Consider the following 42,118-nt stretch of genomic DNA (forward strand, 5'->3'; position numbering starts at 1 on the left):
GCTGACACAGACGGCGTCGCACCCGTCATCCGCGCGCGGCCCGCTGACACAGACGGCGTCGCACCCGTCATCCGCGCGCGGCCCGCTGACACAGACGGCGTCGCACCCGTCATCCGCGCGCGGCCCGGTGTCCCCGTGCCGGGCGGCCCCCGCCACCACGCCGGCCACCGGCCAGCCCGTCGCACCGCCCGTCGCGCCGGGCGGCGGACCGGCGATGCCGAGCGCGGCCAGCACCAGCAGGACAGCCGTCAGTACCGCGACGCGGGGCCGGGCGCTGCCGGTACAGGCGACGGTGCGTGCAGTGCGGTGCATGCACCGTCCCCCTTCTCATCTCATCGTGGTGCTCGGGCGGGCCGGCGGCTCAGGCTTCGATCAGGCCGGCGCGGATGGCGTACCGGGTCAGTTCCAGGCGGTCACGCAGGCCGAGTTTCTGAAGCAGGTTGGCGCGGTGCCGCTGAACGGTCTTGACGCTGATGAACAGCAGGTCGGCGATCTCCTTGGACGAGTGCCCCTCGGCCACCAGCTTGAGGACCTCCTCCTCGCGGGGGGTGAGGATCTGGTCGGGCGTCTCCTCGCCGTGGCGGGCCCGGTCCAGGTAGTTGCGGATCAGGGCGGTGACCGCGCCCGGATACAGGAAGGGCTCGTCCCGCATCGCGGCCCGGCAGGCGGCGATCAGGTCCCGGTCGGCGACGGACTTCAGCACGTACCCGTTCGCGCCGGCCTTCAGGGCCTGGAAGAAGTACTGCTCGTTGTCGTGCATCGTGAGCATCATGATCCGCAATCCCGGCTTGAGGGCGGCCAGTTCGCGGGCGGCCTGCAGGCCGGTCAGTCGCGGCATGGCGATGTCCAGCACGGCCAGGTCGACGTCGTGGGCGCGGGCCATCTCGATGGCCTCGGCGCCGTCCCCGGCCTCGGCGACCACTTCCAGGTCCGGTTCCCGGTCGAGGATGAGCCGCACCCCGCGGCGCACCAGCGCATGGTCGTCGGCGAGCAGGATGCGGATCGTGCTCGTCCCCGTCGTGGCGGTCGTGGTCGCGTCTGGCATGGTCAGGGCTGCTTCCTGGATACGGGCGCGGTGAGCTGGACCCGGGTGCCGGTGTCGGGTGCCGGTGTGATGTCGAGGCTGCCGCCGATGAGCAGGGCCCGCTCGCGCATGCCACGGATGCCGGCGCCTTCTCTCGGGGCCTCGACGCCGCAGCCGTCGTCGGTGACGGCCAGCACCACCTGGTCGTCGGTGTGCCGCAGGGCGACGGTGACCTGTGTGGCGTCCGCGTGCCGCGCGACGTTGGTCATCGACTCCTGGGCGACGCGGTAGAGGACCAGTTCCGTCTCCGGCTCCAGGACCGGCAGGTCGGCATCGAAACGGCGGGTGACCTGCAACCCGGTGTGGGTGGCGAAGTCCTCGGTGAGCGAGGTCAGCGCGCTGACCAGACCCAGGTCGTCCAGTACTCCGGGCCGTAGCCTGCGCGCCAGGCGACGAACCTCGTCCAGGCTCTCCCGGGTGATCTCCTGCACCTCGTGCAACTGCTCGCGCAGCGCCGGCGGTGCCTCGTCCGAGGCGCGCTTGAGTTCCAGCAGGATCGCGGTCATGCTCTGGCCGACCTCGTCGTGGAGCTCCTGCGCGATGCGGCGCCGTTCGGCCTCCTGGGCCAGCAGGGCGCGGGCACTGCTGGTCGCCCTCTCGTGTTCCAGCCGCTCCAGCATGGCGTTGAACGTACGGATCACCTCGGTGATCTCGCCGCCGCCGGAAGCGGGCAGGCGCTGGCCGGGACGCAGCAGGTCCACGGTGGTCATCAGCTTAGTGAGCCGGCCCAGCGGGGCCAGGCCGAGCCGCAGCAGCGCGGCGTTGGCGACCAGCATGACGACCAGACCCGCGATGAGGATGATCGCCTCGGTGAGCAGAACCGGCACGGAGACGGTCACGGGCGCCCACAGCAACAGGGCCGTGGCCGTGCCCAGCACCACGGCGTTGAGGGCGAAGATCCGCCAGAACAAGGACACCGGCCCTGCGCCTCTCTTCCGGGAAACCTCGGTTTCACCTCCATCATCGGGCCACGCGCAGCCCACCGCGCTCATCCCGGGGTACCCGACTGAGCCTGCGGCCAGCCTGCCCCGTCCCGGATGCCCCGTCGATGGGGCCTGGCCCCCATTTCCCCGGTCGAGCACCACCCACGGCACGACCTCATGGATCCCCCGCCCCGGCGTAAATGGGCCCCGCGCCCGATAGGTATCCGCCACCTGCCCGGCCAGGGTGGAAGACACCTGATCACCCTGCCCGAGAAAGGGACCCACCATGTCGCTCGATGTCACCCGGGCCGAGCCCCACCTTCACGAGGTCCGTCTTCACGAGGCCCGTCAGCGCCTGGATCACGCCCGCACCTCACGGCTGGCTCAGTTGCAGGCCCTCGACGAGTGCGGGCCCAGCACGGACGACCACCTGTCGGCCGTCCAGAAGACCGCGATGGAGCGGGTGCTCAAGGAGATCGAGGCGGCATTCGCCCGCATCGAGGACGGCACCTACGGAACCTGTCTGGGCTGCACCAAACCCGTCCCCCCTGAACGCCTGGAGATCCTCCCCTACACCCGCTACTGCGTCGCCTGCCAGCGCCGCGCAGCCTGACCGACGCCCGTACCGATACCTCCTACGCCCTGCCTCGAAAAGGGGTGAAGCGGTGACCGACCAGATCATCGGCGAGAGCACGACCCACCTGTCGGACGAAGACCTCGCCGCGCTGCGCGAGAACCTGCACGAGCAGCGCTTGTTCCGCCAAGAGCAACTGCGCCAGCTCGCCGGACCCACCACCTCCCGTGCCGAGGACCGGCTCCAGCGCCAGACCGCCGCGCAGATGGAGGTCCGCATCAAGCTCGCCGCCTCCGCCCGCATGGTTCTCGCCGATGTCGAGGCGGCCCTGAGTCGCATGAACGAGGGCTCTTACGGCATCTGCCACCTGTGCCGGCGCCCCGTCGCCCGGCAACGGCTGATGATCGTGCCGCAGGCCCGCTACTGCGCCCGCTGCCAGCAGGTCAAGGAGGCGATCCCGTGACCGGCACACACGACCTGCCCGACGCCGCCGCGCATGGTCCCGGTCCCGCGGGTGGCCGGATGCACCCGGGTCAGAGGGTCATGAAGGGAGAGTGCTCGCTGAGCAGAAGCTTGCGCAGTGCCAAGCGGACGCGGGACAGAACTCGGCGGCGTGGCGATGCAGACGCGGACATGACTCCCCCAACAGCGGTAAGGTACGCCCAGTCGCGTACCTCTGGGTAAGGTACGCACTCACGCGTACCTTGTCGAGAGGCGGAGTGATGGCGGCAGGCGAGTTGGCCCACCCTCGTGCCGAGGAGCTGGAGGTGGGGCCCATCCTTCTGGCACTGGCTGATGGAAACCGGCGTCGGGTCGTGGCCGAACTCGCCGAACGGCCGGACGAAGAGCGGCTGTGCGCTTCCTTCGACCTGCCGGTGAGCAAGTCAAGCCGCACCCGTCACTGGCGAGTACTGCGGGAAGCAGGCTTGGTCTACCAGCGCGACGCCGGGAATGGGCTGTACATGCGCCTGCGCAAGGAGGACCTGGACCGTAGATTCCCGGGCCTCATCCAGGCCGTCATAGCCGCGGGTTAGTTGGTGCCCGGCGGATCCCGCAGCTTCTTAATCACGCGACACCGCCCCCGAGTTGTGGGAACCTCACCCCCGATGACACAACGAACCGATACACCCCCCGCGTGGGACGAGCGTACGCAGCTGGCCACCTTTCTGGATTACGCCCGGGACACGGCGCGAGCCAAGTGTGAGGGCGTGTCCGAGGCAGATGCCCGCAAGGCGCCGCTCCCGAATTCACCGTTGATGACGATCTGCGGGCTGATCAGCCACCTGCGATGGGTCGAGCATTACTGGGTCCAGGTGATGTTCCTCGGCGAGGAGCCCGAGGGGCCGCTCGCGGCGGCGACCGACGACGACCCCGACCCCGAGATGCGGACGGCGGTCGACATCCCGTTGCCCCGGCTTCTCGCCGAGTACGAGGAACAGAGCGCCCGTTATCGCCGTTTGGTGGCCGACCGCGACCTGAACTCAACGGCCAAGCGTCCTATCGGTGACGGCCGCCACGTGGACCTGCGCTGGGTGATCCTCCACCTCATCGAAGAGATTTCCCGCCACAACGGTCACCTCGATGTCGTGCGCGAACTCGTCGACGGACAGACCGGCGTCTGACTCGGAACCGGCGGGTCGGCAACCTTTGCCGCCCCGGTGCCGGCGGTTGGCCCGCTGGTTCTTCGGATCGGGGGACCGCCCCGGGAGCATCTAGGAGGAGGCCGCTCGGTCCGACTCGCTGCGAAGGACGCAGAACTCGTTGCCTTCGGGGTCGGCAAGGACCGCCCAGCCAGAGCCATCGGGATTGCGGTGATCCGCGACGAAGGTGGCACCGAGGCCCAACAGCCGTTCCACCTCCTGCTCACGCGAGGACTCGGGGCGCAGACACAGGTGGATCCGGTTCTTGGTCTTCTTGGACTCGGGCACCTGGTTGAAGTACAGCACCGGGCCCTCCGCCAGCAGCACCTGGGTTTCCCGGTCACCCGGTTTGTCATCCGGATGCTGCGGACGGCCGGTCACCCTGCTCCAGAACCGGGCCAGCTCGTAGGCGTCCGCACAGTCGATCGCAACGTTCTGCAGTACCGAAACCATGCGAGCGAGCCTTCCTCACTTCCACTCCAGGCACCACCGAGTTGTGCTCATCATGTGGCCACCCGCTTCCCGCTCGTGAGTTCGCAACCCACAGGAACGGAAGGCGACTTCGGGGCGACAGCGCAGAGAACGCGGTCAGCCGCCAGACACTCCCATCTCCTCTACAGTGATGTAGATTCTTTATCCGGGGCCCGCCATCGCGCCTCGACCGCATACGCAGAGAAGGAGTACCTCGTGGGAGTTTCCCTGTCCAAGGGTGGCAACGTCTCGCTCAGCAAGGAGGCGCCGGGCCTCACCGCCGTCCTGGTCGGCCTGGGCTGGGACGTGCGCACGACCACCGGCACCGACTACGACCTCGACGCCTCCGCCCTGCTCCTCGAGGCCTCCGGCAAGGTCCCCTCGGACCAGCACTTCGTCTTCTACAACAACCTGAAGAGCCCGGACGGTTCGGTCGAGCACACCGGCGACAACCTCACCGGTGAGGGCGAGGGCGACGACGAATCGGTCAAGGTGAACCTCGCCGCCGTGCCCTCAGAGATCGAAAAGATCGTGTTCCCGGTCTCCATTCACGACGCCGAGAACCGCGGGCAGAGCTTCGGGCAGGTCCGCAACGCCTTCATCCGTGTCGTCAACCAGGCGAACAATCAGGAGATCGCCCGCTACGACCTGTCCGAGGACGCCTCCACCGAGACCGCGATGGTCTTCGGCGAGCTCTACCGGCACGGCACCGAGTGGAAGTTCCGAGCCGTCGGCCAGGGCTACGCCTCCGGACTGGCCGGCATCGCCACCGACTTCGGCGTCAACGTCTGACACGCACGAAAGCAGCGCGACGGGACCTGCCGCCCGGGGACAGGCCGGGCGGCCACCTCGACAACCGACCGGAGCGTAAGCGGCCACCCGGCTCACCTCCGGCCGGAGGGCCGAGCGGACTTCCAGACAGTCCTGCACCTGGCGCTGAGCATGGCCGACGTCAGGACAGCCTTGCTCACGGATCTCCCGGCCTCGCGGGCGACGGACCGCATGCGGGGCCCGCACCCGTGTCCGCGCTCGACCTCCGCCGACGGGTTCAGAGCCGCTTGATGCCCCAGAGGGCGGCGACCAGCACGACGACCACGGCCGCCACCACCCAGACGGCCAGACCGACACGACGCTTCCACGGGCTCACACTCCACTGATGCCCGCCGGCCATGCCGCCACACCCAGCGAGGACGGGCGGCCGCAAGACGGGGAGCGCCGTCGCACGGCCGTCTCGTGCACGGGCATCGCCGTGGTCGCCGACTCCGCCCGGCCCGTAGGCCACACCCCGCACCTGTCGAGCGACACCACCGCATGAACGGTACGTGCGCTGACGCAGATCGGACGGGATGGGATCGGATGGGCGCCTGCCACTTGCACATGGAAACCGATCGGTTTACGGTGGAGAAACCGATCAGTTTCCCCACGAGCCCAGGAATCCATGATGACGACAAATCGGCCGGCGGCACTCGTGACGGGTGCGTCATCCGGCATCGGGAAGGAAACCGCGCTCGCGCTGGTCGCAGCGGGTTTCGACGTGGTCGGCACGAGCCGCGACACCTCACGCGTCGCCCCGCTGGACGGTGTGTCGTTCCTCGACCTCGACGTGGCCAGTGACGCCTCGGTCACCACCGCGGTCGACCAGGTGATCGAGCGATTCGGGCGGATCGACGTCCTGGTCAACAACGCCGGCGTCGGCTCGATGGGTGCGGCCGAGGAGACCTCCGTCGCCCAGGCCCAGGGCATCTTCGACACCAACGTCTTCGGGGTCATGCGCATGGTGAAGGAGGTCCTGCCGCACATGCGCGCGCAGGGACGCGGGCGCGTCATCAACATCTCGTCCGTGGTCGGGCTCATCCCCTCGCCCTACATGGCCGTCTACGCCGCCTCCAAGCATGCGATCGAGGGCTACACCGAGTCCCTGGACCACGAGATCCGTGAGCACGGCGTCCGGGCGCTTCTCGTCGAACCCGCCTACACCAGGACCGGATTCGAGGCCAACAGCGCGCGGCCCGACACGCCCCTTCAGGTCTACGCGAAGCAACGGCTCACCTTCGACCGCCTGATGGCGGAGGCGATCAAGGATGGCGACGCCCCCGCCGTCGTCGCCAAGGTGATCGTCGCGGCTGCGACCGACGCGAGGCCGAAGCTGCGCTACACCGCCGGCCCCGTGGCCGGACGCGCGAGCACGCTGCGCCGCGTCGTACCCGCCTGGGCCTTCGACAAGCAGATTCGCAAGCTCAACCGGCTGGCCGGCTGACGCCCGCCCGCACGCGAGCACACCCGCGAAAGATCCGCAGGGGCGGCAGGAGTTCACCTACGACCGGGACCGGGCCCAGGGCGCGGTCGGCCAGCCGGGTCCCCTTCTTGGGGGCCCGGCCCCTTGCTGCTCGGCGCGCACACCGTGGAGCACACCGAGACGACCCTTTGCCGTGCCACTTTCGCGGTACCCGACGCCGATGATCCTCTAAGAACCCGTCCGAGCGGCTGAACCCGGTGCACAGAGGCATTCGCGATCCCCGACGTGCTACCGCCCGTGGCCCGCTCGTCCTTGGTACCGGCCGGTCCTTGTGCCGAAATGGCCAGTGCCGCGCAACCTCGATCCGAAGGCGTGGCGGAGAGCGCGCCCGAAGTGGCCGCCTCCAAGTTCCTCGTGGTGAAGGACGGCACCCCATGCATGCACATCCTGGCGCGTTGAGGAGCCCGGAGCGGGTCAGGACGAACCGGTCGCGGTCGTAGGAGCCGCCTGCCGGTTCCCCGGGGAGGTCCGCTCCCTCAACTCGCTCTGGCGGTTGCTGATGGCGCGTCGGGAGACGGTGCGGGAGGTGCCCGGTGAGCGGTGGGAGCAGGCGGAGCTGGCCGGTCTTCCCGCCCAGGTCGCGGCCCGGCTGCTTCCTGGACGACGACGTGTACGCCTACGAGCCGGAGTTCTTCGGTATCAACGCGCAGGAAGCACCCTGGGTGGATCCGGAGCACCGGTTGCTGTCAGAAGTGGTCTGGGAGGCCATCGAGCACGCCGGCATTCCGGCCCGGCGGCTGTCGGGCACTCCGACGGGCATGTTCTTCTTGGTCTACCAGAAGGACTACATGCTGCGTGTGCAGCGGCCTCTCGAAGAGGTCAACGCCTACGCGATGTACACCGGCTTCGACAGCATCGGTCCCGGCCGTGTGGGGTTCATGCTCAACCGTCGGCGCCGGCCCGGCCGGGGCCACCGCCGCCCGCGTCGCCGCCGAGGAGGGCTGTGAGACGCTGCTGCTGGAGCGCGCCGCCATTCCCCGCTACAAGACCTGCGGCGGCGGCCTCATCGGAGCATCCCTCGCCGCCCTGCCTCCCGGCCTGCCCCTGAAGGTCTACGACACCGCCCGGCAGTTCACCTTCTCACTCAACGGCCGCAGGGAACGCACGCTCGTCTCCGGCTCTCCGACCATCGCCATGGTCTACCGCAGCGAACTCGACGCGGCGCTGACCGAAGCCGCCGCGGCGGCGGGAGCGGAGGTGCGGGACAGCACCGCGCTGACCGCCCTGGAGCAGCAGGGCGACACCGTCACGGTGAAGACCAACCGCGGTGACACGCTTCGTGCCCGGGCCGTCGTCGGCGCCGACGGCAGCGCCGGCAGAGTCGCCCGGTACGTGGGCGTTCGGTGCGCACAGGTCGACCTCGCCCTGGAGGTCGAAGTGCCGGTCGACGAACGCACGGCCGGTCGATGGCGCGGCCGTGTCCTGATGGAGTGGGGGCCTCTGCCGGGCTCCTTCGGCTGGGTCTTCCCCAAAGGGGACGTCTGCACCGCCGGAGTGGTGGCCGCCCGTGGCAACCCCGCAGCCCTCCGCGCCTACAAGGAGGACTTCCTCACCCGTCACGGACTTCTCGGCCCACGTCCGCTCCACGACACCGGCCACCTGACCCGGTGCCGCCGCCCTGACTCCCCGCTGGCCCGCGGGCGCGTGCTCGTCGCCGGTGACGCCGCCGCTCTCGTCGACCACTGGTCCCGGGAAGGCATCTCCTACGCGCTGCGCTCGGGAGACCTCGCGGGTCGTGCCGCCGCCCGTCTCGTCGCCTCCGCCGACGAGACGGAGGCGACCGCCACCGCCGACCGGTACGGACGGCAGGTCGATGACGTCCTCGGCGTCGAAATGCGCGTCAGCGGCACGCTGATGAACCTCTTCGCCCGCAACCCGGGCCTCGTGCACACCGCTTTGACCCGCCTGCCCCCGGCGTGGCGCCGTCTCGACGCCTACATCGCCGGCCGCACCACCGTCGCCGGGATCATGACCACGCCCATGGCGCGAAGCGCCACTGCTCTGGCCGCCCGGCTCCCTCGGGCCCGGGAGAGTGTCCGGGAGCCGTCCGCGGGTCTCGGGTGACGTGCCGCGCTGCTCGCTCCGAAGATTCCTCGATACCGGGGACCCCTTGTATCGCGGGCGTATCGAGAATCGCATACGCCGTCGCAACGGCCGTCCGTCTCCAATGGGGGCATGAACGACAGCGCATCACTGTCAGCACCGCCCCGCCGCACGCGCGGGATCGTGCTTGTCGTCCTGGCGGTCCTCGGCATGGCCAGCGCCGTGTCCACCGTGCGGCGGCCGCTCATGATGGCCGCTCCGACGTGCATGGCCGGGCGGTGGCACGGCTGTTTCGACACGTTCAACGGTGTGGTGCTCATGACGTTGGTCACGGTGCCGCTGGCCGCGCTGGTGGTGTGGGCCCTGGCCCGCCGTCGGCGTGCCGCCGGCGTCACATGGGCGTGGCGGATGTCGGTGGCCGAGGTGGGCATGGCCCACGGGACGGTGCCGTTCGTGTGGCTGACCATGATGCCGGGCGGCGGGGCCGGCACCGTCCCCGCGCGGGTGAGCCTGGTACCGCTGCGGGACCTGCTCACGATGGGGCCGATCGGGATCGGCGGCAACCTGCTGATCTTCGCGGCGCTGGGGTTCTTCGCGCCGATGCGGTTCGCGGCGCTGGCGTCCGTGCCGCGGGTCCTGGCGCTCGGGGCGGGTTGCTCGGTCCTGGTCGAGACCGCGCAGTACGTCCTGCGGCTCGACCGGGTGTCCTCCGTGGACGACGTGCTGGTCAACGCCGCCGGCGCCGTGCTGGCCGCGCTGGCGTCGCGCCGCTGGTGGCGCGCTGCGGCCCAAGCACCCTCGGACCAGCCTCGCCCCGCGCCGGCACCGGCAGGCTGAGTCACGTGGTCGGCAAGTCTTCGCATACGTCGGCGATATGCCGTGCTCCTTAGGCTTCGGGCATGCGTGTACTGATCGTGGAGGACGAGCCCTACCTGGCCGAAGCCGTCCGTGACGGTCTGCGGCTGGAGGCGATCGCCGCCGACATCGCCGGTGACGGCGACTCCGCCCTGGAACTGCTCAGCGTCCACTCCTACGACCTCGCGGTCCTCGACCGCGACATCCCCGGCCCCTCCGGCGACGAGGTCGCCCGGCGCATCGTCGCCTCCGGCAGCGGCATCCCGATCCTCATGCTCACCGCTGCCGACCGGATCGACGACAAGGCTTCCGGGTTCGAGCTCGGCGCCGACGACTACCTCACCAAACCGTTCGAGCTGCGGGAACTCGTCCTGCGGCTGAGGGCGCTCGACCGCAGGCGCGCTCACGCCCGGCCTCCGGTGAGGGAGATCGCGGGCCTGCGGCTCGACCCCTTCCGCCGGGAGGTCTTCCGCGACGGACGCTACGTCGCGCTCACCCGCAAACAGTTCGCCGTGCTGGAAGTCCTCGTCGCCGCCGAGGGCGGGGTCGTCAGCGCCGAAGAGCTGCTGGAACGGGCCTGGGACGAGAACGCCGACCCCCTGACCAACGCCGTGCGCATCACCGTCTCCGCACTGCGCAAGCGGCTCGGGGAACCATGGATCATCGCCACGGTGCCCGGCGTCGGCTACCGGATCGACACCGCTGCGGACACCATCGCCCCCGGCAAGGACACCCCCCACCCCGACAGCGGCGATGCATAGACGCCCAGGGCTCAGCGCCCGACTGAAACTCACCCTGAGCTACGCCGGGTTCCTCGCCGTCGCCGGCGCTCTCCTGCTGGCCGTGGTGTGGGGGTTCCTGCTGCGCTACGTGCCCGACAACAGCCAGGGCCTGCTCGGGGTCTCGCCCAACCGTTACCTCCTGGTGCGCACCTTCGCCCCCGCCGCTGCCGTGGCGATGGCGTGCCTGCTCGTGTTCGGCCTGGTCGGGGGATGGATCCTCGCCGGCCGGATGCTCGCACCGCTCACACAGATCAGGGATGCGGCACGGATGGCCGGGGACGGGTCGCTGTCCCACCGGATCCGCATGAAGGGCCGCCAGGACGAATTCCGTGAACTCTCCGACGCGTTCGACTCGATGCTCGAACAACTCGAGTCCCACGTCGCCGAGCAGCAGAGATTCGCCGCGAACGCCTCCCACGAACTGCGCACCCCGCTGGCCATCTCGCGCACGCTGCTCGACGTCGCCCGCAAGGACCCCACGCGGGACCGGGGTGAACTCATCGAGCGCCTCCAGGCCGTCAACACGCGAGCGATCGGCCTCACCGAAGCCCTTCTGCTGCTCAGCCGCAGCGACCGCGGAAACTTCACCCGCGAGAGCGTCGACCTCTCCCTCCTTGCCGAAGAAGCCGCCGAGACTCTGCTTCCTCTCGCCGAACAGCGCCGGATCACGCTCGACGTCACCGGCGGAGCGGCCCGGACCAGCGGGTCCGCGGAGCTCCTGCTGCGGATGGTGACGAACCTCGTCCAGAACGCCATCGTCCACAACGTGCCCGCCGACGGCACCGTGACGGTCCGCACCGAGGCACACGGCGACACGAGCGTGCTGCGGGTCGAGAACACGGGCCGTCCGCTCCCACCCGAACTGGTACCGACCCTCACCGAACCCTTCCAGCGCGGAACGGAACGCACACGCACCGACGAGCACGCCGGTGTCGGCCTCGGCCTGGCCATCGTGCACAGCGTCGTCCGCGCCCACGACGGAACCCTCGACCTCGTCCCCCGCCCCGACGGCGGTCTCCTCGTCACGGTCCGGCTTCCCGCGGATGGTCCTCGGCGCTGCGGCCCATGTGCTGAACTGCAACAGCTCGAGCACGGGCGTGACGAGACGAAGGGCGATCCATGACCATTCTGGTGACCGGGGCCACCGGCAACGTCGGGCGCGATGTCGTCCGGCAACTCGTGGAGGGGGGACACGACGTGCGGGCCCTGACCCGCAGGACGAGGCCCGGGGCGGCCCCCGGGGGAGTCCGGGTCCAGGAGGGCGATCTCACGCGTCCGGAGACGCTCAAGGACGCCCTCGAAGGAGTCGACGCGCTTTTCCTCTTCCCGGTGGCGACGACCGCCGAGGAGGTGGTCGGTATGGCGAAGTCGGCGGGTGTGCGGCGCATCGTGGTGCTCTCCTCCGGCGCGGTCACCGCCGGTTACGACACCGACTTCCACCTGCCGGTGGAGCGGGCGGTCGAGGCGTCGGGGCTGGAGTGGACGCATGTGCGCCCCGGTGAGTTCGCGATGAACAAGCTGGCCCTGTGGGGGCCGTCCATCCGCGCCGAGCGCGTGGTGCGTGAGCCGGCCCCGGACGCCGGCTGGTTCCCGGTGCATGAGCGGGACATCGCCGACGTGGCCGTCCTCGCTCTGACCGAGGAGGGCCATGCCGGGCAGGCGTACACCCTCAACGGTCCCGAACTCCTCACCCACCGGCGGCAAGTGGAGATCGTCGCCGAGGCGATGGGCGAGCAGGTCCGGTTGGAAGTGGTCACGCTTCAGCAGGCCCGCGAGATCTATCTCGCGCAGGGCGGCTTCGCGGCGGAGAACGTCGACTTCCTCCTCGGGTTAGAGGATTACGGCGGCAATGAATCGGACCCTTCGTCGGAGGCGGAGGCGTTCGACCTTTCGGCCCTGGGCCCCATGCCGACGGCCGAGGCCGTCACCGGAAGGCGGGCGCGCACCTTCGCTCAGTGGGCACGGGACCATGCCGACGCGTTCCGCGCCTGACGAACGTTCCACCCGCCGCCGGTGAACCACCGGCGGCGACCACCCCGTCCGGGGCAAGCTCCGAGGGCCTGCCGCTCCGAGAACGTCTTCGTCGTCCCCGCGCTCAAGCAACGGCGGAACAACCCCGGTCACGCCCTTGAGGACGGCGCGTTTCGCATGCCGACAGGAGGGCCCTGCGTTGCCTATCGCGCTGTGAATTCCTCCATGCACAACATGCCCCAGGGGCCCTGCCGAAGGATTTCCGTCAGGGCACACCCTTGACCGGGCCCCCTCCCCCTTGGACTATGTTGCGTAATGCTCGCCGTGTTGCTCATTACGCACCGCTGGAGGATGCTGTGCCCCCTCGCCCCCGCCCCGGCCGCGAGTTCGTCCTCACCCTCTCCTGTCCCGACCGGGCCGGACTGGTCCACGCCGTCACCGGCTTCCTCGTCGAGCACTCCGGGAACATCCTGGAGAGCCAGCAGTTCGACGACCGCTTGCAGGACCGCTTCTTCATGCGTGTGCACTTCGACGTCTCCGACCCGGAGACCTCACTGGAACGCCTGCGCGCGGGGTTCTCCTCGCTGGCCGAGACCTACCGGATCGATTGGCGGCTGTTCGACGCGGCCGCCCCCACCCGCACGCTGATCATGGTCTCCAAGTACGGCCACTGCCTGAACGACCTGCTGTTCCGCAGGAGCACCGGCGCCCTCAACATCGAGATACCGGCGATCGTCTCCAACCACCGGGACTTCGAGCCGCTCGCACAGAGCCACGGCATCCCCTTCCACCACATCCCCGTCACACCGCAGACGAAGGCGGAGGCGGAGACCCGGCTGCTGGAGCTGGTGGAGCGATTGGAGATCGACCTTGTGGTCCTCGCCCGCTACATGCAGATCCTGTCGGACGACCTGTGCAAGCAGTTCGAGGGCCGGGCCATCAACATCCACCACTCCTTCCTCCCCAGCTTCAAGGGGGCCCGGCCCTATCTCCAGGCCCACCAGCGAGGGGTCAAGCTGGTCGGGGCCACCGCCCACTACGTCACCCCCGACCTGGACGAGGGGCCCATCATCGAGCAGGACGTCGTCCGCGTGGACCACTCCCACGACCCCGAACAGCTGGTCACCACGGGCCGGGACGTCGAGGCGCGTGTGCTGGCACGGGCCGTGCAATGGCACAGCGAGAGCCGCATCCTGCTCAACGGCCACCACACCGTGGTCTTCCGCTGAGGCCACGCCCGCGTCTCCCCGCTGTCGCAGCCGCCGCCCGACAGCTCCGCCCGAGGCGTACGGCCACCCTGCGCCCCGACATGAGGAAGCCGCAGATGTCCTTCCTGAACACGTCCCTGCACGAGCTCGACCCGGTCGTCGCCGCCGCGCTCGGCGCCGAGCTGGAGCGCCAGCAGTCCACCCTGGAGATGATCGCCTCCGAGAACTTCGCGCCGGTCGCGGTGATGGAGGCCCAGGGCTCGGTCCTGACCAACAAGTACGCCGAGGGCTACCCGGGACGGCGCTACTACGGCGGCTGCGAGCACGTCGACGTAGTCGAGCGGATCGCCGTCGACCGTCTCAAGGAGCTGTTCGGCGCCGAGTACGCCAACGTCCAGCCCCACTCCGGAGCCTCCGCCAACCAGGCCGCGCTGTTCGCCCTGGCCCAGCCCGGCGACACCGTCCTCGGCCTGGCCCTGGCCCACGGCGGCCACCTGACCCACGGCATGCGGCTGAACTTCTCCGGCAAGCAGTTCAACGTGGTCGCGTACCACGTGGACACCGCCACCGGCCTGGTCGACATGGACGAACTGGAGAAGCTGGCAGAGGAGCACCGTCCGAAGGTGATCATCGCCGGCTGGTCGGCCTACCCGCGGCAGCTGGACTTCGCCCGGTTCCGCCGGATCGCCGACGAGGCCGGGGCGTACCTGTGGGTCGACATGGCGCACTTCGCGGGTCTGGTCGCGGCCGGGCTGCACCCGAACCCGGTGCCGCACGCGGACGTGGTCACCTCCACCACCCACAAGACGCTAGGCGGTCCGCGCGGCGGCATCATCCTCGCCCGGAGCAAGGACTTCGCGAAGAAGCTGAACTCCTCCGTCTTCCCCGGCTTCCAGGGCGGCCCGCTGGAGCATGTGATCGCGGCCAAGGCGGTCTCCTTCAAGGTCGCGGCCTCCAAGGAGTTCAGGGAGCGCCAGCGCCGTACGGTCGAGGGTGCGCGCATCCTCGCCGAGCGGCTGACCGCCGCCGACGCCCGCGAGGCCGGTGTGAACGTCCTGTCCGGCGGCACGGACGTGCACCTGATCCTGGTGGACCTGCGCGAGTCGGAGCTGGACGGCCGGCAGGCGGAGGACCGCCTCCACGAGGTCGGCATCACGGTCAACCGCAACGCCGTCCCGAACGACCCGCGTCCGCCGATGGTGACGTCGGGCCTGCGGATCGGCACGCCGGCCCTGGCGACCCGTGGCTTCGAGGCCGAGGACTTCGCCGAGGTCGCGGACATCATCGCCGAGACACTGAAACCGTCCCACGACGCCGAAGCGCTCAAGGCCCGGGTCAAGGCACTGGCCGACAAACACCCGCTCTACGCCGGCCTGACCAAGTAGCGGCGCCCGCCCCGCGCGGAGGAGTGACCGTGGCAGTCTGAAGACTGCGGCTGTTGGGCGTCGGTACGACGCTCCGGACATGGCCGCCCCATGAAGGAGACCGGAGCCGACGAGGCCCTGCCGCGGGCCGAGCGACTCAGGGCCGTGGCTGTGTGAGCCGCTGAGCGGCTCACACAGCCAGTTACGTCCGTCAGAGGTATTCCGTCGCCGCGTCGAGCAGCCAGTCCGCCAGGTAGCCGGCGAAGGACGAGCGGACCAGTACCCAGAAGCCCGCCCTGGGTTCGTCCCGGGAGACCAGGACGACCTGAGTGCGGCCCAGTGTCGTCTGGGCGCAGCGCCCGGCCTCGAAGGCCCGTGGATGCAGGTCCAGCGGGCACCCGTGGGCCAGCAGGTCGCGTGCGCGCGAACCCGTCACGAGGAGTGTGGTGCGCTGGGCGGAGACGTCGGTGACGGAGACCGGCTCGTCTCCGGCGGCCTCCCGGATCCGGCTCTCCCAGTCCCTCTCGCGCCCCGGCGGTCCGACCAGCAGCCACTCGTCGGGACCGAGCCACAGCGCGGTCGACTCCCCCGCGCGCACGACGGTGCCGGGTTCGAGGGGCAGTTGCAGGCCCAGTGCCAGTCCTACGGTGTCCGCCGCCGCTCCCTTGGCGTCCAGGCGCACGTTCACCTGGGTCAGGAAGGGGAGTTCGGCCAGCCGGATCGCGCCCCGGGAGGCGCGGGTGGCGGCGGCCAGGCGGTCGGCGGCGTGCGACAGGGGGCTGTGGGGCGGGGCGGCAAGGGCGGTGTCAGCCATCGCGACGGGCTCCCTCGGGGTCGTAGAGGACGGGGCTTGCGACGGTCACCGGAACCAGCCGGTCGCCGACGGGGGCGTACAGCCGCTCGCCGATGCGTTCCCGGCCGCCCTTGATCATGGCGAGCGCGAACGTCCGGCCGAGGGCCGCGCTGCGGTAACTGGAGGTGACGTGGCCGAGCATCGGGACGGGCGGCGCCGGCAGCACACTGTCGGCGACGAGCTGAGTGCCCTCCGGCAGGAAGGTCCCCGGGTCCTCGGGGAGCAGGCCGACCAGGTGCTTGCGGTCGGCGCGGGCGGTGTCCGCGCGGGCGAAGGACCGCTTGCCGATGAAGTCCGGCTTCTTCTTCGACACCACCCAGTTCATACCGAGATCGTGTGGGGTGACGGTGCCGTCGGTGTCCTGGCCGATGATCGGGTAGCCCTTCTCGGCCCGCAGGACGTGCATGGTCTCGGTGCCGTACGGGGTGATGCCGTACGGGGCACCGGCCTGGTACAGCGCGTGCCACAGGGCGAGGGCCTGCCACGGTGACACGTTGATCTCGTAGGCCAGTTCGCCGGAGAAGCTGATCCGGCACACTCTGGCCTCGATGCCCGCGACGGCCGTCTCGCGCCAGGCCATGAACGGGAAGTCGTCGTTGGCGACGGCGAGTCGGGGCGCGAGCGAGCCGAGGACCTCGCGGGACTTCGGGCCGACCAGGGCGACGGTGGCCCACTGTTCGGTCACGGACGTGCAGTGGACCTTCAGCTCGGGCCACTCGGTCTGGAGCCACTCCTCCATCCAGTCCAGTACGGCCGCCGCGTTGCCGGTCGTGGTGGTGACCAGGTAGCGGTCGGGGGCGAGGCGGATGACGGTGCCGTCGTCGAAGACCATGCCGTCGGGGCGGCACATGACGCCGTAGCGGATCATGCCGACCTTCAGGGTGCTGATCATGTTGGTGTAGAGCAGATCGAGGAAGACGCCGGCGTCCGGGCCCTGGACGTCGATCTTGCCGAGCGTGGAGGCGTCCATGAAGGCGACGCCCTCACGCGCGGCCGCGCACTCGCGCAGCACGGCGGCCTCCATGTCCTCACCGTCGCGCGGGTAGTACCAGGGGCGCTTCCACTGGCCGACGTTCTCGAAGAGAGCACCGTGTGCCACATGCCACTCGTGCAGGGCGGTCGTGCGGACCGGGTCGCTCAGCACGCCGCGGTCACGGCCGGCGAGGGCGGCGAAGGAGACCGGGGTGTAGGGGGGACGGAACGTGGTCGTGCCGAGCGCCGAGATGTCCACGCCGAGCAGTTCGGCGACGACGCCACTGGCCAGGACGCCTGAGGTCTTGCCCTGGTCATTGGCGGTACCGGCCGTGGTGTAGCGCTTGGTGTGTTCGACCGAGCGCATGCCGGCCCCGGTCGCGCGAGCCAGGTCGTCGACCGTGACGTCGCGTTGGAGGTCGACGAAACGGGGGCCCGCTTCGCTGCCGGGGACGGTGAAGACGTGCAGGGCGGGCGTGTACGTCTGTGCGGCCGCCTTCGGCAGGCCGGGCGTCTCGGGGGTGTAGCCCTCGGCCTCGATCGCACGGGCACCGGCGGCCGCGCCCTGGGCGAGGACGCCGGCCAGGTCGAAGACACCGCTCGCGCTGCCCGCCACCTCGACGGCCTGGCGGCAGGTGTCGGGGACGAAGGTGCCGAGTTCCTCGTCGTGGCGCAGCTTGCCGCCGGCCTGGCTGAACAGGTGCGCGACGGGATTCCAGCCGCCGGATACCAGCAGCAGGTCGGCGGCGAACTCCCGCTGCCCGGCGGACTCCCCGTAAGGGGCGACGGTCACGGCCGTGATCCGCGCGTCGCCCTCCGTGCCGGTGACGGCATGACCGGTCAGCACCTCGATGCCGGCCGCGCGCGCACGCTCGGCCCATTCCCCCGGCTCCGGGCGCGTGTCGACGACGGCCTGGACGGACACGCCTGCCGCGGCGAGGTCCAGCGCCGTCGGGTAGGCGCTGTCGTTGGTGGTGAGGACGACCGCGTGGCGGCCGGGCAGGACGCCGTAGCGGTTGACGTAGGTGCGGGCGGAGGCCGCCAGCATCACTCCGGGGCGGTCGTTGTCCGCGAAGGCCAGGGAGCGTTCGTGGGCGCCGGTGGCGAGGACGACGCGACGGGCGCGGATGCGCCAGACGCGTTCGCGGGAGACGTTCTCGGGGGCCTCGGCGCCGAGGTGGTGGGTGCGGCGTTCGACGGCGAGAAGGTGGTTGTCGTCGTAGTACCCGAAGACGGTGGTGCGGCGGAGAACGCGTACGTCGGGCGCGGCGTCGAGCCGGGCTGCGGTCTCCTCGGCCCAGCCTGGGAGTTCGGCCGTGCCGAGGAGGCTGCCGCCGAGTTCGGGCTGGTCGTCGGCGACGATGACACGGGCGCCGCTTCTCGCTGCCGCGGCCGCTGCGGCGAGGCCGGCCGGGCCGGCGCCGACGATCAGCAGGTCGCAGTGCGCGTGTACGGCGTCGTAGCGGGCCGGGTCCGGTTCGGTGGCGAGGCGGCCCTGGCCGGGGAGGCTGGTCGCCACCAGGCCGTCGTAGAGCTCGACCGTGGTGGCCGGGAGCATGGGCTCGGGGAACGGGGCCTCGATCTGGATGACGGCGTTGGGTTCCTCCACGCCGGCCGAGAAGATGCCGCGTGGGCGGCCGAGCTTGATGCTGGTGCCGGTGTGGACGACACCGTTGGCGAGGAGGGCGGAGGCGAGGGTGTCGCCCTTGTAGCCCTGGTGTGCGGTGCCGTCGAAAGTGAAGGTGATCGGGGTGTCGCGGTGGATTCGGCCGCGGGTGGGGTGGCGGAAGGGCTGGTTCTCGCCCCCGCCGCCCCTACCCGTCCCATCCTGAAGGGGCTCCGCCCCTTCGACCCCGCTGGGGGCTGTGCTCCCAGACCCTCCTTCGGCCTGGACGGCCTCGTCCTCAAACGCCGGACGGGCCGGGCCGACCGAACGTGACTCGGAGATTGCAGGACGCTCCTCCCCCGCCCGATAAACCGCCAGAATCTCGTTCGTCGATGTGTCCCGCACCGCGTTGAACCACCGTCGGCAGCCCGCCCCGTGGCTCCACCGCTCGGCGAACGGGCCCCTCGGGTTGTCGCGGAAGAACAGGTACCGGGCCCACTCCTCGTCGCTGAGCGCCGACGAGTCCTCGGGGTAAGGCACATGGGCCTGGCCGCCGTAGTGGAACTCGGCCTCGTCGCGGGGCCCGCACCACGGGCATGGGATGAGCAGCATGGTTCGGCTCCCAAAGAGTCCGGTGATCCTAGTGGGCCACCGCGGCCGCGCCGTGCTCGTCGACGAGCGCGCCGGTGGTGAAACGGTCGAGCGAGAAGGGGGCGTTGAGCGGGTGCGGGGTGTCGTGGGCGATGGTGTGGGCGTAGACCCAGCCCACGCCCGGGGTGGCCTTGAAACCACCCGTGCCCCAGCCGCAGTTGAGGTAGAGGTTGTCCACCGGGGCGAGGCCGACGATCGGCGAGGCGTCGGGGCTGACGTCGACGATGCCGCCCCAGGTGCGCAGCACATGGGCGCGGGCGAAGACCGGGAACAGCTCCAGGGCCGCCGACATCTGCTCCTCGATGATATGGAAGGCGCCCCGCTGGGTGTACGAGTTGTAGGCGTCGATGCCCGCCCCCATCACCAGCTCGCCCTTGTGCGCCTGGCTGACGTACACGTGAACCGCGTTGGACATCACGACCGTCGGGTGCACCGGCTCCAGCAGCTCCGACACCAGCGCCTGCAACGGGTGGCTCTGGAGCGGCAGTTCGATGCCCGCCATCGCGGCGAGGACCGAGGTGTGGCCCGCCGAGCACAGCCCCACCTTGCCCGCCGCGATCGGGCCCCGGCTGGTCTGGACTCCGACCACCCGGTTGCCGACCACGTCCAGGCCGGTGACCTCGCAGTTCTGGATGATGTCGATGCCCGCGGCGTCCGCCGAGCGGGCCAGGCCCCAGGCGACGTGGTCGTGCTTGGCGATGCCGGCGCGCGGCTGGTAGGTGGCGCCCAGGACCGGGTAGCGCACGTCCGCGGAGGTGTTGACGATCGGGCAGACTTCCTTGACACCGTCCGCGTCGAGCCACTCGGCGTCCACGCCGTTGAGGCGGTTCGCCTCCACGCGGCGCACGCTGTCACGGACGTCCTGGAGGCTGTGCGCGAGGTTCAGCACACCACGCTGGGAGAAGAGGATCGGGTAGTCGAGCTCCTCCGCCAGCCCCTCCCACAGCTTGAGCGCGTGCTCGTAGATGCCGGCGCTCTCGTCCCACAGGTAGTTGGAGCGGATGATCGTGGTGTTGCGGGCCATGTTGCCGCCCGCGAGCCAGCCCTTCTCCAGGACCGCGACGTTCGTGATGCCGTGGTTCTTCGCCAGGTAGTGGGCGGTGGCCAGACCGTGGCCGCCGCCGCCCACTATGACGACGTCGTAGGACCGCTTCGGCTCCGGGTTGCGCCACAACCAGTCGGGGTGCTCCGGAAGTTCGGCGCCGGGGGTGCGGGGGCTCATCGAACGCCTCCGGCCAGGGGGATGCTCAGCATGTTCATGGAGTGTTCGCGTTCCTCTCGGCTGCCTCGACGACATTGGCCAGCAACATCGCCCGCGTCATGGGGCCCACTCCCCCGGGCATCGGCGCGAGCCATCCGGCGACCTGAGCGGCGTCCGGGTGGACATCGCCGACCAGCCCCTGATCGGTGCGGGTGATGCCGACGTCCAGGACCGCCGCGCCGGGGCGGAGCATGTCCGGGGTGACCAGCCCGGGCGAGCCGGCGGCCGCGACGACGATGTCCGCCTCGCGCACGTGCCAGGCCAGGCCCTTGGTGCCGGTGTGGCACAGGGTCACGGTGGCGTTGACGGACCTGCGGGTGAGCAGCAGGCCGATGGGACGTCCGACCGTGATGCCGCGGCCGATGACGCACACCCGTGCTCCCGCGAGCGGCACCTCGTACCGGCGCAGCAGTTCGACGATGCCGTGCGGAGTGCAGGGCAGCGGTGCTTCGACGCCCAGGACGAGGCGACCGAGGCTGACCGGGTGCAGGCCGTCGGCGTCCTTGGCCGGGTCCATACGCTCCAGCACGGCGTTCGCGTCCAGATGGCGCGGGAGCGGGAGCTGGACGATGTAGCCGGTGCAGGCCGGGTCGGCGTTGAGCTCGTCGATCGTCTCCTCGACCTGCTGCTGGGAGGCGTCGGCGGGCAGGTCCCGGCGGATGGAGGCGGTACCCACCTGGGCACAGTCGCGGTGCTTGCCGGCGACGTAGGCACGGCTGCCGGGGTCGGCACCGACCAGAACGGTACCTAGTCCCGGCGTGCGGCCGGCGGTGACGGCCAACTTGGCCACGCGCTCGGCCAGTTCGCGGCGGATCTCGGCGGCGGTCGCCTTGCCGTCGAGCAATCGTGCGTTCACCGACGGTGCTCCTTTCCCGTGGAGCCGGCGCTGGGTGTCAGCCACGGAGGCGGGACATGGCGGGGTCGAACAGGGGCTCCTCGGCGACGACCGCCTCGACGCGCCGGTCGAAGTAGCCGATGTGCACGGTCGTGCCGGGGGTGGCCAGCTCCGTGGGGAGCCAGGCGTAGGCGATGCCCTTGCCGATCGTGTATCCGTAGGCGGCGCTGGTGACGTAGCCGACCGCGCGGTCGGCGTCGTAGACCGGTTCCTTGCCCAGGACGGCCGACCGCGGGTCGTCGATCGTGAGGCAGGTCAGCTTCCGCCGTACGTCGGCCTTGCGGCGCTCCAGCGCGGCCTTGCCGATGAAGTCGTCCTTGTCGAGCTTGACGGCGAAGCCGACGCCGGCCTCGTAGGGGTCGTGCTCGTAGGTCATGTCGGTACCGAAGGAGCGGTAACCCTTCTCCAGACGAAGGCTGTTGAACGCACCCCGACCGGCCGCGACGCCGCCCAGCGGCTGCGCCGCCCGCCACAGCGTGTCCCACAGCTTCAAGCCGAGATCCGCGGTGGTGTACAGCTCCCAGCCGAGCTCGCCGACGTACGACAAACGCATCGCGGTGACGGGCACGGAGCCGATGTGGGCGCGCTTGGCGCGGAAGTACTTCAGGCCGGTCGCAGAGAAGTCGGCGTCGGTGAGCGGCTGGAGGACGTCGCGGGCGCGCGGCCCCCACAGGCCGATGCAGCAGGTGCCGGGAGTGATGTCGCGGACCTGGACCGTGCCGTCGGCCGGCAGGTGGCGGGTGAACCAGTCGAGATCCAGATTGCCGTTGGCGCCGACCTGGAACACGTCGCGTGCCAGGCGGGCGACGGTGACGTCGCTGCGGATGCCGCCGTCGTGGTCGAGGAGCAGGGTGTACGTCACCGAGCCGACGGACTTGGCGACCTTGCCGGTGCACAGCCGCTCCAGGAAGGCCCCGGCACCCGGACCGCTGACCTCGAGGCGCTTGAGGGCCGTCATGTCGTACATGGCGACGGTCTCGCGGGTCGTCTGCGCCTCGGCCCCGACGATGGGCGACCAGTACCGCGCGGCCCAGTCGTTGGGGGTCGGGACGGAGCGGCCCGCGACGAGTGGGGCGTTGGCCTCGTACCACTGCGGGCGCTCCCAGCCGTTCGCCTCCAGGAAGAAGGCGCCCAGCTCCTGCTGGCGGGCGTGGAAGGGGCTCGTGCGGATCGGGCGCGGGTCCCCGGACGGCTGGAGGGGGTGCAGGATGTCGTAGACCTCGACGAAGTTCTGGCAGTCACGGGCCAGGACGTACTCCGGGGAGAGCTGGTGCGGCTCGAAGCGGTTGACGTCGCACTCGTGCAGGTCGAAGGACGAGCAGTAGCCGTCGACCAGCCACTCGGCCATCGCACGGCCCACGCCGGCGGAGTGGGTGACCCACACGGCCTCGGCCACCCAGAAGCCCTTGACGTCCGGGGACTGGCCGAGCAGCGGGTTGCCGTCGGTGGTGAAGGAGAACAGGCCGTTGATGCCCTCCTCCACCTTGGCTTCCCTGGTCGCGGGGAGCAGGGACTGCGTCTCGGTCCAGGCGGGCTCGAAGTCGTCCTCGGTGAACTTCAGGACCGACGGCATCTCGTCGGCCTCGTCCACGGACAGGATGTCGTCGGCCGAGACCGGCATCGGGCGGTGGCCGTAGTAGCCGATGCCGATGCCGTCGAAGCGGTCGCGGTAGTAGAGGTCGGCGTCCTGGTGCCGCAGGATCGGGCGGACCGCCTCCTCGGTCTGGCCGGCGAGGGCGGGGACGGGGCCGGTCCAGGCGAGTTGGTGGGCGAGCGGGGTGAGCGGGAGGTTCATGCCGGCCATGCGGGCGATCCTCGGGCCCCAGATCCCGGCGCAGCACACCACGATGTCGGCCGGGATCTCGCCCTGGTCGGTCAGGACGCCGGTCACCTCGCCCTCGGCCTGCTGGACATCGAGGACTTCGTGACGGGCGAGGAAGCGCACGCCGCGCTCGGTGGCCCGGCGGATCTGCGCCTCGACGGCGAGGACCGCTTTCGCGAGGCCGTCGGTCGGGACGAGGAGGCCGCCGAGCACCCTGTCGCGGTCGACCAGCGGGTGCCGCTCGACGCACTCGTCGGGGGTCAGGATGCGGGACTCGATGCCCCAGGCGGTGATCCAGCCGTGGCGGCGGTGCAGTTCCGCCAGGCGCTCCGGGGTGGTCGCCACCTCCAGCCCGCCGACCTGAAGGAAGCAGGGCTCGCCGTCGACGTCGAGCGAACAGAACTTCTCGACGGTGTAGCGGGCCAGCTCGGTCATCGTCTTGGAGGCGTTCGTCTGGAAGACCAGGCCCGGGGCGTGGGACGACGAGCCTCCGGTGGCGGGGAGCGGGCCCTGGTCGACCACGGTCACGTCGGTCCAGCCGCGCGCGGAGATCTCGTCCGCGAGTGCCGCGCCGACGACCCCCGCTCCGATGATGACCACTCGGGGTCCCGCCATCGCCGCACCTCCGGTTTGATAACCAGTCGAGCCGTCCAGTTGCTGCCTACGCAACATGGTTCAGGTTGCGCAACTCAATGTGCCTGGCCGACAGGTGGGTGTCAAGAGGTCCGTGACGTCGGGGAACAGGCCGGAGCACGGGCGGAAACCAGGGCCTGAACACGGCAGTGCCCGGTGGGCGGAGCGCACCTGCGCACTCCGCCCACCGGGCACTGTCGACCAGCTTCCGGCTTCGGCTACCGGCTACCGGCTACCGGCTACCGGCTACGAGCACTACTTGATCCAGGCCTCCACCTTGTCGCGGTTGGCCTCGACCCACTTCTTCGCCGCCGCCTCGGGGGTCATCTTGTCCACCGCGATGTACTTGGCCACGGTGTTCTGGTCCTCGTTCGTCCAGGTGAAGTTCTTCACCAGGTCATAGGCCGGGCTCCCCGACTTGGCGAACTTCGCGCTGACGATCTTGTCCAGCTTGTAGACGGGGTAGTCGCAGGCGACCTTCTCGGTGTCGGCGTCACAACCGGTCTTGTACTCCGGCAGCTTGACCTTCTTCAGCGGGACCTCGGACATGAACCACTGCGGCTCGTAGAAGTAGCCGATCACCCATGACTTGTCCTTCTCCGCCTTGCGGAAGGCCTGGATGAGCGCGGTCTCGCTGCCCGCGTACACCACCTTGAAGTCCAGCTTCAGGTTCTTCACCAGCGCCGCGTCGTTGGTCACGAACGACGGGTCACCGTCGAGGAGCTGGCCCTTGCCGCCCGACTCGGACGTCCTGAACTTGTCGGCGTACTTGTTCAGGTTCTTCCAGTCGGTGATGTCCGGGTGTGCCTTGGCCAGCCACGGCGGCACGTACCAGCCGATGAGGCCTTCGTTGCCGGTCGGGCCCGCGTCGACGGCGGTCTTCTGGTCGGTGATGTACTTCTTCTTCAGGTCGTCGTGACCCCAGTTCTCGACGACGGCGTCGACCTCGCCGGTCCCGAACCCCTGCCAGGCGATCTCCTCCTTCAGATCCTTCTGGGTGACCTTGCAGCCGAGGTCCTGCTCCGCGACGTAGGCGAGGACCGCCGCGTTCGCCTCGTAGCCCACCCACGGGTTGACCGCGAGGTTGAAGGTGCCGCACTTCCCGGAGCTGCCCGAGCCACCGGCGTCCGAGGAGCTGTCACCGACCTTCGCACCGCCGCAGGCGGTGAGGGTGAGGCCGAGGACCGCTATGCCGGCCGCGCCCATTTTCCACTGTCTGACTTGCCCTGCCATCGTGAATTGCTCCTTTACGCGCTCACGCGCCGTGCCGCTGCCTGAGTGATCCGGTCGAACATGACTCCGAGAAGGACGATGGCCAGCCCCGCGGCGAGCCCCTTCCCGTACAACTGCCCCTGTGAGAATCCGGCCACGACGTCGTAGCCGAGGGCGCCCGCGCCCACCAGGCCGCCCACCACGACCATCGAGAGCACGTAGATCAGGCCCTGGTTGGTCGCGAGTGTCAGGGCTCCGCGTGCCATCGGCAGCTGGACCTTGGTGATGAGCTGCCAGGTGCTGCAACCGGCGGACGTGGCCGCCTCCACGGTGGTCGCCGGCACGGCCCGGACCCCGTCCGCGATGATCTTCGTGGCGACCGGCACCGCGTAGACGATCGCGGCGACGATGGCCGTGAAGCGGGTCGCGCCGAACAGCGCGAGGAACGGAACGAGATAGACGAACGGCGGCATGACCTGCGCCGCGTCCAGGGTGGGCCGCAGAATCCGGTCCACGAGCAGGCTGCGCCCCATCCATACCCCGAAGACGACGCCCAGCACCATCACCAGCACCGTGGCGACGACGGTCGACGCCAGCGTCGTCATGGCGTCCGACCACACGCCGGTACCGACCAGCAGTCCTACGCACACGGCCGTGGTGACCCCGGCGCGCCAGCCGCCGAGGACCGCGCCGAGGGCGATCAGCGCCGCGCCGACGAGCCACCACGGGGAGTCGGTGAGCAGCGTCTGGAACGGGTTGAGCAGGCCGTTGGTGAGGGCGTCGCGGAAGGCGTTGGTCAGGCCCGACAGGTTGTCCTGCGCCCAGGTCGTGGCGGTGTCGGCACCCCTCGCGATGGAGCTGCCCAGCCCGGCCTCGCCGGGAAACTCAGCGGCCCATACATAGGTGTGCGACATGTATACCAGCACTGCCGTGACCACCGCTCCCGCCCCCAGCAGCGGCCGCCGCCACTTGAGGAGGCGGCTGCCGGAGCGCCGGGCGGTCTCCTCGCGTGCGCTGGCCGCGGTGGTGACCCGGTCCAGCACGATGGCCATGACGACGATGGCCAGTCCCGCGTTGAAGGCCGTGCCGACGTCGAGGGACTGGAGGGCCTGGATGACCGTCTTGCCGAGTCCGGGCGCGTCGATCAGGGCGGCGATGGTCACCATGGCCAGGGCGGCCATGATGGTCTGGTTGACGCCCATCACCACGGTCCGCTTGGACATCGGCAGCAGAACCTTGACCAGGGACTGCCGCCGCGTGGCGCCCAGTGAGTCGGCCGCCTCGACCGTCGTCTCCGGTACGGAACGAATGGCGTGTGCGGTGATGCGGATCGCCGGCGGCGCCGCGTAGATCGTGGTCGCGATGGTGGCGGAGGCCGGGCCGATGAGGAGGAACAGGGTCAGTGGGGCCAGATAGACGAAGGTGGGCATCGTCTGCATGAAGTCCAGGAACGGCGTCACGATCCGGTTGAACCGGTCGGACAGCCCCGCCCACACGCCCAGCGGGATGGCGAACAGCAGCGCCACGAACACCGCGGAGAGCGTCAGCGCCAGGGTGTCCATGCTCTCCTGCCACAGCCCCTGGAGCCCCATGAAAGTGAAGCCCGCGACGGCCAGGAGGGCGACCCGCCAGTTGCCCACCGCCCAGGAGACGAAGCCCGCGATGCCGACGACACCGAGCCAGCCGATCTGCGGGAGGGGACGGCCCGCGGAGGGCTGCGAGATCAGTTCCTGGACGAAGGTCACCAGGGTGTCGATGACGAGGCGGATCTCGTTGAAGAAGTAGAGGAAGAGCGGGTTGGAGTTGCGGTTGGCGCCGATGGAGTCGTTGGCGTCGTTGAACCACCGGTGCAGATCCGTGAGGTCCGCCGCCGCCAGGTCGAGCGTCTGTCTGCCGCGCAGCACGGCGAAGAGCAGCAGCCAGACCACCAGGATCGCGGCGACGACCGCCCGCCGGCTGACCCTGCGTACGGCCGCGGCGGGTCTGTCGGAACCGGTGGGTTCAGGGTTCTCCGTCTTCTCGGGCTTCTCCATCGCGACGGTCATCACGCGTCGCCTTCCTGGCCGGCGACCACCGCGAGGATCTCGTCGTCGCCGACGATGCCGAGCAGCTTGCCGTTCTCGACGACCTTGACCGGCTTGTCGGCCGCCAGTACGGCCCGGGTGGCTTCCCGTACCACGACGTCGGGACCCATCTCAGGGCCGTCCAGGGCGTCACCGTCCTTGAGCGGTCGCATGATCCACCGCAGGGTGAGCACGTCGCCGCGCGGCACGTCCTTCACGAACTCGCGTACGTAGTCGTCGGCCGGGGCGCCGACGAGTTCGTCGCCGGTGCCGCACTGGACCATCTTGCCGTCGCGCATGATGAGGATGCGGTCGCCCAGTTTGAGGGCCTCGGAGAGGTCGTGGGTGATGAAGACCATGGTCTTGCCGACCTCGTGGTGCAGGCGGATGACCTCGTTCTGCATGTCACGGCGGATCAGCGGGTCGAGCGCGGAGAACGGCTCGTCGAAGAAGAGCACGTCGGGATTGCCGGCCAGCGCACGGGCGAGGCCGACGCGCTGCTGCATACCGCCGGACAACTGGTCGGGGAAGGAGTTCTCATAGCCCGAGAGGCCGACCAGTTCGACGACCTCCAGGGCTCGCTTGGTGCGTTCGGCGCGGCCCATGCCGCGGATCTCCAGACCGAACGACACGTTGTCGACGACGCGGCGGTGCGGCAGCAGCCCGAAGTGCTGGAAGACCATGGAGAACTTGCTGCGGCGCAGCTCGCGCAGCCGTTTGTCGTCCGCTTCACGAATGTTCTCGCCTTCGAAGACGATCTCACCCGCGGTGGGTTCGATGAGCCGGGTCAGACATCGCACCAGCGTGGACTTGCCGGATCCCGACAGGCCCATGACGACGAAGACCTCGCCGGGCGAGACGTCGAAATGGACGTCGCGTACGGCCGCGGTGCATCCTGTGCGGTCCATGAGCTCGCGGCGGGCCAGGCCGCGCAGCTCCTCGGAGTCCGGGACCTGGTCGGCTTTCGGTCCGAACACCTTCCACAGCCGGCGCACGGATATGACCGGGGTGGAGCCAGAGTCCTGGGGCGTGCCGCGCCGCTGCGACACCTCGGTCTGTGTGGTCACGTTCGGCCTTCTTTCGGCGTTCAGCCGCGGAACCAACGCTGCGGCCGGGGTTGAATGTTCTGCCAGATGTGCTTGGGCTCTCGGTATTCGTCCAGGCCGGCCCGCCCCAGCTCCCGGCCCACACCCGAATGGCCGAAGCCGCCCCATTCCGCCTGCGGCACATAGGGGTGGTAGTCGTTGATCCAGACCGTGCCGTGACGCAGTCGCCGGGCGACCCGCTGGGCCTTGCCGGCGTCCTGTGTCCAGACGGCTCCGGCGAGTCCGTACTCGGTGTCGTTGGCGATGCGTACGGCGTCGTCCTCGTCGGTGAAGCGCTCGACGGTGAGCACGGGGCCGAAGGACTCCTCGTGGACCACGCGCATGTCCTGCCGGCATTCGTCGAGCACGGTCGGCGGGTAGTAGTAGCCGTCCGCGAGGGCCGGGTCGCCGGGCCGTTCGCCGCCGCAGCGCAGCACGGCGCCCTCGGCGAGACCGGCGGCGACGTAGGCCTCGACCTTCGCCAGGTGCTGCGCGGAGATCAGCGCCCCGGTGTCGGCCTCGGGATCGAAGGGGCCGCCGAGCCGGATCCGCCGGGCGCGCCGGACGACCTCCTCGACGAAGCGGTCGTGCAGCGAATCCTCGACGATCAGCCGTGCGCCCGCCGAGCAGACCTGACCTGAATGCAGGAAGACGGCCGTGAGGGCGAAGTCCACGGCCGTCTCGAAGTCGGCGTCGGCGAAGACGACGTTGGGGTTCTTGCCGCCGAGCTCCAGCGCGACCTTCTTCACGGTCGCGGCGGCGGTGGCCATGATCCGTTTCCCGGTCTCCACACCGCCGGTGAAGGAGACCATGTCCACAGCCGGGTCCTCGGCCAGCGGTGCGCCCACCTCGGGTCCGCTCCCCAGGACGAGATTGGCGGCGCCTGCCGGGAGCCCCGCCTCCTGGAGCGCCCTCATCAGCAGGATCGACGTGGAGGGGGAGAGCTCACTGGGCTTGAGGACGAAGGTGTTCCCGGCGAGAAGGGCGGGGGCCACCTTCCAAGACGCCTGGAGCAACGGATAGTTCCAGGGAGTGATCAGCCCGCAGACGCCGACCGGCTCGTAGACGACGCGGCTGACGGCGTCGTCCCGGCCCGTGTCGATCACGTGCCCGGCGTCGGTGCCGCCGAGCCCGCCGTAGTACCGGAAGCAGGAGACGACATCGGCGATGTCGTACTCGCTCTCCACCAGCCGCTTGCCGGTGTCCAGCGACTCCGCGCGCGCGAACTCCTTGGCGTCGCGCTCGATGATGTCGGCCGTCCGCAGCAGCAGCGCCCCGCGCTCCCGCTCGGGAGTGCGCGGCCAGGGTCCCTCGTCGAAGGCGCGGCGGGCCGCGACGATCGCCGCCTCCGCGTCGGGGCGGGTCCCCTCGGACACGGTCGCGGTCAGCGCGCCGTCAGCCGGACAGCGGATCTCCCGGCCTCCACCGGCCACCGGGTCCCGCCATTCACCTGCCACGTACAGGTCTGCCACGGGCAAGCCCTTCAGCCGGAGCGCGTTGCGCATCGCGCATTCGATTGCTTGTGATGGAACACCCTGGCGAATGTCCAGACAGACGTCAAGAGGTTGACTCGTGACGATAGCGCACGGGCCACCAGCCACTTCTCCCTCAGCGCTGTCGCTGCTCAGGAACTCGGGCGGCTTGCCGGGAGCCGGCAGCCCGGTGATCGACTCCAGGGCGATCCCTCACGAGTGGGCCGCGACGTGTCCGGTCACGACACGGACGGGAAAATCCGTGTTACCTGTTCAGCCGCTCTTCCACCGGGCCGGGCCGGGCGGGACGCGAAGGCACGGATCCCGCCCGTCCGGCGGCCGGTCTCACGCCCCGAGACGGTCCAGCAGCGCGCGGCGCCACCGCTCCGTTTCGGCGATCTGGTTGAAGGTGAACAGGTGCAGGCCCGCCACCCTCGCCGCCGGCGAGGTGAGGTCCGCGACCGCGGACGTGAGCAGCCGCTCGGGCGCGTAGCCGCCGGGCGTCGCGAACCGCAGGAACCACGAGGGATGCCTGGCCAGGAAGCGCGTCGACTCCCCCACTCCGATCCTGGTCGCCATCGCGAGCAGCTTGGCCCGCTGCACGGGCCCCGCGACGCCGACATGCACCGGCAGGGACACATCCCGGTGTCGTATACGAACGACCCAGCGCCCCAGCACGCGCGGGTCGAAGCACAGGTTGCTCACGATGTACGTGGCGTGCTCGCGCTTGTCCCACATGGCCTGGACGGTGACGTCGTCGTGGATGAGCGGGTGGCTCTCGGGATAGCCGGTGACACCGACCCGGGTGAAGGGCCGGCCCAGCTCGGTCAGCCGGCGCAGCACCGGCAGCGCCCCGGCGTAGGTCCCGGCGGGCGGGTCGGCGTCGCCGGCCGGGACGAAGACGTCGTCCACACCGGCCCCGCGGAGCCGGTCGACGACCTCCTTCAGGTGGGCGTCGTCCCGCAGCAGCCGCGCCGGCACGTGCGGGACGACCCGGTAGCCGTGTCCCGCGAGCCGGCCGGTGAGATCGAGGGTCGGCTCCAGGCCCCTGACCGGCGACGCCGTCACGGTGACGACGACGTCGCGCGGGACATGCGCGAGGACCTTGTCCTCGGTCGGCTTCGCGGGCAGCACCTCGTAGCGGACGCTGTCCAGCAGCGCCCTCAGCCCTGCGGCGCCCAACGTCTACCCGTCCTGCTTCTGGGCGTCACGGTGGCGGTAGTACGCGGCCTTCGACGGCGCGAGCGGCTCCTTGCCGAGGATCAGGTCGGCGGCCTTCTCGGCGATCATCATCACCGGCGCGTAGATGTTGCCGTTGGTGACGTACGGCATCACCGACGCGTCCACCACTCGCAGGCCCTCCAGGCCGTGCACCCGCATGTCGGCCGGGTCGACGACCGCCATCTCGTCCGTGCCCATCTTGCAGGTGCACGAGGGGTGCAGAGCGGTCTCGCCCTCCTCGGCGACCCAGGCGAGGATCTCCTCGTCCGTCTCCACCTCGGGCCCGGGCGACACCTCTCCGCCGTTGTAGGGGGCGAGCGCCGGCTGACCGAGGATGGTGCGGGCCACGCGGACGGCCTCGACCCACTCGCGGCGGTCCTGCTCGGTGGACAGATAGTTGAAGCGCAGCGCCGGGTGCTCGCGCGGGTCTCTGCTCCGGATCTTGACCGAGCCGAGGGCGTCGGAGTACATGGGCCCGACGTGCACCTGGTAGCCGTGGCCACCGGCGGGCGAGGAGCCGTCGTAACGCACCGCGACCGGCAGGAAGTGGAACATGAGGTTGGGATACTCGACGTCCTCGTTGCTACGGGCGAAACCACCTGCCTCGAAGTGGTTGGTGGCGGCCGGGCCCTTGCGGAAGAGCCACTGCAACCCGATGAAGGGGGCGCGCCACTTCGCCATGTACGGCTGCATGGAGACCGGCTGCTTGCAGGCGTACTGGACGTAGACCTCCAGGTGGTCCTGCATGTTCTCGCCGACGCCCGGGAGGTCGTGGACGACGTCGATGCCGAGGGCGCTCAGTTCCCCGGCGTTGCCGACGCCGGAGAGCTGGAGCAGCTGCGGGGAGTTGATGGCGCCGCCGCACAGGATGACTTCCTTGGCACGGACCTGTTGGACCGCGCCGCGCCCGCGCCGGTACTCGACGCCGACGGCGCGCTTGCCCTCGAAGAGGACGCGCGTGACGAGGGCGCGGGTCGTGACGGTGAGGTTCGGCCGTTTCATCGCGGGCTTGAGGTACGCCTTCGAGGCCGACAGGCGACGCCCGCGGTGGACATTGCGGTCGAACTTGGCGAAGCCTTCCTGGCGGTAGCCGTTGACGTCGTCGGTGGGGGCGTAGCCCGCCTCCTCGGTGGCTTTGAGGAAGGCGCCGAAGAGCGGGTTGGTCGCCGGGCCGCGCTCCAGGACGAGAGGGCCGTCGTGGCCGCGGAACTCGTCGTCGGGGTCGGCCGCGAGGCAGTTCTCCATTCGCCGGAAGTACGGCAGACAGTGCGCGTAGTCCCAGGTCTCCATCCCCGGGTCGGCCGCCCAGCGCTCGTAGTCCATGGGGTTGCCGCGCTGGAAGATCATGCCGTTGATGCTGCTGGAACCGCCCAGCACCTTGCCGCGCGCGTGGTAGACGCGCCGGCCGCCCATGTGGGGTTCGGGCTCGGACTCGTACTTCCAGTCGTAGAAGCGGCTGCCGATCGGATAGGTCAGCGCCGCGGGCATGTGGATGAAGACATCCCACGGATAGTCCGACCGGCCTGCTTCCAGGACCAGCACCCGGTTCGCCGGGTCCGCGGAGAGTCTGTTCGCCAGTGCGCTGCCGGCCGAACCGCCGCCGACGATGACGAAGTCGTACTGGAAGGGAGCCATGCTGCCTCGTCTCGCTCGCGCCGTAGATACGCGAGGCATGCTAACGGCAGTATCGCTATACGCACTAGGTTGCGACTTGCGCAACTTGCGGCGAGCCTGTCGTGATCACGGTTACTTGGCGTGGCGTTGTTTACTGAGGGTATAGTTGCGTCATGAGCAACTACAGCCTAGAGGCCCAGAGCTCGAGTTCGGGCGCCGGCGGAGTGCAGTCGGTCGACCGCGCCATCAGCGTCCTCGAGATCCTCGCGCAGCGTGGCGAGGCGGGCGTCAGCGAGGTGGCCGCCGAGATCGACGTTCACAAGTCGACCGCGTTCCGTCTGCTCGGCGCCCTGGAGGCACGCGGCCTGGTGGAGCAGGCGGGCGAGCGCGGCAAGTACCGGCTCGGCTTCGGCATCGTGCGCCTCGCCGGAGCGGTCACCGGGCGCATCGACATCACCCAGCAGGGCCGGCCGGTCTGCGAGGACCTGGCCGAGGAGATCGGCGAGACGGTCAACATCGCCGTTCTTCAGGAGCACTACGCGGTCAACCTGTACCAGGTGCGCGGTCCGGGGGCCGTCACCGCGCAGAACTGGGTGGGCCAGCTGACCCCGCTGCACGCCACGTCGAGCGGCAAGATCCTGCTCGCCCACCTGCCCGCCAAGGACCGCTCCGCGCTGCTGGCCGAGGCCGGTCTGAAGAAGGTCACCCCGCACACCATCACCGCGAAGTCGAAGCTCGAGAAGAACCTCGCCGAGGCCCGTGAGCGCGGCTACGCCGTGGCTGTCGAGGAACTGGAGGTCGGCCTCCACGGCATGGCCGCTCCGATCCGCAATCGGGACGGCAAGATCGTCGCGGCACTGAGCGCCTCCGGACCTTCCTACCGGCTCACCGAGGAGCGCCTGCACGAGTTCGCGCCGAGGCTGATCAAGAGCGCCGACGAGATCAGCCACCGCATGGGCTACCTGGGCTGAGCGGCCCGCCCGCCGCCATACCGCCACCGCCGATCGCCGCCCGGTCGGGGCCGCGTACGCGGGAGCCGCTACTGCGGCTGGTGTGTGCCCAGGCGCTCGTGCACCCAGTCGTGGAAGGCACCGATGTGGTGCTCACTGGGCACGAGGACGCCTCCCTTGGCGTACATCCTCGAACTCATCCCCGGCTGCGTGCGCTCGCAGGCGTCGAAGTCCTGCCTGTTGACCCGGTCGAAGAGTTCCACGGACCGGCTGACGTCCCTGCCGCTGTCGACGACGTGCGGCATGTACAGCCAGTCGCACTCCACGATCGTGCGGTCGACGGCCACCGGGTACATGCGGTGGAAGATGACGTGGTCGGGGACGAGGTTGATGAAGACCTGCGGCTTGACGGTGATCGCGTAGTAGCGGCGGTCCTGGTCCTCGGCGACGCCCGGAATGCGGTCGAGGCCCGCGCTGCCGTCCACGGTGAAACCCTGGACCTCCTCGCCGAACTCGGCACCGTGGCCGACGTAGTACTGGGCGGCGAAGCCGTCCGCGAACTCGGGGAGCACCTCGGTGAGTTCGGGGTGGATCGTGGCGCAGTGGTAGCACTCCATGAAGTTCTCGATGATGAGCTTCCAGTTCGCCTTCACGTCGTAGGTGATCCGGTTGCCGACCGAGAGGTTCTCTATGCCGTAGCGCTCGATCGCCTCGGCGTCGCCGAGGCGGGTGACGACCTCCCCGATGACGTCGTCCTCGAAGGAGGGCGGGTTCTCGGCCAGGCAGATCCAGACGTAGCCGAGCCATTCACGGGTCGCCACCGGTGTCAGGCCGTACTCGGTGCGGCCCACGTCGGGCATCTTGGTGAGGTTGGGCGCGGCGACGAGCTTGCCGTCCAGGCCGTACGTCCAGGCGTGGTACGGGCACTGGAAGGCCCGCTTGACCTCGCCGGACTCCTCCGTGCAGAGCCGCGCTCCGCGGTGCCGGCACACGTTGAAGTAGGCACGGATGCTGTTGTCCCTCGCGCGGGTGACCAGGATGCTTTCGCGGCCCACGTCGACGGTCCGGAAGGCGCCGGGCTTCGCCAGCTCGGACGAGCGCACGGCGCAGAACCACATGGACTCGAAGATGAACTCCTGCTCCTGCGCGAAGATCGCGGGATCGGTGTACGAAGTGCCGGGGAGGGTGGCGATCAGGCTGTCCGGCAGGCTGGTCGAGGTCACGGTGCACTCCTCGGGAAACGTCGTGGATCGGTTCACTCACGCGCCGGGAAGAGCGACTCCGGACGGCGTTGTGTATGAAGCAACGCTGCGTGCCATGTGCAACCGCAGCATGAGATGCCCCAGCGGCGGTGTCAAGATGTCGTGCGGCCGAGCTGTTTGCGCCAGCGGGTGAACAGCCGCGGCTGGTTCATGCCGAGTACGGCGACCGGCTGACCTGCGCGCCGGTAGACGGCGAGGATGTCGCGGTCGTCCGGGGCGCCTTCCTCGACCGTCACGCTGTCGGCGCCCGCCGCGTGCCCCGCGAACTGGATCTTCACGCCGTACTGGTCGGACCAGAAGTACGGCGGCCGGGGCACCCCCGGCTCGGTCGCGCCGCCCGCCAGCAGCGTGGCGACCGCGGCGTCGGGGCGCTCCCGCGCGCCGGTCCAGTGCTCGACGCGCCGATGCGCCCCCGCGTGGGGGTCGTACCAGTTGGCGCAGTCGCCGACGGCGACGACGCCGGCCAGACTGGTACGGCCGTCCGCACCGCACTTCACCCCGTTGTCGAGTGCGATGCCGGATCCCGCCAGCCACTCGACGCACGGCCGTGCGCCCACACCGACCACGACGATGTCGGCCGGGATGCCGCGGCCGTCCTCCAGGAGGACGGCGTCCACCCGGCGTTCGCCGCTCAGCCCTTTCACGCCCACGCCGCACAACAGCCGTACCCCGTGATCCGCGTGGAGCGCGGAGACGATGGCACCCATGCTCTCGCCGAGTGGCCCGGCGAGCGCCGTCGGGGCCGCCTCGACCACCGTCACGTCGAGCCCGAGAGCACGCGCGGTGGAGGCCACCTCGGCCCCGATGAACCCACCGCCGATCACCACCAGCCGTCCGCCCTGGGCGAGTTCGGCCCGCAGGGCACGGGCGTCGTCCAGCGTGCGCACGACGTGCACCCCGGACAGTCCTTCGGAGCCGGGCAGAGTGCGCGCGGCGGCGCCGGTCGCGATGACGAGGCCGTCGACGCGGACCTCCCGGCCGTCGGCGAGCCGGACGGCACGGTCCGTACGGTCGAGTCCGGTGGCCCGGACGCCGAGCAGCCACTCCGCCCGCAGATCCTCGCCGTCCACCTCCAGCGCGAGCTCCGCCTCGTCGACGGTGCCGGCCAGGAACTCCTTGGACAGCGGCGGCCTGTCGTAGGGGCGGTGGAGTTCGTCTCCGATGACGACCAGCCGCCCGTCGTAGCCCTGCTTGCGCAGGGAGCGCGCCGCCGACAGACCGGCCAGCGACGCGCCCACCACAGCGACCGTCCTCACGCGGGAACCCCGGCGAGCCTGGCTGCGACGCAGCGCGGCAGGTTGGGAGCGGCCTCGGACAGCCGTACGTAGATCATGCCGTCCTCGACGACGACCTCGTGGGTCCGGACGGGGAGCTTGGCCGGCGGGGCGTCGACGGCACCGGTCTTCAGGTTGAACTTCGAGGCGTGCAGCGGGCATTCCACCCAGCAGTCCTCCACCCAGCCGTCGGCGAGCGAGGCGTCCTGGTGGGTGCACGTGTCGTCGATGGCGAAGAGCTCACCGTCTTCGGTGTGGAACACCGAGACCGGCGGGTCGATCTCGAGCCGGAAGGCCTCTCCTCGCGGGAGATCCGCCAGAGGGCACGCGGGAATCATCATGACCACCTCGGTGCGTATAGCGAAACGGATTGCGGTTAGCGCAACATCAGTCTGAGGTTGCCCCGAAACCCTTGTCAAGGAGTTCAGACGGCCGATTGAGCCGCCTCGTTGGGTTGCACATCACACAACTAGAAGCGCAGCAGGGAACTCGGCCGGAGAGGATGCGACGCCCGAATCGGCCTCTCTGCCTGGTCGAAGGGGCGCCCCAGCCGCCCGTTTCCCCTTCCGGGTGCCCACGCGCACGCACGCCCGCCTCATCGGCCGGTGTGGCCGAGAGCGGGCGTGCGTTGTCCGGCGGACGGCGGTCAGAAGCCGCGGTCGAGCCACTCCTGGAGGTGCGGCGCCTCGGCCGCGATCGTGGTCGTCTCCCCGTGTCCGGTATGCACGACGGTGTCGCCGGGGAGGGTAAGCAGCCGGTCCCGGATCGAGTCGACGATCGTCGGGAAGTGGCTGTACGACCGTCCCGTCGCCCCCGGCCCGCCCGCGAAGAGCGTGTCGCCGCTGAAGAGGGCGGTGAGGGCCGGCGCGTACAGACAGACGGCACCTGGGGCGTGCCCCGGGGTGTGGAGCACGGTCAGCTCGATGCCCGCCACAGCGAGCACCCGGCCGTCGGCCAGCTCCCCGTCCGGCAGCCGGTCCTGGTGGGTCCGCTTCCACAGCGGGAGGTCATCGGGGTGCAACAGGATCGGGGCACCCGTGCGCGCCGCCAGTTCGGGCGCGGCGTCGATGTGGTCGTTGTGGGCGTGTGTGCACACGATGGCCCGCAGGGTGCGCCCGCCGACCGCTCGGGCGATGGCCTCGGCGTCGTGTGCGGCGTCGACGACCAGAGCCTCACTGTCGTCGCCGACGATCCAGACGTTGTTGTCGACGTCCCAGGTGCCGCCGTCCAGGGAGAACGTCCCCGAGGTGACCAGGTGGTCGATGCGGGCGCCGGCCATCAGAAGACCACCACCGAGCGCAGGACATCCCCGCCGTGCATCCGCTCGAAGGCCTTCTCGACCTCGTCCAGCGCGATGGTCTCCGTGACGAACGTGTCCAGATCCAGCCGGCCCTGGAGGTAGAGGTCGATGAGCATCGGGAAGTCACGGGAGGGCAGGCAGTCGCCGTACCAGGAGGACTTCAGCGCCCCGCCGCGCCCGAACACGTCCAGCAGCGGCAGTTCGAGCTTCATCTCGGGCGTGGGCACGCCGACCAGCACGACCGTGCCGGCCAGGTCGCGGGCGTAGAAGGCCTGCTTGTACGTCTCCGGGCGCCCTACGGCCTCGATGACGACGTCGGCGCCGAAGCCGCCGGTCAGCTCGCGGATCGCCTCCACCGCGTCCGTCTCCTTGGAGTTGACGGTGTGGGTGGCCCCCAGCTTCCTGGCGGTGGCCAGCTTGGCGTCGTCGATGTCCACCGCGATGACCTTCGCCGCGCCCGCCAGCTCGGCCCCGGCGACCGCCGCGGCACCGACGCCGCCGCAGCCGATGACGGCCACACTGTCGCCGCGTCCGACGTTGCCCGTGTTGATGGCGGCGCCGATGCCCGCCATCACCCCGCAGCCGAGCAGTCCGGCGGCGGCCGCCGACGCGGCCCGGTCCACCTTGGTGCACTGGCCTGCCGCCACCAGCGTCTTCTCCGCGAACGCGCCGATACCCAGGGCCGGCGACAGCTCGGTGCCGTCGGTCAGGGTCATCTTCTGCTTGGCGTTGTGGGTGCTGAAGCAGTACCAGGGCCGTCCGCGCAGGCAGGCCCGGCACTGGCCGCACACCGCCCGCCAGTTGAGGATGACGAAGTCACCGGGGGCGACGTCGGTGACACCCTCCCCCACCGCCTCCACGACGCCCGCGGCCTCGTGCCCAAGGAGGAAGGGGAAGTCGTCGTTGATGCCGCCCTCGCGATAGTGCAGATCGGTGTGGCAGACCCCGCAGGCCTCGACCTTCACCAGCGCCTCGCCCGGCCCCGGGTCGGGAACGACGATTGTCTCCAGATTCACGGGGGCGCCCTTGCCCCGGGCGACGACAGCACGGACCTGGTGAGCCATGGCCACTCCTCGACTGGTACGAGATCTGATTCAGACGTTGCTCATTACGGCACACATCTCATGTTCCGCAACACAGCATCCTGGAGTGCGGACCACGGGTCAAGGCTCGTCGACTGCGCGGTCGGCGCGAGTGCTCATGTCTGACCGAGTCAGTGCTCGTCATCCTCGGGTGACACTGCCGCCGGGCGCGCGAAGACCTCGCGGGCCACCTCGATGAACGCCTGTGCGGCAGGCGAGAGCGGCCCACGCCGGCACATCAGCCAGACCGGCCGCGCCAGGCTCGGACGGGTCACCAGCACGACCGCGCCGCGCCGCCTCCTCGGCGAGAGAGCGCGGGAGCAGGGTCGCCCCCGCTCCCGCCAGCACCAAGGGGACGACCGCCGCCTGGTGAACCGTCTCCACCGCGATGCGTGGACTCCATCCCTCCCCGCCCAGCGCCTGATCCATCAGAGCGCGGGTGGCGGCACCGCGGTCGCCACCGACCAACGACGACCAGAACACCGTCGCCAGGTACATCGCGCTCGACAAGATGACACCGGAGGCGGCGGCGAAGAAGTGGATCGAGGCGAAACCCCGCCAGGCCAAGGCCTGGCTCGGCTGGAGGGTGTCCGCAGTGTGGCCACGCGGTAGAGCGCCCCGCGGTACTCCGTGACGCCCACGTGGCGACACTGAGCGAGGGAGACGAAAATGGGATCGGCCGTACACAAGGAGCCAGGACGGGTGATCGATCATGTGCCGATGGCTCGCTTACTCGGGAACACCCCTGCTCCTCGACACCATCCTCTACAAACCGGCTCACTCGCTGATCGATCAGAGCCTCCACTCCAGACTGGGTGTCGAGACGACGAACGGCGACGGTTTCGGCGTCGGATGGTATGCGCAGGAAAGCATCGGCACCCCGGCCTTGCTCAGGGACGTCGGCCCTGCCTGGAACAATCAGAACCTGAGGGAGATCGCGGATCATGTCCGCTCCCCGTTGTTCTTCGCCCACATACGGGCGTCGACCGGCACAGCGGTGCAGCAGACGAATTGCCACCCCTTCCGGCATGGCCGCTGGATGTGGATGCACAACGGTGCCATCACGGATTTCCACCTCATACGCCGCGAGCTGTCCCTGCTCGTTGAGCCCGGGCTGTACTCCGACATCGAAGGAACGACGGATTCGGAGATGATGTTCTACCTGGCGATCACCTTCGGCCTGGATCAGGATCCGCCGGGCGCTGTGGCCCGGATGGTGGGAGTCGTGGAGCGCAGCGGCCACGACCACGGGATCGAGTTTCCGCTCCAGATGACCATCGCCGTGACCGACGGCGAGCGCGTATGGGCCTTCCGCTACTCGAGCCAGGGCGCTTCCCGGTCGTTGTTCTACAGCACCCGGGTGGACACACTGCGCAGGCTGCACCCCGAAGCGACGTTCTTGCAGGATGTGTCCGACGAGACCCGTCTCATCGTGTCCGAACCACTCGGCGACCTGCCTGGTGCCTGGAACGAGGTACCCGAGAGCACCTACGGCGTCGTACACGCCGGAGCCGACGAGTTGCACCCGTTCGCCCCAGTGCCGGCATGACGCGTGGACTGTTCCGGCAGGTGGCTCAGGGCGTTTTCGTAGCTTGGCGTTTCGCGCTTCTGCCCTTGCCGGTGCCCGTCCGGCTACGTCCTGGCTTGGCGGGCACGCTCTTCCGCGTCGTGGTCTCCTTCGGGCCCGGGGCCGTCCGCGAGGGCGCTGACCGGGTCGGTGCGGTCGGCCACTTGAACTCGATCTCCAGCTCGATCTCCCCCTCACCGATCTCGACCTCTATTTCGCTGCCGAGGTCGTCGGGGATCCGCAGGCTCAGCGTTCCGGGGCTGAGTTCCAGTTCGGCCTCCCCGCCTTCCCTGAGCGCGGCTGCGATTGCCGTGAGCTGGTCAGCCGCCTCGAGACGTGACAGGGAGCGCTTCTGCTCAAACTTGAGGTCCTTCATGAGTGCCTCCGGTCTTCATCGCTCCGACGGGACATCACACACCCGGTCGTCGTGTATGGCGGCTCCGGCGCCGGCGCACAGTCAAGGCACAAGCGAGGATGCCGAGGCTCCAGGCGATCAGAAGGGCACCCCACAGCGGCATGGTCACCTCGGGGATGAGCAGGCGGATCTCGGTACTCGCGCGGTTTTGGAAAATGAAGACCAGAGCGATTGCAGTGATCAGCACGAACGGCATGAGGCGGCGGACACCGGGGCGGGAAAGGAACGGTGTGTGCGGCTGGTGGTCTGTTCTGTCTGCACTTGTTCGAGCCATGAGACGTCTCTCCATCGCGTTGCCCCCTTCCTCCAGCCTCCTCTTCCGGCCCACGGCTCGCTACCGAGAGCCACAGCCCCGACGCGGGGCCGGGCAGCTCGCGCGGAGGTGCAGGCTCCGCTCACGCGGAGTACCGGCCCTCGGCGATCCTGTTCCGCGATGACCGAGCCGGCGCCGGGCGCGGGATCCGACCCTCGTGCGCCAAGGGCAATCCGATCCAGGCGATGGACCTCGGACTCACCCTCCAGGCCCGCAGCCTCGCCGCGCTTGCCACGAAGACGGACCAGCCCCTCAGGCCGGGCGTACAGGCCGTCCCCGAGCCCATCGACCGCAGGAAAACCGGTGGAGCGGTCGGAGTAGGTGTCCGTACCGTCCGTGGGATGACCTATCTGAGTCCCCTGGGATATCTGCTGGGCATCGAGGGCGCCGCCTTGCTGCGCGGCTTCAGGGAAGGAAGCGCCGACCGGGCGTTCGTCGAAACCCGGATCGCCGAGATCCGCGCCCTGCTGGACACGCCCGCCCTCACGCAGGCCGAGGGGGTCACGGCGACTCCGGGCACGATCAGCGCGACCGAAGTCTACCGATCCTGGGCACCGCACTATGACGCCCCCGGCAACCAGATGATCGACATTGAGCAGCCCCCGTCCGGCGCATCCTGGACGGCATGCCCGTCGGCACGGCGCTGGACGCGGCCTGCGGCACCGGCCGTCATACCACCTACCTACGGGAACTCGGACACGACGTGATCGGCGTCGACGCCTCACCGGACATGCTCGCCCAGGCCCGCAAGCGGCTGCCAGATGTTGCCTTCCACGAGGCCGACCTGCACCGGCTGCCGCTTCCCGACAACGCGGTCGACACCGTCGTCTGCGCGCTCGCCCTGACACACGTCCCCGATCTGGCCTCCGTAATGGCGGAGTTCGCGCGTGTCCTGCGCCCCGGCGGAAGCCTCGTGATCTCGGACGCACACCTGCTGGTGTCCTACCTCCGGCCGACCCTGGCCCGCCGCCGGGGCCCGGACGGCCGCCCGTCCCTCCTCGCCGAGCACCACCGCCCGCTCAGCGCCTACCTCGCCGCAGCCCTTCCACTGGGCTTCCAAGTCCGGCAATGCGAGGAACCCCGCCGCTCCCGCCACTTCTTTGATCCCGACACCGCCCCGGACCCACTTCCGGCCCATGTGTCCTGGGACTTGTTGCACTGGTGCCCGGAAGCGTCGGCCGCGGCCTTGGACGATTCCCCGATCGCGGTCGTCTGGCACTTCCAACTCGACGGCATCGGGAAGGCTGAGCAACCGGACTAGGGCGTGTCCGCAAAGTCCCGTCGTCCGCCCGGAGGGCGGGCCTCGCGGCGTCCGGTGCGTGCTCTGGGGGTCCCCCCGGCCGAAGGCTGGGGGAGTGCCGGGCGGACGCCCGCGTACTGGTTG

At 69.9% G+C, this 42,118-nt stretch carries 40 protein-coding genes and 2 pseudogenes; 19 read left to right on the forward strand and 23 right to left on the reverse strand.

What is annotated here, in order from left to right; genetic code table 11:
- The 3 genes and pseudogenes from QC385_RS42300 to QC385_RS42310 all read right to left on the reverse strand — a co-directional run.
- Positions 1-312 (reverse strand): annotated as a pseudogene (locus tag QC385_RS42300) (hypothetical protein); the annotation flags it as partial.
- A 49-nt stretch (positions 313-361) separates the two neighbouring features.
- Positions 362-1,045, reverse strand: coding sequence for a response regulator transcription factor (locus tag QC385_RS42305; RefSeq protein ID WP_279546731.1), 684 nt, complete (start codon positions 1,043-1,045; stop codon positions 362-364).
- Positions 1,046-1,047: 2 nt separating this feature from the next.
- Complete coding sequence (locus QC385_RS42310; RefSeq protein ID WP_279546732.1) at positions 1,048-2,001, reverse strand: HAMP domain-containing sensor histidine kinase; 954 nt, start codon at positions 1,999-2,001, stop codon at positions 1,048-1,050.
- A 292-nt stretch (positions 2,002-2,293) separates the two neighbouring features.
- Between QC385_RS42310 and QC385_RS42315 the strand changes: the two genes are divergently transcribed.
- The 4 genes from QC385_RS42315 to QC385_RS42330 all read left to right on the forward strand — a co-directional run bounded on the left by QC385_RS42315 (position 2,294) and on the right by QC385_RS42330 (position 4,203).
- Positions 2,294-2,620: a TraR/DksA C4-type zinc finger protein gene (locus QC385_RS42315; protein WP_279546733.1), complete on the forward strand. Its 327-nt coding sequence runs from the start codon at positions 2,294-2,296 to the stop codon at positions 2,618-2,620.
- A 52-nt stretch (positions 2,621-2,672) separates the two neighbouring features.
- Complete coding sequence (locus QC385_RS42320) at positions 2,673-3,044, forward strand: TraR/DksA family transcriptional regulator (RefSeq protein WP_279546734.1); 372 nt, start codon at positions 2,673-2,675, stop codon at positions 3,042-3,044.
- Between the two features lie 259 nt (positions 3,045-3,303).
- Positions 3,304-3,615, forward strand: a complete 312-nt coding sequence (locus QC385_RS42325; protein WP_279546770.1) for an ArsR/SmtB family transcription factor — start codon at positions 3,304-3,306, stop codon at positions 3,613-3,615.
- Positions 3,616-3,687: 72 nt separating this feature from the next.
- Entirely contained in the window at positions 3,688-4,203 is a 516-nt protein-coding gene (locus QC385_RS42330; RefSeq protein WP_279546735.1) for a DinB family protein, read from the forward strand.
- Positions 4,204-4,293: 90 nt separating this feature from the next.
- On the opposite strand, the gene QC385_RS42335 is transcribed toward QC385_RS42330, so the two are convergent.
- Entirely contained in the window at positions 4,294-4,674 is a 381-nt protein-coding gene (locus tag QC385_RS42335; protein ID WP_279546736.1) for a VOC family protein, read from the reverse strand.
- Between the two features lie 234 nt (positions 4,675-4,908).
- Here QC385_RS42335 and QC385_RS42340 point away from each other — a divergent pair, with 234 nt between their 5' ends.
- The 11 genes and pseudogenes from QC385_RS42340 (at position 4,909) to glyA (ending at position 15,232) form a co-directional block, all read left to right on the forward strand.
- A complete protein-coding gene (locus tag QC385_RS42340; protein WP_279546737.1) occupies positions 4,909-5,484 on the forward strand; it encodes a TerD family protein in 576 nt (191 codons plus the stop codon).
- A 364-nt stretch (positions 5,485-5,848) separates the two neighbouring features.
- The gene (locus tag QC385_RS42345; RefSeq protein WP_279546738.1) at positions 5,849-6,007 is read left to right on the forward strand and encodes a hypothetical protein; all 159 of its coding nucleotides are present in this window, start codon (positions 5,849-5,851) and stop codon (positions 6,005-6,007) included.
- Positions 6,008-6,133: 126 nt separating this feature from the next.
- Complete coding sequence (locus tag QC385_RS42350; protein WP_279546739.1) at positions 6,134-6,949, forward strand: oxidoreductase; 816 nt, start codon at positions 6,134-6,136, stop codon at positions 6,947-6,949.
- Between the two features lie 520 nt (positions 6,950-7,469).
- Positions 7,470-7,935 (forward strand): annotated as a pseudogene (locus QC385_RS42355) (beta-ketoacyl synthase N-terminal-like domain-containing protein); the annotation flags it as partial.
- Positions 7,856-9,052, forward strand: a complete 1,197-nt coding sequence (locus tag QC385_RS42360) for a geranylgeranyl reductase family protein (protein WP_279546741.1) — start codon at positions 7,856-7,858, stop codon at positions 9,050-9,052. The pseudogene QC385_RS42355 and the gene QC385_RS42360, both read left to right, overlap by 80 nt.
- Before the next feature lie 111 nt (positions 9,053-9,163).
- On the forward strand, positions 9,164-9,868 hold the full coding sequence (locus QC385_RS42365; protein WP_279546742.1) for a VanZ family protein: 705 nt from the start codon (positions 9,164-9,166) through the stop codon (positions 9,866-9,868).
- A gap of 62 nt (positions 9,869-9,930) precedes the next feature.
- On the forward strand, positions 9,931-10,647 hold the full coding sequence (locus tag QC385_RS42370) for a response regulator transcription factor (RefSeq protein WP_279546743.1): 717 nt from the start codon (positions 9,931-9,933) through the stop codon (positions 10,645-10,647).
- Positions 10,640-11,791, forward strand: a complete 1,152-nt coding sequence (locus QC385_RS42375; RefSeq protein WP_279546744.1) for a sensor histidine kinase — start codon at positions 10,640-10,642, stop codon at positions 11,789-11,791. Before QC385_RS42370 ends, QC385_RS42375 begins: the two co-directional genes overlap by 8 nt.
- Positions 11,788-12,660 carry an NAD(P)H-binding protein gene (locus QC385_RS42380; RefSeq protein WP_279546745.1) on the forward strand — a complete coding sequence of 291 codons (873 nt, stop codon included), beginning with the start codon at positions 11,788-11,790 and terminating at the stop codon, positions 12,658-12,660. The genes QC385_RS42375 and QC385_RS42380 overlap by 4 nt, the downstream gene beginning before the upstream one ends.
- A 335-nt stretch (positions 12,661-12,995) precedes the next feature.
- Positions 12,996-13,868, forward strand: coding sequence for a formyltetrahydrofolate deformylase (purU, locus tag QC385_RS42385; protein WP_279546746.1), 873 nt, complete (start codon positions 12,996-12,998; stop codon positions 13,866-13,868).
- A 95-nt stretch (positions 13,869-13,963) separates the two neighbouring features.
- Positions 13,964-15,232, forward strand: coding sequence for a serine hydroxymethyltransferase (gene glyA / locus QC385_RS42390; RefSeq protein ID WP_279546747.1), 1,269 nt, complete (start codon positions 13,964-13,966; stop codon positions 15,230-15,232).
- A gap of 190 nt (positions 15,233-15,422) precedes the next feature.
- Here glyA and QC385_RS42395 read toward each other — a convergent pair whose 3' ends face one another.
- The 11 genes from QC385_RS42395 to betA form a co-directional block, all read right to left on the reverse strand.
- Positions 15,423-16,025 (reverse strand): sarcosine oxidase subunit gamma, encoded by a 603-nt coding sequence (locus tag QC385_RS42395; RefSeq protein ID WP_279546748.1) that lies wholly within the window; start codon positions 16,023-16,025, stop codon positions 15,423-15,425.
- Entirely contained in the window at positions 16,018-19,254 is a 3,237-nt protein-coding gene (locus QC385_RS42400) for a sarcosine oxidase subunit alpha family protein (protein ID WP_279546749.1), read from the reverse strand. Before QC385_RS42400 ends, QC385_RS42395 begins: the two co-directional genes overlap by 8 nt.
- A gap of 28 nt (positions 19,255-19,282) precedes the next feature.
- Positions 19,283-20,515 carry a sarcosine oxidase subunit beta family protein gene (locus tag QC385_RS42405; RefSeq protein ID WP_279546750.1) on the reverse strand — a complete coding sequence of 411 codons (1,233 nt, stop codon included), beginning with the start codon at positions 20,513-20,515 and terminating at the stop codon, positions 19,283-19,285.
- A gap of 34 nt (positions 20,516-20,549) precedes the next feature.
- Positions 20,550-21,410, reverse strand: coding sequence for a bifunctional methylenetetrahydrofolate dehydrogenase/methenyltetrahydrofolate cyclohydrolase (locus QC385_RS42410; protein WP_279546751.1), 861 nt, complete (start codon positions 21,408-21,410; stop codon positions 20,550-20,552).
- 37 nt (positions 21,411-21,447) lie between these two features.
- Positions 21,448-23,886 (reverse strand): GcvT family protein, encoded by a 2,439-nt coding sequence (locus tag QC385_RS42415; protein ID WP_279546752.1) that lies wholly within the window; start codon positions 23,884-23,886, stop codon positions 21,448-21,450.
- 273 nt (positions 23,887-24,159) lie between these two features.
- A complete protein-coding gene (locus QC385_RS42420) occupies positions 24,160-25,137 on the reverse strand; it encodes an ABC transporter substrate-binding protein (protein WP_279546753.1) in 978 nt (325 codons plus the stop codon).
- Between the two features lie 14 nt (positions 25,138-25,151).
- The gene (locus QC385_RS42425) at positions 25,152-27,161 is read right to left on the reverse strand and encodes an ABC transporter permease (RefSeq protein WP_279546754.1); all 2,010 of its coding nucleotides are present in this window, start codon (positions 27,159-27,161) and stop codon (positions 25,152-25,154) included.
- Positions 27,161-28,246 (reverse strand): quaternary amine ABC transporter ATP-binding protein, encoded by a 1,086-nt coding sequence (locus QC385_RS42430; protein ID WP_279546755.1) that lies wholly within the window; start codon positions 28,244-28,246, stop codon positions 27,161-27,163. Before QC385_RS42430 ends, QC385_RS42425 begins: the two co-directional genes overlap by 1 nt.
- Before the next feature lie 20 nt (positions 28,247-28,266).
- Entirely contained in the window at positions 28,267-29,736 is a 1,470-nt protein-coding gene (locus QC385_RS42435; RefSeq protein ID WP_279546756.1) for an aldehyde dehydrogenase family protein, read from the reverse strand.
- Positions 29,737-30,081: 345 nt separating this feature from the next.
- Entirely contained in the window at positions 30,082-30,918 is an 837-nt protein-coding gene (locus tag QC385_RS42440; RefSeq protein WP_279546757.1) for a 5,10-methylenetetrahydrofolate reductase, read from the reverse strand.
- A 3-nt stretch (positions 30,919-30,921) separates the two neighbouring features.
- Positions 30,922-32,592 (reverse strand): choline dehydrogenase, encoded by a 1,671-nt coding sequence (gene betA, locus QC385_RS42445; protein WP_279546758.1) that lies wholly within the window; start codon positions 32,590-32,592, stop codon positions 30,922-30,924.
- A 152-nt stretch (positions 32,593-32,744) separates the two neighbouring features.
- Here betA and QC385_RS42450 point away from each other — a divergent pair, with 152 nt between their 5' ends.
- Positions 32,745-33,542 carry an IclR family transcriptional regulator gene (locus tag QC385_RS42450; protein WP_279546759.1) on the forward strand — a complete coding sequence of 266 codons (798 nt, stop codon included), beginning with the start codon at positions 32,745-32,747 and terminating at the stop codon, positions 33,540-33,542.
- 68 nt (positions 33,543-33,610) lie between these two features.
- Here QC385_RS42450 and QC385_RS42455 read toward each other — a convergent pair whose 3' ends face one another.
- The 6 genes from QC385_RS42455 to QC385_RS44425 all read right to left on the reverse strand — a co-directional run bounded on the left by QC385_RS42455 (position 33,611) and on the right by QC385_RS44425 (position 38,937).
- Positions 33,611-34,744, reverse strand: a complete 1,134-nt coding sequence (locus QC385_RS42455) for an aromatic ring-hydroxylating oxygenase subunit alpha (protein WP_279546760.1) — start codon at positions 34,742-34,744, stop codon at positions 33,611-33,613.
- 131 nt (positions 34,745-34,875) lie between these two features.
- Positions 34,876-36,039 (reverse strand): NAD(P)/FAD-dependent oxidoreductase, encoded by a 1,164-nt coding sequence (locus QC385_RS42460; protein WP_279546761.1) that lies wholly within the window; start codon positions 36,037-36,039, stop codon positions 34,876-34,878.
- Positions 36,036-36,398, reverse strand: coding sequence for a bifunctional 3-phenylpropionate/cinnamic acid dioxygenase ferredoxin subunit (locus tag QC385_RS42465; RefSeq protein ID WP_279546762.1), 363 nt, complete (start codon positions 36,396-36,398; stop codon positions 36,036-36,038). Before QC385_RS42465 ends, QC385_RS42460 begins: the two co-directional genes overlap by 4 nt.
- Positions 36,399-36,703: 305 nt before the next feature.
- Positions 36,704-37,336 (reverse strand): MBL fold metallo-hydrolase, encoded by a 633-nt coding sequence (locus tag QC385_RS42470; RefSeq protein WP_279546763.1) that lies wholly within the window; start codon positions 37,334-37,336, stop codon positions 36,704-36,706.
- The gene (locus QC385_RS42475) at positions 37,336-38,421 is read right to left on the reverse strand and encodes an S-(hydroxymethyl)mycothiol dehydrogenase (protein WP_279546764.1); all 1,086 of its coding nucleotides are present in this window, start codon (positions 38,419-38,421) and stop codon (positions 37,336-37,338) included. Before QC385_RS42475 ends, QC385_RS42470 begins: the two co-directional genes overlap by 1 nt.
- A 159-nt stretch (positions 38,422-38,580) precedes the next feature.
- Complete coding sequence (locus QC385_RS44425) at positions 38,581-38,937, reverse strand: LysR substrate-binding domain-containing protein (RefSeq protein WP_443033118.1); 357 nt, start codon at positions 38,935-38,937, stop codon at positions 38,581-38,583.
- A 214-nt stretch (positions 38,938-39,151) separates the two neighbouring features.
- Here QC385_RS44425 and QC385_RS42480 point away from each other — a divergent pair, with 214 nt between their 5' ends.
- Positions 39,152-39,988 (forward strand): class II glutamine amidotransferase, encoded by an 837-nt coding sequence (locus tag QC385_RS42480; protein WP_279546765.1) that lies wholly within the window; start codon positions 39,152-39,154, stop codon positions 39,986-39,988.
- Positions 39,989-40,013: 25 nt separating this feature from the next.
- Here QC385_RS42480 and QC385_RS42485 read toward each other — a convergent pair whose 3' ends face one another.
- Positions 40,014-40,382 carry an amphi-Trp domain-containing protein gene (locus QC385_RS42485; RefSeq protein ID WP_279546766.1) on the reverse strand — a complete coding sequence of 123 codons (369 nt, stop codon included), beginning with the start codon at positions 40,380-40,382 and terminating at the stop codon, positions 40,014-40,016.
- Between the two features lie 34 nt (positions 40,383-40,416).
- Positions 40,417-40,695, reverse strand: a complete 279-nt coding sequence (locus QC385_RS42490; RefSeq protein ID WP_279546767.1) for a hypothetical protein — start codon at positions 40,693-40,695, stop codon at positions 40,417-40,419.
- A 224-nt stretch (positions 40,696-40,919) separates the two neighbouring features.
- On the opposite strand from QC385_RS42490, the gene QC385_RS42495 reads away from it, so the two are divergent.
- Together QC385_RS42495 and QC385_RS42500 are read left to right on the forward strand one after the other, a co-directional pair.
- Positions 40,920-41,441: a hypothetical protein gene (locus tag QC385_RS42495; RefSeq protein ID WP_279546768.1), complete on the forward strand. Its 522-nt coding sequence runs from the start codon at positions 40,920-40,922 to the stop codon at positions 41,439-41,441.
- Positions 41,360-41,995 (forward strand): class I SAM-dependent methyltransferase, encoded by a 636-nt coding sequence (locus tag QC385_RS42500; RefSeq protein WP_279546769.1) that lies wholly within the window; start codon positions 41,360-41,362, stop codon positions 41,993-41,995. Before QC385_RS42495 ends, QC385_RS42500 begins: the two co-directional genes overlap by 82 nt.
- Positions 41,996-42,118 lie beyond the last annotated feature (123 nt).

Origin of the sequence: Streptomyces sp. DH10 (assembly GCF_029813805.1) — a bacterium.
GTDB classification, from domain to species: Bacteria; Actinomycetota; Actinomycetes; order Streptomycetales; family Streptomycetaceae; genus Streptomyces; species Streptomyces coeruleofuscus.

Excerpts from the sequence above, each read along its gene's own strand:
- QC385_RS42305 (WP_279546731.1), bottom strand. The coding sequence starts at position 1,045 with ATGCCAGACGCGACCACGACCGCCACGACGGGGACGAGCACGATCCGC.
- QC385_RS42315 (WP_279546733.1), top strand. The coding sequence starts at position 2,294 with ATGTCGCTCGATGTCACCCGGGCCGAGCCCCACCTTCACGAGGTCCGT.
- QC385_RS42325 (WP_279546770.1), top strand. The coding sequence starts at position 3,304 with ATGGCGGCAGGCGAGTTGGCCCACCCTCGTGCCGAGGAGCTGGAGGTG.
- QC385_RS42330 (WP_279546735.1), top strand. The coding sequence starts at position 3,688 with ATGACACAACGAACCGATACACCCCCCGCGTGGGACGAGCGTACGCAG.
- QC385_RS42335 (WP_279546736.1), bottom strand. The coding sequence starts at position 4,674 with ATGGTTTCGGTACTGCAGAACGTTGCGATCGACTGTGCGGACGCCTAC.
- QC385_RS42345 (WP_279546738.1), top strand. The coding sequence starts at position 5,849 with ATGCCCGCCGGCCATGCCGCCACACCCAGCGAGGACGGGCGGCCGCAA.
- QC385_RS42350 (WP_279546739.1), top strand. The coding sequence starts at position 6,134 with ATGACGACAAATCGGCCGGCGGCACTCGTGACGGGTGCGTCATCCGGC.
- QC385_RS42365 (WP_279546742.1), top strand. The coding sequence starts at position 9,164 with ATGAACGACAGCGCATCACTGTCAGCACCGCCCCGCCGCACGCGCGGG.
- QC385_RS42370 (WP_279546743.1), top strand. The coding sequence starts at position 9,931 with ATGCGTGTACTGATCGTGGAGGACGAGCCCTACCTGGCCGAAGCCGTC.
- QC385_RS42375 (WP_279546744.1), top strand. The coding sequence starts at position 10,640 with ATGCATAGACGCCCAGGGCTCAGCGCCCGACTGAAACTCACCCTGAGC.
- QC385_RS42380 (WP_279546745.1), top strand. The coding sequence starts at position 11,788 with ATGACCATTCTGGTGACCGGGGCCACCGGCAACGTCGGGCGCGATGTC.
- glyA (WP_279546747.1), top strand. The coding sequence starts at position 13,964 with ATGTCCTTCCTGAACACGTCCCTGCACGAGCTCGACCCGGTCGTCGCC.
- QC385_RS42395 (WP_279546748.1), bottom strand. The coding sequence starts at position 16,025 with ATGGCTGACACCGCCCTTGCCGCCCCGCCCCACAGCCCCCTGTCGCAC.
- QC385_RS42400 (WP_279546749.1), bottom strand. The coding sequence starts at position 19,254 with ATGCTGCTCATCCCATGCCCGTGGTGCGGGCCCCGCGACGAGGCCGAG.
- QC385_RS42405 (WP_279546750.1), bottom strand. The coding sequence starts at position 20,515 with ATGAGCCCCCGCACCCCCGGCGCCGAACTTCCGGAGCACCCCGACTGG.
- QC385_RS42415 (WP_279546752.1), bottom strand. The coding sequence starts at position 23,886 with ATGGCGGGACCCCGAGTGGTCATCATCGGAGCGGGGGTCGTCGGCGCG.
- QC385_RS42420 (WP_279546753.1), bottom strand. The coding sequence starts at position 25,137 with ATGGCAGGGCAAGTCAGACAGTGGAAAATGGGCGCGGCCGGCATAGCG.
- QC385_RS42425 (WP_279546754.1), bottom strand. The coding sequence starts at position 27,161 with ATGACCGTCGCGATGGAGAAGCCCGAGAAGACGGAGAACCCTGAACCC.
- betA (WP_279546758.1), bottom strand. The coding sequence starts at position 32,592 with ATGGCTCCCTTCCAGTACGACTTCGTCATCGTCGGCGGCGGTTCGGCC.
- QC385_RS42450 (WP_279546759.1), top strand. The coding sequence starts at position 32,745 with ATGAGCAACTACAGCCTAGAGGCCCAGAGCTCGAGTTCGGGCGCCGGC.
- QC385_RS42465 (WP_279546762.1), bottom strand. The coding sequence starts at position 36,398 with ATGATGATTCCCGCGTGCCCTCTGGCGGATCTCCCGCGAGGAGAGGCC.
- QC385_RS42470 (WP_279546763.1), bottom strand. The coding sequence starts at position 37,336 with ATGGCCGGCGCCCGCATCGACCACCTGGTCACCTCGGGGACGTTCTCC.
- QC385_RS42475 (WP_279546764.1), bottom strand. The coding sequence starts at position 38,421 with ATGGCTCACCAGGTCCGTGCTGTCGTCGCCCGGGGCAAGGGCGCCCCC.
- QC385_RS44425 (WP_443033118.1), bottom strand. The coding sequence starts at position 38,937 with ATGTACCTGGCGACGGTGTTCTGGTCGTCGTTGGTCGGTGGCGACCGC.
- QC385_RS42480 (WP_279546765.1), top strand. The coding sequence starts at position 39,152 with ATGTGCCGATGGCTCGCTTACTCGGGAACACCCCTGCTCCTCGACACC.
- QC385_RS42485 (WP_279546766.1), bottom strand. The coding sequence starts at position 40,382 with ATGAAGGACCTCAAGTTTGAGCAGAAGCGCTCCCTGTCACGTCTCGAG.
- QC385_RS42490 (WP_279546767.1), bottom strand. The coding sequence starts at position 40,695 with ATGGCTCGAACAAGTGCAGACAGAACAGACCACCAGCCGCACACACCG.
- QC385_RS42495 (WP_279546768.1), top strand. The coding sequence starts at position 40,920 with ATGGACCTCGGACTCACCCTCCAGGCCCGCAGCCTCGCCGCGCTTGCC.
- QC385_RS42500 (WP_279546769.1), top strand. The coding sequence starts at position 41,360 with ATGCCCGTCGGCACGGCGCTGGACGCGGCCTGCGGCACCGGCCGTCAT.